Genomic DNA, 43,822 nt, shown 5'->3' on the forward strand with positions numbered 1-43,822 from the left:
GCTGTCAGGATCATCTGTAATGCACGTCCACGTCCTACCAATTGCGTCAATCGTTGTGTGCCGCCATAACCTGGAAGAAGACCTAAAGAAACTTCTGGAAGACCCAATTTTGCGTTTGCTGAAGCAAAGCGCATATGACAGGCAAGCGCTAATTCTAAACCACCGCCTAGCGCAAATCCATTTATTGCGGCGATGACAGGTTTCGGTGATTGTTCGATCAATTCCGTAAAAATATAATGCCCCTTTTGTGATAGAAGTTTCGCTTCGGCCTCACTTAAATCTATAAATTCTTTAATATCAGCTCCTGCTACAAATGCTTTTTCACCTGCGCCTGTAATAATAATTCCTTTGACATCATGATCCTTCTTTGCTTCGACAAGCGTTGCTTCTAGCTCTCTCAATGTTTGTTGGTTCAAAGCATTCAACGCTGATGCTCTGTTGATTGTAATATAAGCAATATGCTTATCCACTTGATATAAGAGATGTTGATATTCCATAATTTCTAAAAATTTAAATGAAGTGATACACCATAGGTATCACGGGATACATTTGGATAATTTAAATACGTTAATCTTCTTTTATATTCAACTCGAAAAATTTTAAAAATATTGTCAATGCCTACTATTCCTTCCATGTAAGGTTGATTGCCCATAACCCGCGTTTTAACAAGACCATCGTCATCACGGTCAAACTGAATCTGATTTTCATTAAATTCCGGATTATTTCGATCACTGATTTGTCCATAGTAAAACTTGAAACCTGTTACTTCGCGCCACTTTAAACGTTGCAATAAAGGTATCCTGTTGAATATGTAGCCATCCCAATGGTGATAATAAGCAAGCTTTACAAAACGATCTGCAACAAATTCCATATTTGATATCAAATCAAATTTTGCAAAGGACCCGATTTATCCGTTTGAATATCTGGCATCTCTAATAGTGGATAATAGACCGTGCCCCATATCTTACCAGCACTAAATTCGATATCAGCTGTTCCTGCAGGAGACATAAATATCTTTTTAAAGATCTTAAACCTCAAAGCATCATAACGTTGATTTGCATTCCAGAAACCATCTAGTCCTTTGTTATATTGCAAAGTCAGAATCGGAAATTTATTCCTGATCTGCGTTCGCTCTAAATTTCTATAATAAAACTGTTCTCCAGGTGCCCAACGTAACTTGATCTGTATATCATTTGTGTTGATCGCTGCAATCGTATCTGGCGAAGCGTTTCCTGTCACAAAAGACAAGGTCCCAGCGGCCTGTCTTTCATGTCTTGTCAACATGGTACTCACACTAAAATGATTTCCAAATTCAATTAAATGCTCAAGACGGTAGATATCATTCCATAACCATTTAGTTGGTTTATTCTTTCGAAAGGACTGAAAAAAACCATCGCCTTTCAGATAACTTAAACCTCGACCAGGTTCCATAACATCATGTTGAATCGTTGCCGATAGATAATGGGCAGGAAACTGTACGATAGATTTTCCATTTAAAGACTGCGCTACATTGAGGTAATATTTAAATTCCTGATCTCGTGTACCATAGGCAACATAACCCTCAAAAAAGAATTTATTCGAAAGCAATTCCGTTGTTCTACCCCCTAATCGAATTCTACTTCCTTCTATTTCATTAAAACTGTAGGTATATTCTAAAGGACCAAACTCAAATTTTCCAACATTATAATAACTTCTTACTAAAAAATATCCAATTGAGATTAATCGATTAATCGATTTCATTTCTGAAAGAGAATCAATATTGACGTAAGTCTTAGCTTCAGTTTCTGTAAGCGGCACTACTCTCACCCGATCCCATTGTACAGAATCTTTTTGTTCCAGATAGCGCTTCTCAATCGGAATGCCTTTAAATAGCTCATCATTTATCGCTTCATCTTTATATTTTGAGAAATAAGTCTCCTTTTTCCCGTACAGGGCATTCCCCTTATCTGTACCGAATAAGATCTGTAGGTTAGCGCGTTTTGGCAACATTTGTCCTGCAGGATGCTTTTCAAACTCAAGACCTATATTAATTCCATTGACCCAATTAATATTGGCCTCTTCACCAAGTTCCATTTCTGCGTAATAAACGGCATAACGGTCATCATCGGAGACCCATATTGATCCCTTAAACAACACGTCCATCTTTGATTTTGCTTCAAAATGTAATTCGATATAGCGTACACCATCTTTAACTAACGTATCCCTAATTGTATACTTATAATAAGAAGGAGCATTACCGGCTATCGGACTTAAAAAGGCTTTACTTATCAGCTGGATATTATTCTCGTAGAGATCAATATTTCGAAATTGATCTTGAAAATAACTTTGGATATTGGCATTATTGATATAACGCTTGTTTAATTCTGTAACCTTATGTCCAGTAATAATTTTTTTCTTCCGCGAAGGTTTAAATGTAGAATAGACTTCCGAGACACTTTCTTCTAAGAAAAAAGGTAAAATAGAACTACCAGGTATACTAACTGTATCTTTATTTTCAAACAAAAATCTTAATTTACCTGGCAATCTTCCTGGCTTTACTTTAAAATCTACCGTACCAAATTGTGATTTTTCATATTCCTCATATTGAATATGATTTAATCTAGAGATATGATTTTCATCCTTATGAGAAATGACATTTTCAATTAGTGCTAAGGCAGGATCTTTATACTTACGACCTTTGGCATTGACAACCACCTCTCCAATTTTATTGTCTTTGCCAAAGTAATACATTTAATACCGAATCTTGAACCGCATTAAGATCAATTAATTTAATCTCATAACCGACCGCCCGAAAGGCAATCTGGTCATATTCATTCCGGAGGACAATATTGAAATTACCAAGTGTATCTGCCGAAGTGCCTCCACTATGACCACTCCAGGAGATACTAGCTAAAGGAATTCCTTTTCCAGTTTTACCGTCAATGACACGACCTTTAACATTTCGCTGTGCAAATCCTAGGCTTGTTAAAATACCCAGCACAACAGCAATAATAAAAAGTCTTTTTATTGTAGTTATAATCGGTATTAAAAACTTCATGAATATCAGCAATTACTTATTCCTACTGACAATATACAATTTGTCTTTAAATTATAAGGCATGAAATCAAAATAAAAAATGCATAGCTTTTACAAACTATGCATTAAGTATATTAATTAACCTCCCTTTAAATTAACTCTATAAAGCAATTCGGATAGACTCCGATTAAAATCGTTAAAAAAGTAGTCACAATAAATAGAATAATGTAATTGGAATTTATTGGAATACTTTTTCCCTCTGCAGTCCTGAAATACATCGATACAACCACTTTTAAATAATAATACACCGCGATAGCTGCATTTAAAACCGCAATGAGCAAAAGCAAAATATGGTACTGTGCCATTACTGAACTGAACATCATAAACTTACCAATAAAACCTGCTGTTAACGGAATACCCGCTAAAGACAGCATGGCAATAGTGAGGATTGCTGCTAAATAAGGATTCTTTTTCGCCAATCCATTGAATGATTCGAAATGATCAGACCCAACAGCCCGTTTTACTAAAATCAAAGCCGCAAAGGCAGTAACAGTAGCTAAAGAATAAGAAGCTCCATAAACAAAAATTGAATTCGCAGAGCTAGCTCCAATACCAATCACAGCAAAAAGCATATAACCTGCATGTGAAATACTTGAGTAAGCTAACATCCTCTTAAATGAGGATTGCATTAAAGCTGAAAGATTACCAATAAATAATGTAAGCACGACAATTCCTAAAAATATAGGTGTCCAAAAATCTTGCAGTGGCAAAAGCGAAAAGGTAAATAATCTTAATAGGCCCGCGAAGGATGCTACTTTAACCACTGTGCTCATAAAGCTCGTAATTAAGATCGGTGCCCCATCATATACGTCTGCCGTCCAGAAATGAAAGGGAGCGGCACCAACTTAAAAGTCAGACCAATGATCATCAACAACACTCCTCCGTAAAATAAAGGTGATATCGCACCTGGATGCATCGTTACATAGTCTCTAATCATCATCAGATCAAAAGATCCGGATGCGCCATACAAGAGGGTTATTCCAAATAGTAAAAACCCCGTAGAGAAAGCCCCCATGATAAAATATTTGATCGCGGCTTCATTGGAAGCTGGATCTTTCTTACGTATTCCGACCAAGATGTAAAGCGCAACAGACATGATCTCTATTCCTAGAAATAATAAGGCTAAATTGTGATAACTACTAACAAGAACAGCCCCAAGTAATGAGAACAACAATAAAGTATAATATTCAGCCACATGATCGCTTGAAGACGTAAAATATCCTTTAGAAAGTATGAAAATCAATATTGTCACGAAAGTACATAATATTGAAAAAGCAATAGCATAGTGATCAAATAAGATCATCCCATTGTATAATGGAGACGCATTTATTTTCCAATCTTTAATTAATAGTCCACTAACAACAAGCAAGCCCACTAAACCTACTGGTAATAATGATTTATTTGCTTTAAATAATCCTAAGTAAAGTACCAATAATGCTAATATTGATAATGTAATAATCGCCCCCATAATCGAATCTATTATTCGTAAAGTTTAAGTCTAAAATTATCTCCCCAGGAACGTAGCCAAAACGGATACAGACGCTGAAGAAATATGCAATAAGCTGTTTGGAAAAATTCCTAAATAAATAATCACTGCTGAAATGATAATCAAAGTATACAATTCGACACCCGAAATATCAACAAAATACGCTGTTCGTTCGGAGGTCGTGCCAAGCATTGTTCTTTGATACAAACGAAGCATGTAAACAGCACCAAGAATAAGTGTTAAGCCACCAAAAACAGCGAACCAAACGCCATATTCATAAATCCCTTTCAAAAGCAAAAACTCTCCAATAAAACCATTTGTCAGTGGTAAACCAATCGCGCCCATGATAATAATTAAAAATACGATCGCTAAGCGAGGCGCTTTCTTGGCTATGCCGCCTAAGTCTCGCAAATCTCTTGATCCGGTACGATCCTGAATAATATCAAGCACAAAAAATAATCCGACGACAGAAACTCCGTGGTTGATCATTTGGATCATGGCACCACTCATTCCGGTCACATTCCAAGTAAATACCCCAGCACTAATTAATCCAACGTGAGCAATAGAAGAATAAGCAATAAGTCGTTTCGAATCTTGCTGTTGTATCGCAATAATAGATGCGTACACAACTGCAAAAACACATAAAATCATTGCCAGCTGACCGTAAATAGCAACCGCTTCAGGTACAACAGGTAAAAGCCAGCGCATCAGACCATAAATACCCATTTTTAACATAATTCCGGCTAAGAGCATCGTTCCCGCCGCAGGAGCATGAGTATAAGTTCCCGGCTGCCATGTATGGAAAGGAAAAATTGGAATTTATTGCAAAAGCAATAAAGAAAGCCCAAAATATCCACCGTTGTGTAGATGCATCTAAATCTAAGGAAACAAATGAATGCCATTCAAAGTCATTGGTCGCGACTTGCTGATGTAGATATAAAATTGCTACAAGCATCAATAAACTGCCAAAGAATGTATAGATAAAAAATTTCAAATTGACCCGGATACGGTCCCCGTCTCCCCAAAGAGCACAAATAAAATAGATCGGAATCAAGGCAACCTCCCAGCCCACATAAAATGTGAAAGCATCCATAGCTGAAAAAACCAACATCAAACCACTTTGCATGAAAAACATTAAAGCATAGAAATTGCCTTTAAAGACTTTCTTAAAAGTGGTCAGAACAATGAGTGGGACTAAAAAATTAGTCAGTGCTAACAAAGGCAAGCTAATACCATCAACCCCAATATGGAAGTTAACACCAAAAGCAGTTATCCAAGGATAAGACTGTTCATAATTAAAGTCGCCTTCAGGATTGAATTGACAGATAAAAGGAATAGTCAGACCCAGCGTAATCAAAGACAATACCAGTGCCCCTCTTTTCGCTAATGTATGTTCACATACAAAGGACAAAAAAATAGCACCGATAATAGGAGTTAGAATAAGTAAAAATAGGTTATCCATTGATGATCAAATAGCTATTACAATGTTAAAAACTCAATAAACCGTATAAAAAGATGGCTATCGCTCCAACGACCATCAGTAAAAGATAGAAACCCACATTTCCACTTTGTAAAAGGCGAACTCCTTTTCCAGTCATAAAGGACGATTTACCAATTCCATTGACTAAACCGTCTATCCCTAAGCTATCAACTATTCTTGCTAGAAATACGGAAAGCCAATTAATCGGTTTTATAATTAATAATTCATAAATCTCATCCACATAAAACTTATGGTAAGAAAGTTTTGCAAGGCCTGTTCTGCTCACCTGATCATGCTCAGGAACCGATCCTTGTTTCACATATTTGTTATAGGCAACAAATGCCATAACCAAAACTCCTACTACAGAAACTCCCATTAACATATATTCAGTACTGTGGGTTATTGTATGCATGTGTTGCAAACTTGCTCCATCAGCAAATACAGGAGACAAAAATGTTGCGAGCCAAGCCTGACCTCCCAATGCCTCAGGAAGATTAAGCGTACCACCAAAGATAGACAGCACAGCCAACACGATTAATGGTAAAGTCATGGATTTAGGCGATTCATGAAGATGATGTTTCTGCTCCTCCGTACCCCTAAAAGAACCAAAGAAAGTTAAATAAATCAACCTAAACATGTAGAAAGAAGTCATCAATGCTCCAATAAACCCCAATACCCAATAAACTGGATTAGCAGCAAAAGCATGTGCTAAAATCTCATCTTTAGAGAAAAAACCAGCAAATGGAGGTATACCTGAAATGGCAATGGTACCGATCAGCATGGTCATATACGTGATGGGTAAAGCCTTTTTAAGACCGCCCATTTTTCGCATGTCTTGCTCATCACTCATACCATGTATCACAGAACCTGCACCCAAGAAGAGTAAAGCCTTAAAAAAGGCATGTGTTAAAACATGAAAGAAAGCACCTGTAAATGCACCAACTCCTAATCCCAAGAACATATAACCCAATTGTGAAACTGTAGAATAGGCTAACACCTTTTTAATATCGTTCTGTGTCAGCGCAGTTGCTGCAGCAAATAGAGCGGTACAAACGCCGATTATCGCAATGATCTGAAGCGTTAAAGGAGATAATACAAATAAGATATTTGAACGGGCAATCATGTAAATCCCTGCGGTGACCATCGTTGCTGCGTGTATTAAAGCAGAAACGGGAGTTGGACCAGCCATCGCATCGGGCAACCAGGTAAATAAAGGAATCTGAGCCGATTTACCGGTTGCTGCTACAAAGAGTAATAGCGTAATCGTTAAGATCGTCACATCTCCTATTGGGAAACTTTTGCTGACTCAAACACGGTGGAAAATTCCAAGGATCCAAAATTATTTAAGATAAAAAAGATCGCAATTAGGAAGCCTAAATCTCCGATACGATTCATCACAAATGCTTTCTTAGCCGCGGCACCATAATCACTGTTTTTATACCAAAACCCGATCAGTAAATAAGAACAAAGTCCAACACCTTCCCAACCAATAAACATGACCAAATAATTGGATCCCATGACTAAGATCAACATGAAAAAGATAAAGAGATTTAAATAAGCAAAATACTTTGCAAATCCTCCATCATGTTGCATATAACTTATCGAATAGATATGTATCAAAAAGCCAATTCCTGTTACTACTAATAACATAATCGCACTTAGAGGATCCACTAAAAAGGAAAGTGAGACTTCCAAATTCCCGATTTTAATCCAATCAAAAATATGTTGGCTAATCTTACCTGTTTCACCAAGTGCACGCGCCTCATAAATTGATACAAAAAGAGTACAGCTCAATAAAAACGAAATAAATACGGTACCACTACCGATAAATCCAACTAAACTTTTTGAAAGCACCTGTCGTCCTATTCCATTGATGACAAAACCAATCAACGGCAATAAAGGAATTAACCAAATTAAATCACGCATAGCTAATATCTTTCTTTTTTTAATGCTTTAAATTACCAACGAAGTTTATGTAGTGATTCAATGTCTATCGACTTCGTATTTCGATACACCATAATAATAATAGCTAGACCCACCGCGACTTCGGCTGCTGCCAGAGCCATAATAAAAAATACAAAAACCTGTCCCGAAGCATCATCATGATGAACAGAGAATGCCGCTAATAAGAGATTTACTGCATTTAACATCAATTCAATTGACATCATCATAATGATAACATTACGACGTATCAATACTCCGATCACGCCAATGGCGAAAATCAATCCACAAAAAATCAGATAATGATTTATAGGAACACCTTGTAATTGTTGAACTGCTGTTTCCATTATATTTTTTTGGTTCTTTTTTCCCCAATAATACTGCTCCAATAATAGCCGTTAACAAAAGAATTGAAGACAATTCAAACGGGAGCAAAAACTCTTTAAATAATACTTTTCCCAAATTTTTCACTAGCCCAATATCAGGATCTTTAGCGACCAATGGATTGGAGATGTCAAAAACTCGTAATGCACCAAAAGAACAACAACAAGACAACAACCTGCAATAACACCCATCATTTTTACAAGATTTGATTTCATGGGTTCCGTATCTTTATTCAGATTCAGTAACATCAACACAAATAGAAAAAGAACCATAATAGCCCCCATATAGACGATAAAATTAACCGCAGCAAGGAATTGTGCATTAAGTAAAATATAATGAATGGTAAACGTGAAAAACGTAATCACAAGATATAAAACACTATGCACAGGATTTTTCGTGAAGATGGTCATCAGCGCGAAAAAAATCGATAAGAAAGCAACTAAATAAAAAACAGTCATAGGTTTGTGGTTAACTATTCAATTTTGTAATATCAAATTTTGGCTCTACCAATTTATCCTTACCATAAATAAAATCTTTACGAAGATAATCGGCAGTAACATGTGGACCATCCAAATAAATGGCTTCTTTAGGGCACGCCTCTTCACATAGACCACAAAAAATACAGCGCAACATATTAATTTCATACACGGCGGCATATTTTTCTTCACGATACAAATCCTTTTCTTCGTTAGTTCTCTCGGCAGCAGTCATAGTAATGGCCTCCGCAGGACAAGATAGGGCACATAAACCACATGCTGTACATCTTTCACGTCCCTCTTCATCTCGCTTTAAAGAATGTTGTCCTCGAAAGTTCTTAGAATAAGGACGCTGTTCCTCTGGATATTTAACAGTTGGTATTTTCTTAAAAAAATGCTTTAGAGTAATGGACAAACCTTTTATAATAGCTGGAAAATAGATCCGCTCCATAAAATTCATTGGTTGTTGCGCCAAAACTTTTTTTCTATTACTTAATGGTTGCATAACGGTTCCTTTCTATGAAAAATATGTATCCTTAATCAATGTAATTATTCCCGTCAACACAATATTTGCAATTGCTAAAGGAATCAGCATTTTCCATCCTAAATTCATCAGTTGATCGTATCGGAATCTTGGCAAAGTCCAACGCACCCACATAAAGAAGAAGATAAATGCAAATATTTTGACGAAAAATGCGAGAACGCCTATAATCGTTATCCAATTTTCAGACAGTCCTAAGTCGTGCATGAAAGGGAAGTTATATCCTCCGAAATATAATGAGGCCATCAACGCTGAAGACACAAACATATTGATATATTCTGAAAACATGTACAGCCCCAATTTCATGGAAGAATACTCAGTATGATAACCTCCGACCAATTCGGTCTCACATTCTGGTAAATCAAAAGGAACACGGTTACACTCAGCAAAAGCACAAACCATAAAAATGATAAATCCTAAAGGCTGCGCCCAAATGTTCCAATTCAAAAAACCTGATTGTTGGGCTACGATATCTCTTAAAGATAGCGATTGCGTCACCATCAAAAGTGCTATAATCGAAAGCCCCATTGCAATCTCATAACTGATACTTTGTGAAGCTGCTCTAACAGCTCCCATAAGCGAAAACTTATTATTGGAAGCCCAGCCACCTAACATAATACCATACACGCCAAGTGCAATAACGCCGAACATATAAAGAATGCCCACATTCACATCAGCAACCTGTAGTGAGATAACGCGATCACCGATCGTTAACGATTGCCCCCAAGGTATCACCGCAGAACTAATGCAGGCAGTAATAATAGCGATTGTGGGTCCAAGAATAAACAAGGCTTTGTGTGCTCCAGCGGGAATTATTTCCTCTTTAAAGAAAAACTTACCACCATCACATAAAGGTTGTAATAAACCAAATATTCCCGCTCGATCCGGACCATAACGATCCTGCATAAAGCCGGCGATCTTACGTTCTGCCAATGTTGAGTACATCGCAATCACAAGCGTGATCACAAAAACCAAAGTAACAAGGACGAATTTTTCTATGACAAATGACAACTCCATATTATTTCAATTTTTCTGTTCTGGCCAACTGTTCTAAATTTTGTTCCTGCAGTACAGGATCTATTTTGATAACAGCTGGTGGATTAAAGCGTGTATAATGATTAGATGCAATCACAGACTGGTCACTAATTGGGGTCGGTTCCTCTAACTTCCAGTCGATGGTTTCTTTTTTATCATACCGACAGGTATTACAAATAAATTCTTCTACCTCTCCAAACTCATCTTTGCGTGCAGTGACACGTATCACGTCAGGTCCTTTGTACCATAAAGTCACCTTGCCCGAACACGTTGGGCAATCGCGATGAGCATCTACCGGTTTTGTAAACCAAACCCTATTTTTAAAGCGGAATGTTTTATCTGTTAAAGCCCCCACAGGACAAACGTCAATTACATTTCCTGAAAAATCATTCTCTACAACATTTTGAATATAAGTTGAGATTTCGGAATGATCTCCGCGACCAATGATACCGTGCACGCGTCTATCAGTAATCTGATCTGCAACAAACACACATCGATAGCACAAAATGCATCGATTCATATGTAGTTGAATTTTATCTCCTATATCAATACGTTCAAATGTTCTTCGATCAAACTCATATCGCGTCTGCGCAGAGCCGTGCTCAAAACCTAAATCTTGCAATTTACATTCGCCAGCCTGATCACAAACAGGACAATCTAGAGGATGATTAATCAGCAACATCTCCACAATCGCTTTTCTTGCTTCCACAACATCTGGAGAAGTGATGTTCTCTACTTCCATTCCATCCATCACAGTCGTACGGCAGGAGGCGACCAACTTAGGCATGGGACGTGGATCTTTTTCAGATCCTTTCGAAACTTTAACTAAGCAGGTACGGCATTTACCACCTGTACCTTCCAACTTAGAATAATAGCACATAGCTGGAGGAACGATATCGCCACCAATTTCACGTGCTGCATTCAAAATTGTTGTTCCTGGCGCTACTTCTACAGGAATACCATCTATAATAACTTTCAATTTTACCTCTTCTGCCATCTTCGTATCGCGTTTATCACAATCTAATTAAGAAACAATCGGTACTAAAGGATCTGCATAATGCGCCAATCCAAAATTACGAGTCAATGCATCCTCTGGATGATTGATATGCCATTCAAACTCATCTCTAAAATGTCGTATGGCCGCAGCCACTGGCCATGCCGCAGCATCACCTAACGGACAGATCGTATTTCCTTCAATACGTCTCTGTATATCCCAAAGCAATTCAATATCAGATAAATTGCCATGTCCCATCTCGATCTTGTGCAACACTTTCTCCATCCATCCTGTTCCCTCTCTACAAGGAGAGCACTGTCCACAACTCTCGTGATGATAAAAACGACTAAAATTCCACGTATTGCGCACAATACACTGATCCTCATCGAAAGCAATAAAACCGCCTGATCCCATGGAACTTCCTGTTTGGAAACCTCCATCAGCCAATGATTCATAAGTCATTAAGCGGTTATTGCCATTTGCTGTTTTTAAAATTAAATTCGTTGGTAAAATAGGAACCGATGAACCGCCGGGGACTACCGCCTTTAACCTTTTCCCATTTGCGATGCCACCACAATACTCATCTGAATAAATAAATTCTTCTACAGATAAGCCTAAATCAATCTCATATACACCTGGCTTTAATAGATTTCCACTGGCCGATATTAATTTTGTTCCTGTACTCCGCTCTATACCGATCTTCGCATATTCTTCTCCACCATCATTAATAATCGGAACAGTAGCGGCAATCGATTCAACATTATTGACTACTGTAGGACAGCCGTATAATCCTGCTATAGCGGGAAAAGGGGGCTTTATTCTCGGATTTCCTCTTTTACCTTCCAAAGACTCTAATAAGGCAGTCTCTTCACCACAGATATAAGCTCCAGCTCCCGGCTGTACATAAATCTCTAAATCATAACCTGACCCCAAAATATTCTTACCCAAAAAACCTGCAGCTTTCGCCTGCTCAATAGCACGTTCAAGAATACGGATCTGAGGCATCATTTCACCTCGAACATAGATATAAGAAGTCTTAGCTCCTAAAGCATAGCTAGAGACGATCATTCCCTCCAACAAAGCGTGAGGAATATGTGTCATCAAATAACGATCCTTGAAAGTACCTGGTTCAGATTCATCTCCATTACACACTAAATAACGAGGAACACCCTCCGGTTTTGCTAAGAAACTCCACTTCATCCCAGTAGGAAAACCAGCTCCTCCTCTTCCACGAAGACCTGATTTCTTAACTTCTTCAACAACATCATCAGGGGACATCGTTTTAAGTGCTTTTTCAACCGCACGATATCCGCCATGTTGACGATAAACATCAAAAGTTTGAATCCCTGGAACATCAATATGTGTTAACAAAAGTTTACGCGCCATATTACTTAGTTTTTGAGCTTAAATCATCTATTAATTGATCAACACGATCTTCGGTTAAGTTCTCGTAGAAAGTGTATTCAGGTCCGATCTGTAAGACAGGCCCATAGCCACAGGCTGCTAAACACTCGACTCCTCTCCATGAAAACAATCCATCGGCCGTCACTTCTCCTTCTTTAACACCCAATTTATGTTCAAGATGGCTCATAATACGTTCCGCTCCGACCAGGCAACAGGGACCAGTTCTGCATATTTCCAAAACATATTTCCCCTGTGGTTGCAATAGATACATCGTATAAAAAGAAGCAACTTCATAAACTTCGATAGGCTCTATACTTAAATAATAAGCGACATTATCCATAGCATCAGGACTTAACCACCCAAACTCCGCTTGTACTAAATGCAGTATAGGAAGCAATGCCGATTTTTGTCTCCCTTCCGGAAAACGTCCCACTACTTCAGCAAATTGATTTAGCAATGTTGAAGAAAATTCAACATATTCATTATTTTTTATACTAAGCATCTAATTCTCCTGCAATAACGTTAAGACTACTCATATTAAGAATCGCATCCGAAAGCAACATTCCTGCACTCATCGGAGCAAACATTTGGTAATTGACAAAGGAAGGCCTTCTGAAATGTAAACGATAAGGGGTACGTCCGCCATCGTGCACCAGGTAAAATCCTAATTCTCCATTGGCACCTTCGACAGCATGGTAAACTTCAGCCTTAGGGGTATCGACTTCTCCCATCACAATTTTAAAATGATAGATTAATGCTTCCATATTGGTGTACACCTGTTCTTTTGGAGGTAAATAAAACTCCGGTACATCAGCATGAAAAACTCCCTTAGGTTCTTTCTCTATTTTAGCTAAAGCCTGTTCAATAATGCGTAAAGATTGCCACATTTCTTCATTACGCACCATATAGCGATCATAAACATCTCCTTTTGTACCTACAGGGATATCAAAATCGAATTCATCATAGGAACAATAGGGGTTTTGAACACGAATATCATAATCCACACCTGTAGCACGTAAAATAGGGCCAGACCAGCTATAATCTAAAGCTTCTTCCGGCGTAACGGCCGCAATTCCAGATGTTCGCTCTATAAAAATTCGGTTTCGGTCAAATAGCTCCATAAATTCTGTCAGAACCGGAGGAAATCTTTTTAAAAACTCTTCAATCTTTGCAAATGCAATGGCATTGAAGTCTCTTTCAAAACCACCGATACGACCAATGTTAGTCGTTAAACGGGCTCCACATATTTCTTCAAAAATTTCATATATAAACTCCCGCTCCTGCATAACATACAAAAAGCCTGAAAATGCCCCGGTATCAACACCGAGAATACCGTTACAGATAATATGGTCAGCAATACGAGCCAATTCCATTACGATAACTCGCATATACTGGACACGCTTTGGAATTTCTATTTTTAATAATTTCTCAACGGTCATATGCCAGCCCATATTATTAATGGGGGCAGAACAATAATTCAATCTATCGGTGAGCGGGGTAATCTGATAAAATGGTCGATGTTCAGCAATTTTTTCAAACGCCCGATGGATATAACCGATTGTTGAAACACCGCTAACAATACGTTCACCATCAATTTGGACTACGTTTTGAAATACACCATGAGTCGCAGGATGTGTAGGACCAATATTTAAGGTTATCAACTCATCCTGGGGATCATTATCATCGTAAACAGGTTTATTTGGGGATATCTTGGTAATATAATCGTTCATAACTGGTTTCCTTTCTAACGTTAGCGTCCAAAATAGAGATCTTTCTTGTCTACACGGTTGGGGTCTTCTAAAGGGTATTCCTTCCGCATAGGATAAACCTCCATCTCATCTACATTTAATATCCTCCTTAAATCTGGATGTCCTAAAAACTGTATACCATAAAAATCATACGTTTCTCGCTCCATCCAATTTGCACCTTTCCAAATGGTAGTAGCCGTAGGAATTTCCGGATTTTTTCCGTCTATCGCCACTTTAATCCGAATCCGAATATTATGCACGAGGCTATTCAGATGATACACCACTTCAAATGACTGTTTCTGCTGCGGATAATGAACAGCCGTAATATCTGTCAAGTGAATAAACTGCAATTCCGCATCATGTTTCAAAAAAGTCAACACAGCATGAATAGCATCAATATGTACATTCACTGTTAATAGATCATAGTCATCAGCCAATTGTGACACATCAGCACCGAATTTAGACCCTAACTTCTCCCACAAATAGGTATTATCTAGCTTATTCATAAGTTTCAATTCCGTATTTTTCTAATAAAGCGCGGTATTCAGGTGTATTTCTCCTATTCAATGATTCATTTTTAACAATATCCTGCAAGCGTAAAACGCCGTCTAATATTGCTTCTGGCCTCGGCGGACATCCAGGCACATATACATCAACAGGAATAATTTCATCGATTCCCTGTAAGACAGAATACGTATCAAAAATCCCTCCGCTTGAGGCGCATGCACCAACCGCAATCACCCAACGAGGTTCAGCCATTTGCATATATACCTGTTTCAAAACAGGAGCCATCTTTTAGCAATGGTTCCCATCACCAATAACATATCAGCTTGGCGAGGAGAAAAACTTGGTCTTTCTGCGCCAAAACGAGCAAGATCATATGTTGAACCCATTGTAGCCATAAATTCGATCCCACAACAAGAAGTAGCAAAAGGCAAAGGCCATAAAGAATTTGAACGCGCCAAACCAATCGCTTTATCTAAACTCGTGGCAAAAAAACCAGCGCCCTCAACTCCCGGAGGTGCTTTGGCCAACTTAATATCGCTCATGGAAATATAATTTAAAGTGGTTTACAGTTGTGTGCTATCGCACATATCAAAACTAACATTTTCTAGATAAAAATCAAGCTGTTAGCGCAATTTAGAACTATTCTAATCCCAGCTCAAAGCTTTCTTTTTAATGACATAAATGAAGCCTAAAAGCAACATGGCCATAAAAATAAACATCTGGATCAAACCTTCAAATCCAAATTCTCGAAAATTAACTGCCCACGGATACATAAAGATAACTTCGACATCAAAAATGACAAACAGAATAGCAACAAGAAAATACTTAATCGAGAAGGGTTGTCTTGCATTTCCAACAACTTCAATACCCGACTCAAATGAACTAAGCTTATTTGCAGTTCTTACTTTTGGGCCAATGAGATGTGTGATGATGATCGTTCCAATACCAAATCCAGCAGCAACAATAAGCTGAAATAAAATTGGCAGATAGTCAATAGGTGCATTCGCACTAACTTGCTCCATATCAAAAATGTTTATATTGGTAAAACCTAAATTTAAGAAAAAATAGCCTAAAATCAAAAAAGGGGAGAACAAATGTTCTCCCCTTTTTATTTTAAAATACTAAGTCTATTTAATACCTTCTAAATAAGATTTAGCATTCTCATTTTCAGGATCTAATTTCAATACTTCTTGGAAATTAGCTTTTGCTTTAGCCATTTCATTTTTACTGTATTGGAAGAAACCAATATAAGTGTAAGCATCGATTAAATATGCTTTATTTTTCTCTTGTGTGCCTCTTTCGTTGATAACTTTAATTAATTTTTCGAAAGGAGCCACAAAATCACCTTTTGGAGTTTCCAAATTATCCGTACCTAAAGCAGAGAAAGCTTTGTAGTATAGCGCTGGAATCAAGTATTTTTCTAATACCTCAGGTTTATTCGCATTTTCGATAACGGTTAACTGTGCTTGCGATTTTACAAAAGCGGCAACAGCTTGATCTTTTAAAGCTTGATCGGTTACATTACCTTCCTCATCCTTACTTCCTGATCTTTTTTAAAGCCAATTTGGTAATTACCTTCTCCAGCATAATAATTAGAATCGAAGTAATAATCAGTATCAGGATATTTAGCAATAATCTCAAATAATGCTACTGCAGTTGCAGTCTCTTGATCCTGATATTTTGCAAATGCTGTTTCAGCAACTTCTGCTAACAATTCTTTATCTTGATCAATTGCTTTTTGAATAAATACAATACCCGATTCAACTTTATTATTAGCGACATCAGATAAACCTGCATACATATTATCCAAAGGAATTACACGTAGAGGATCCATTTTTGCAAACATCTTTTGTATATTCTCAGATGCTTTAGCGTAGTCTTTATTTCTAAATGCATTGTATGCTAAATAACGATAAATCTTAGGATCTACATCTGGATTTTTCGCTAATTCTTCAGAAACTGCTCCTAACTCATCGTATTGTCTAGCATAAACCAAGAAATCGGCATAACGGATCTTTGCTTCCAAAGAGTTATCACCATTAACTTCTAAATACTTTTTATATTGCTCAACACCTTTTTTATTTAATTCCACATACTTCTCGTCAGATGTACCAGGTGCTTTTGACCACATATTGTAAGTCTCCGCTAATTCACGGTAAGTCGGAGCATAAGTAGGTGACGCTGTAGTAATCTCTGTCAATTGAGCAACTGCCTCATCAAAAGCTTGTGCACCACGAACAATTACTGCAAGTCCAATTTTAGCACGAGTTGAATTCGGATCCAAATCAGTTGCTTCACTATAACTTGAGTAAGCGCTACTTGCTTCCTTCAATCCTCTATAAGCATCTCCTAATGCCAACGGAATAGCGGCATCTTTAGCATTCTTTGCCTTAGCTTGTGTTAAATAATCCAAAGCTTTTGCATAGTCTGGCTCTGGCGCCTTAATATAAGCACGACCAATTTCCAACAATTCTTCGTAATCTTTTTTCTTTAAGTTTGCACTAGCTGCAGAAAATTTAGCTTCAGCCGAAGCCTTATCTTTTTTCAACAAATCAATGTAGCCTAAACCAACGTTATTAATCTGTGATTTTGGATCAGCAGTCAAACCTTGATTGAAGAAAATTGCCGCAGAATCAGGCTTATCATTGACTAAATAAATCTGACCTAAATAGAAGTAATTATCACCAACCTTAGCTTGTTTACTTACTAATTGTTGCAAAATTGTTTTTGCTTTACCGTAGTTTTCTGTTTCAATAGCCGCTCTAGCATCCTTTAAACTTTGTGCACTTGCTGTGCCAACAGAACCTGCTAATAACAGACTAAATAATAATTTACTGTTTGTCATAATCTATTGTTGTACTATTTTATACTCTAATTTAAACTGTTTTCTTCTCTAATAATAATATCACGTCCTGGCATTGTTGCAGGTAAAAGTCCAGCTTTTAAAAAAATACGCTGACCTCTATCTCCTGTCAAAAAGGCACTAAAGCCCAGGCCTAAGCCCATGTTCGGCTGATAATTCAATACATATATAGGTCTTGTAAAAGGATATACACCTAAAGATATATTGGATTGCGAAGGTTTGTAGAACAAACCGTCTTTCTTAGCTCCTAAAGCATTTTCTACGCTCAATGTACGAATTTTATTCAATAATTCAGATTTTTTTGAGTCATATCCAATATCCAGTTGAAACCTACAATTCCGATACTTCCTTTATTCTCACTCACATATTTGATGACATCAGTATTATTCTCTAAGGCAGAAATCGCTGTTGGATCAATTTTATCGATAGATAGATATTCCTTTAAAAATCGTAAAGTACTTGAGTTTGCATTATCAAAAACTACTTTGTACTTACCTTTAAGTGTGCCGTTTAACAATGATTTAACGTCAGAAAGTGTGATGATAGTATCTGCATCACCAACATTATTTATCAAAGCGATTGCATCACTCCCAATTTGATATTCCTTTGGAACAATTTTTCGGTCCTTAAAGTTTTTCCCCTCAGCTGCTGTCAACTTACGTGTTAAAATAATCACATTTGAAGTATCCGCCAACAAAGCATTTATGGCTTTAATTTCAGGTTTGGCCAACAATTGAATAGTAGCATCTGAGTATGAACTTTGAAATACATCAACCTGTTCTTTAATGATTGGATACAAGGTCTCATCAACAAGCACATTTACCTTACCACGCAAGATATCCTCGCTGGGAGCTGTTGGAGCTTGCTTCCCATTACGATTACAACTCACTAACATTAAAACTCCAAAAATTGAAAATAAAATTATTTTTAAGCTGTTTTTCATAGGGCAATCATTTAATAAATAGGTTGCAAAAATTAAGGCAATTCTAATTTCGTAATGAGACTAGTTAAAATTACTTTGCCACAATCTGACGAAACGAAGGAAAGAATAAACAATCAGAACAACTCCAAACAATGTTCTATATGTTGGATTGATGTCCAAGGGTAAATCTTTCCAAAAAATAACCAGTAAGCCCAGCCCAAAATATAGGCCAAACATAAATAGTCCTAAAATAGACAGAAATCGCTTTATAGGCGATTTCTGTCTGTAATTTGTATTATTCGAATTAAAGTTCGCCACTAATTACTGATTTTGTGTGTTTAAGCGAATAGGTAATGTATAAGCTACACGAACAGGACGACCATTTTGAATACCTGGTTTCCATTTCTTAGCTTTTTTCAACATTCTAACTGCAGCATCACCAGTTCCGTATTTAAGATCGCGTTTTACAGAAATATCTGTTAAACTACCATCTTTTTCAACAACGAAAGATACTTCAACTACACCCATGATACCATTTTCTAAAGCTCCAGAAGGATATTCATAAGTTTCTCCTACCCACTTCATAAAAGCAGCCATACCTCCAGGAGGCAATGGTTGAACCTCTACTGCATTGAAGGAAATTAATCCATCTGGATCACCATTTGGATCACCTTTCTTAACACCTGTAATAGCACCATCCTGTTTTTTAGTACCGAACTCACCACGAGCTACTGAAGAACCTGTTGCGCTACCTTTTAAAGTTAAACGAGCAGGAGTTTTTTTATCATCCTTAAACTCTTCTTGAGCAGCAACTTCTTCTTTCACTTGTGCAGCAGGAGCTACTTTTGGTTCTGGAAAACGTACCAAATCTTCTTTTGGTATGTCCATAGCCACTTGCTGAGGCTTCTCCTCCTCAATCGGAAGTGGTTCTTCTTCTTCTGGTTCAGGTGGTTTAATTTCCTCCAAATCCTCTAAAGTCACTTCAGTAACAACTGGAGGGGCTTCAACAGGTTTATCAGGAAATAAGCTACCTCCAAATAATCTAAGAAGACTCAATAGTACCACAGCAACAACTACAGCCAACAAACCTACGTTTGTAGCTTTAGGAGCAAGCTTACGAAGTTCGTAAGCACCATACTCCTTGTTTCTGCCTTGAAATACTACATCAAGCCATTCCTTTTTAAAAATATCTAATTTTGACCCAATCATATTTCTATAGTTTTCGTGATTTCTATAATAACTAACTTAGTCATTATAAATATTATCACGTTTTAAAACATCTATTTCTTCAGGACTAATCTTCGCAATCATATAACGCTTAATATCTACAATCTTCATCTCATCAAGAATATCAACAAGATCTTTTTGTGTAGACATATCACTAGGTCTGATAATCACGATTACATCTTTTCCGCCAGAAACACGAGGAACGTAAGCTTTTTTCTCAATTAAAACCTTGCGTATTCCATCTGCTCCGAAACCTGTAACCGTTGGACCTTCAATAGGTGCTTTTACCTGTCCATAATACCAAGAAACTTTGTTGTCAGATCCTAATAAAATCGTTACGGAACGGTTATCTGCTGTTAGTACTTCAGATTGTTCATCCTTAATTTTATTTTTATCAGGCATCGCAACGTCCATTGCTTGTGGTTTATTTAAAGACGTAGTTAACATGAAGAAGGTAATTAATAAGAATGCTAAATCTACCATGGCTGTCAAATCGACTTTACCACCGTTTTTCTTAGATCTTACTTTTCCGCCTTTGCCACCCTTACCACTGTCTTGATTTAATTCTGCCATTTATGTCTTTTTATTAAATCAACATTATTTATCTTCAGCACGTAAACCAGTAATGAAACTGAATTTATTTTGCTTTTGATTACGTAATGTTTCGATTACCGCATTAATTGAAGGATACTTTTCCGTTGCGTCAGCTCTGATAGCAATTTTCAATGGTCCTGGATAAACAAAATCCTTTTCCCCTTCTTTTGCCTTATTTACCTCTTCTGCAGCTAAACGTGCTGTTTGTATCCATTGGTATAATTCATTAGATAATGTTTCTGTACTATCGACAGGAATACCATTCTGAACACCAGGCTCAAGACGTTTGCTTGGCTCCATTGCCAACACTTGCTTGATCGCTTTCATAGGAGTACCGACATTTTCCATCAACGCAAACTGGTCGTAATCTTGTTGAGAAAAGTTAACGCCATATCTTGATGACATTTTCTCTAAAGTTTTAACCCTAACATCGCGGTCTGTCGCACCAAAAAATATTTTACCTTTATCTCCAACCGTAATAATACCTACGTTTGAATCTGGTAATTTATCTTTCGTGGTAGACGCCGGCGTATCAACCTCGAATGCTTCCGGTTGTTTCGCTGTAGATGTCATTACGAAGAATGAAAGAAGCAAGAATGATACGTCACACATCGCGGTCATATCAATGGATGTACTGGCTCTTTTTATTTTTGCTTTACCCATTTTAAACTTCTTTATAAATTAATTATTCAATCTCTTTCTATATGATGCTAATGAAACAATTATTCCATAAAATAATTTTCAAAAACATCATATAATTACTATTTGTGGTTCGCAGCGTATGTTTGTACGATTGAGAATCCAGCTTCGTCGATTGAATAAGTTAATTTATCAATTTTAGCTGTTAAGATATTGTACATTACAATCGCAATTGTAGAAGTACCGATACCTGTCGCTGTATTGATTAGGGCCTCAGAAATACCATTTGCTAATTTAGCTGAATCAGGAGTACCACCTGTTGCTAACGCACTGAAGGCCTTGATCATACCTGTTACTGTACCTAATAAACCTGTTAATGTACCGATAGAACTAATGTAGCGATTACGTTTAAGTTTTTCTCTAACATCGGCATTTCTAATGCTGTTGTTTCTTCGATCTCTTTTTGAATTGCAATTGTTGCTTTCTCAGTATCTACAGCAGTATCAGCAGAAACTGATTTGTATTTTACTAAACCAGCTTTGATTACGTTTGCAACAGAACCTTTTTGTTTGTCACACTCAGCAATAGCTGAATCTAAATTACCGCCATTAATTAATACTTGTACTTTTCTTACGAAATTACCAACATTTCCTGTTCCAGAAGCTTTTCCAATTACAATGAAACGCTCAATAGAGAATACCCATACCATGAAGAATAAACCTAATAAAACCGGTACTACAGCACCTGCGTGATAAACCATTCCTAAATAGTTACCTGGTAAAGGTTGGTTCTCTGGATTATTATCAAGAAAGTTTGAAGGACTACCCATCACAAATTTCCATAAAAGGTAACCGAGAATGAAACAAATGATAATTGCAGCTTGTGCAAAGAAAGAACCTGAATTATTGCTCTCTTGTTTTGCAGCAGGACTTGTTTTAGGTGCGTTTGCCATTTTTCTAATTTTTTAGTTTTTTACTGTTGTTAAATATAATATGTTTTTTTAATTATATGCTTGTTGTATGTATTCGTTTTAAAATTTGTCAAGCAAATATAGTCTTTTATGCCATATTTAAAATCTTAAAGCGAAATATATTAGAAATATAAAAGAGACTTTAAATTCCCTTTACAATTCCTTAATATTAAGTTATCACCTCAGCGGTTCCGACTTTCAATCTAATGCTACTAATCCCTTTTATCAGGAGAAAGCAATAAATTTTTTACAATGAAAACCATTTTTTTTTGATATGCAAGAAAACAAACGATTTAATTGCAAATTCAAGTAACCGCTCACTCACCTATCTACATCTATCAAAAAACTTTCAATCTATGTTTAAACGGATATTACTTATTAATTTTCAACCATTTACAACGCGCACCCCTGTTCAATATGACCTGTTTGGGGCTAAAATAATGGAATACTAACCTCCCACCAATTTTACTTTGTATCCTTCAGAAAGTAACAGATCAGCAACTTTCTGTTTAAAGTCTCCTTGTACAACTATTTCAGCATCCTTAGCACTTCCTCCAACACCGCATTTCTGTTTTAAAAATTTACATAACGCTTCCAGGTCTTCTTGTTTACCTTTAAATCCGGTAACTAGTGTGACAACTTTCCCTTTTCGCATCTTACGATCCAATTGAACTTTGAGCTGTTGCTGTTGATTAGGAAGTGTTTCTAGGTCCTCTAATAATTCTGAAAATTGATATTCAAAACTGTTATCTGTTGAATATACAACGCCTTCATACTGCTGTTTCTTATTTTTACTCATAACTTTTTTTAACAAATAACTTTCAATGCCTTAGGAATAATGCCAATATCAAGACTTGAACCCAAGTCAACTGGCTCACCATCAATGTGAACTACCGATTTTACAATCGCTTCAATCTTAATATTTCTTCCCGGAATTATTTCGACGTAGTCGGACTGATCCGCAGACTTATTAAACAAATGAAACAACATTTTTGGTAAAATATACATTGGAAATTGATGAACAATACACACATCTAATATCCCGTCATTAACAGATGCCTGTGGTGCGATGTAAGCGTTATTACCATATTGTGGTGAATTGGCGACAGAAATCATAAACGCTTTACGCTCGTATTCTTTACCATCAATCCATAGTTTATAGTCGCACGGTTTATATTTACTCAGTACGTTTATTGCCGATTTCAAATATCCCAAAGGCCCACGAATATTCTCATTAGCGAAATTCTCGCTAACGGATGCATCAAAACCTAATCCAGCAATATTAAAAAATTTTCGATTATTTATCGTGCCACAATCAACCTCTACAAATTCAAATCGATTTATGCGACGAATTGCAGCAGTCTCATTTAAGGGAATACCAAGATATAAGGCAAGCCCATTCCCTGAACCTTCAGGAACAATACCTAAGGGTATACCGCTCTCTGCTAATGCAGATCCTAACTCATTTATTGTTCCATCGCCACCTACTGCTATCACTGCATCGTACTTTTCTTCAACAGCTCGCAAACCAATTTCGTACGCATGATTGGCATAGGATGTCTCCTGAAAAGTAGGATCAAACTTTGTAAATCAAGCACATCCAACACCTGCTTCTTAAAAGATGTTTTGCGCTTCCCTCCCGAAATCGGATTGATAACAAACAGTATTTGTTTACGTTTTCCCATAAATCAAATATACGCTTATTCACTAATTTCTTGAAACAATGTCAAAATTCTTAAATACCATTAAGATTGATCCAGCTATTTTAAACTATTCTACAAGAAATCTTTAAACTTAACAGAAAGTATTGTAGTTTTGTGTCGACAATAAAAAATGTGGACTGATTTGCGTAGTATATTCTTAATGAGAATATAACAGGAGATTGCAACCACAGTAAAAAAGTGCTAAAACCATCATATAGCAAGGCTATTTAGTACTTTTCTATTGAAACAACCTCTCCTCGCAAATCCTTATAATATAATATTAAAAAAGGTAATATGGCTTACTTATTTACGTCCGAATCTGTTTCAGAAGGACATCCAGACAAAATTGCTGATCAAATCTCAGATGCACTGATTGACAATTTTTTAGCTTGGGACGAAGATGCACGCGTTGCAATCGAAACTTTGGTAACAACGGGACAGGTTGTACTTGCAGGTGAAGTGAAATCAAAAATATATTTAGATGTTCAAAAAATAACACGTGCAGTAATAGAGCGCATTGGTTATACCAAGTCTGAATATATGTTTGAAGCAAATTCATGTGGTGTATTATCGGCTATCCATGAACAATCGGCAGATATTAATCAGGGTGTAGACCGTAAGGCAAAGCAAGATCAAGGTGCCGGCGATCAAGGAATCATGTTTGGATATGCAAGCAATGAAACGGATAACTATATGCCCCTGGCCTTAGATTTATCGCATCGCTTACTTTATGAATTAGCGGCATTACGTCGTGAAAATAAGGAAATTACTTATTTACGCCCTGATGCTAAATCACAAGTAACGTTAGAATATACGGAAGATCATAAACCAGCACGTATCGACACCATCGTGATCTCTACACAACACGATGATTTTTCATCAGAAGAAGAGATGCGTGAAAAAATTACAGCTGATATTAAAAATATCTTAATCCCAAGGGTTAAAGCACAATTAAAACCAGAACTGCAAGAATTATTTAATGGTGATATCAAGTTTCATATTAACCCAACAGGAAAATTTGTTATTGGTGGACCACATGGTGACACCGGTTTGACAGGTCGCAAAATTATTGTTGATACCTACGGTGGTAAAGGTGCACATGGAGGTGGAGCTTTTTCAGGAAAAGATCCGTCAAAAGTAGACCGTTCTGCTGCCTATGCAACACGTCACATTGCTAAAAACTTAGTTGCCGCAGGTATTGCAGATGAAATTTTAGTTCAGATTTCTTATGCAATTGGTGTAAAAGATCCAATGGGAATTTATGTCAATACTTATGGAACAAGCAAAGTGGAATTAAACGACAGTCAAATTGCCGATAAAATCACTGAAATTTTTGACATGACTCCTTACGGTATTGAAACCAGATTAGGCCTAAGAAACCCAATCTATTCGGAAACTGCAGCATATGGACATATGGGTAGAACCCCAAAAACTGTAACGAAAGAATTTGAAAATTCTAACGGTGATAAAAAAACAGTTGAAGTTGAGTTATTTACTTGGGAAAAACTGGACTTTATTGATAAAGTAAAGACAGCTTTTGGTTTATAGTCATTTAAATTTGGCTACACTCATAAAAAGACAACAGGCCCATCTTTGATGGGCCTGTTGTCTTTTTATGATACGTTAGTTTAATATCTCAACACACAGATTAGATAAGACCTCGTGCTTTAATCTCTAAGTATTTGTTAATGGAATTAATGGTCAGATTTTCTGGTGCTGTATAAATTGTTTGAATTCCGTTTCTATGCAATTCTTGAATAATGAGATTTTTCTCATAAATGAATTTCTCCGCAATAATTTGGTTATATATTTCAATCGTCCTGTGAGGCGAACTTTTCGCGAGTTCATCCAATTCTGTATTTTGAAATACGATAACCACTAAGATATGGGAACGATTGAGCATTCTTAAATAAGCTAACTGCCTATTAAGAGCGTCCAAAGTCTCGAAATTTGTGTAAATAAAGATAAGAGAACGTTTATTAATATGCTTATTCGCGTAAGTATATAAATTGCCAAATTCAGACTCCTGAAATTCGGTTTGAATATGATAGAGTGCCTCTGAAATCCGCATCATTTGATTATTACGTTTCTCTGCAACAACCTGATTACCGATCTCTTTTGAAAAAGTAAGCATCCCTGCACGATCATGTTTCAGAATAGCCGCATTTGATAAAACTAAAGTAGCATTAATGGAATAATCCAATAATGTCATCTCTTCAAACGGCATACGCATCGCTCGTCCAGTGTCAATGAAACTATAAATGGGTTGTGATTTTTCTTCTTCAAATTGATTTATCATCAATTTCTTAACTTTGGCTGAAGCCTTCCAATTCATCCTTCTGTAATCATCTCCTTGCACATAATCACGCACATGATCAAATTCCATAGCTGCACCAATCTTCGAATACGCTTAACACCCATTTCATTTAATCTGTTGGTCGTGGCTAAAAGCTGATATTTACGTAATTGAATAAAAGAAGGATAACATGGAATGCTTAAGGTATCATTTGTTGCAAACCCTCTTTCAAAAAAACCCAAAAAACGAGCCATAGCACAACATTTTCCAAAAGAATAAATACCCCGACGTGTCAATTTCAGACTATAATGAATTTCCTTTTCTAAGAAAGGGAGTAATATAATTTCAAAGTCTTTATCTCGAACTTGTAATTCCACTGGAAATTCTTCTAATATGCGAACGAATACCCGACGGGGATACCAACTTCGGCTCTGATAACAAGTGGGTTTTCGTCACCATTAGAAAATTTCTGGATAATTCCGTATCACAGAAACATTCCCTTTACCAGAAAATAAGAATATCAAATCCCAGATCATCACGGCAGTTAAGATCCAAAAAAGAATAGCTACAGGAATAAACAACACTTTCACAAAAAATGAAATAACAAAAAATGTTGCAATGGTCAGCAGACCATAAAAAAATCGATTTGTGAAATACAGTTGTTTGAGCTTCTTCATTATCTCGGAATTTCTATACTAGCAATGATTTGATCAATAATGTAATCTGTTGTGAAACCTTCCATTTCTTTCTCAGGAGTCAGCATAACACGGTGTCCTAAAACCGCAAAAGCAACTTTTTTAATATCTTCAGGTGTGACAAAATCACGACCATTTAGTGCTGCTGAAGCTTTAGCAGATTCCAAAATAGCAATTGAAGCTCGAGGTGATGCACCTAATGTCAAATTAGGATTGTTTCTGGTCTTAGAAATTAAATGAGCGATATAAACCAAAATTTCATCATGTACATATATGGATTTGATCAAACGCTGAAAATCAGCAATTTCTTGCGAAGACACAACCTGTTGAACCAACGCTTCTTTATCTTGCGCCTTTTGTAAGTGATGCTCCTTTAAAATCAACAACTCCTGTTCTTGATCAGGGTAATGAACATCTATTTTAAAAAGAAAACGATCTAATTGTGCCTCTGGAAGTCGATAAGTTCCTTCGTGCTCAATTGGATTTTGTGTTGCAAATACAATAAACGGGGTCGGTAAAAAATAAGTTTCCCCATCAACTGTCACCTGGCGTTCGGCCATAGATTCAAATAAAGATGCCTGAGTTTTGGCAGGAGCACGATTTATTTCATCAATTAAGATGATATTCGCAAAAATAGGTCCTCTCTTAAAAATAAATTCATTCGTCTTTAAATCCAAAATAGAAGAACCTGTGACATCTGAAGGCATTAAATCCGGTGTAAACTGAATTCGTTTGAAATCACTAGCAATTGTTTTCGAAACCAATTTCGCAGATAATGTCTTCGCCACTCCAGGCAAACCTTCAATCAAAGAGTGACCTGATGCTAGGATCGAAATCAATAACATATCCAAGAGTTGATCCTGACCGACAATCACCTTCTTTACTTCAGCTTTTACAGCTGCCATTTTATCATACAGAACCGTCAAATCTAAACGATTCTCAAAGGGCATATATTTTTCAAATTCACTCATTACATTTCTGCTTTAACTTTAAATTCTTCTATTTTAGTATTGACATTTCTTAAATCTTGCTCTGTAAAATGACTTCCTTTTTGGCATTCTGTTATCAATTGAATCATTTCTGCTGTTATTTCTTTTGAGACACCAGAGCGTTGAGACAAGTTCTCTAAAAATTCTTCTTCATGAATAAGTAATGTATCAACATGAAATTTTTTACGAATATCATGTAAAAAATAATCAACTTTTTTGTGCACCATATTTCCTGGAGAACCATTTTCATAGTATAATGTTGCAATGGTTTCACAGAACTGTTTAGACAAATTAGGTTCTGGAAGAACTGTTTTAACAGCGCGCTGCTCTCTTCTACTCTTAAAAATTAAAAACAAGAGTAAACTGACTAGCAGTAAATACCAAGCTTGTCTCAATCCTATATGATTTAACAGAACACGAAGTGGTGTTTTCGATTCATTATATTTACTCTTAAAATCATACCACCCAATAGTCTGTCCATCCAAATAGCTAAAAGCTCTGGCGACATATTGATATTGCTTTTGATTGTTCAACAAATAATAATTACCAAATAACTCGGGTGTGATATGTAGCATAATGCTCCCTTTACCTATTTTCAAAGAAATAAAGTTCGGCAACAAATGTTCCTTATAGCGCAAACCACCTAAAATCGTTGCAGACTTTGGTAGTTTAGTGAACGAATAATCCAAAGTACTCTTATTAAAAGAAATAGGTATCCCATCTTGGGTAAGCTCTACTTTTATTTCTTCCTCAATATCATCTTGATTATCATAGAAGTATTCATAATCAACTTGTAACGTATCTAACAATTTTTGATTGATCTGCTCGGCAGCAATAAAAACTTTGCCGCCATTTGCCGCGAATTTTAATATGCGATTATTAACAGCATCACCAAGGTCAAACGCTTCTGAAATAAATAGCAATTGTTCTTTTGGAGCATTAAGTCTATTGTCCGATTCAAAGTATGTAAAAAGATCTTCTTTAATATTAGTGACCTTAACTTTTTTGCCAAGTATATGTGGAAGCTCTTCATGGGTCACATAAAGTCCGAAGGGATTTTTATCTTTTTGATCAAATGTTCTATCCCAAATAATAGGTTTCTTACTCGTTAGATCAATGATACCGATTGCAACGAATACTATTATAAAAATAAATATGCTAAATTTTAACGAGCCTTTCATGAGATTTTAGATTGAAAATTTTTAAAATCTTGTTGATAACGCTCAAAATCGGTAGCAGTTAAATTAAAATCACCAAACCAAACATATTCAAACACCCGAGTGCATTTAATAAACTCATTTTTTAAAACTGAATCTGAAATTTCATTTGCAAAATCATTATTTGTTTTACTATACTTCCACTTGATCACATGAGCATGTGCTAGTTTTTGAATATTTAACAATTGCATATAACGAATAGCGAGAGTATAATTTCTGTCCTTAATCGCATCAACGAGATAGGGCTTTAAATCGGTATTCATCAAATTCTTTTCTACATACCCCAAATTTTGAACACCTTCTGTTTCAGGCTCTTTATTGTCTTTTCTAAAGAAACTGTTGCCTGAATAAATTAATTTATAAAAGATATAAATCAATACCACTAAACCTAATATTCCTAAGAAATAGAAAAACTCTTCATTATAATTAAAAGAAGAATTTGGCATCAAACTGCTTAACCAACGATTGAAACGGGTCATTAAACGATCAAAAAAACCAATTTTATCTTTAATATTCTCAGAATAGATAAACTCTTCGGATTGATAGCGATCCAAGACACTTTTATAATCTGTAATCGTTACTGTAGCAGCACGATTATCTTTCGGAATTTCCTGAAACAAATTCTTGTTCCAGATATCGACGCGTGTTTGTTTTATTGTATCTATACTCGGCATAGCCATACGCGTAGAGTCTTTATTTGCATAGCTAGCTGTCGTGAAAAATAAAAGAATAACAAAAAAATATCTATTCATCATTTTTCCTTCCCAAATTTGCAATCATCGCATAGATACGATCGCCATATTTAAAATCTTTCGCCGTTTCGTAAATAATCCCATTTGCCAGAACACCTCCCATATATAAAAAAATTGTCAGAAGAGTTACAAGGAGCGCTCCTATGGTCATTAACATTTTCCCAAAAGATCCATCGAAAAAAGAGCTATCAAATTCTAAGAAATTATAGGAAATTAGTCCGATGATTAAACCTGGAATGAAAGTTAACATCATCATTACTACTTGAAAAATGAAACTAACAATATAAGTGGCATTACCATATTGAACAATATTCTTTCGAATGACATTAAATGTCTCTAAAAAAGTCGTCGTCAAAGAAAAATATCCTTCCCGATAAAACAAGAACGAGCAGAAAAACCACAATCCAATTATTGAAAATAAGATTCCAATAGCAAAGCTGCCAAACAAAGGAATAAACATCAGAATAATCATGCTATCCTGCGGGAATGCCAATTATTACGACGACCAACAAAGAAGCGAAGAAAAATTTCACGTACATACCGATGTGGTTTCGAAATGCGTTCAATAAATCTCTACCTGTAAAGTCCGTATTTTTTTGATTCTTCAATAAAATAAAATATTCGATGCAGATACCGTAAATGTATAATCCTAATAATAAGATAGTAACACACAGAAGACTTACCCATAAATACACGTTAAGATCTTCAAACGAATCACTTTCGGATGAAAACGTAATCTTTGTAGACAGGAAATAATAGAGGATTGTCGTGATACTCAAGGGTATAATAGAAACACTAAAAACTGTTCCGACAAAATGACCCAAAACAATTTTTAACAAATCGATAAAACTCTGTAAAAAATCGCCAATTTTACGTTCCTTCTGAAATTCGAAATTTATTTCCATTGATTGATTTTAGCTAATTGAAAAGGACGAAGAATATAATAATATAAAATCATCACCAATGTAATTATTATGATCAGCAAGCACATGGTCATAGAAATATGATAGTAACGGGTAACAAACCCCTCCAATGTACCAGCAAGTATAAAAAATGGAATTGTACTCGCTAAAACCTTCATTGATAATTTTGCCGCTCGAATAAAGGCTTCCATTCTACTATAGGATTTTGGAAACAAGAAACTATTACCTAACATCAAACCACAACCTCCTGCTATGATAATAACAGAAATTTCTATAGTTCCGTGTATCCATATGGCAGACATCGCCTTTTGTAAAACCCCGTATTCATAAAACATATAATGAAATGCACCTAACATGATACCGTTAGAGAAAAGAATATAACCCGTTCCCACACTAAAAAAAACACCAAACGTAAAAGCTAAAAAAGCTACCCGTACATTATTAATGGTGATCGCTAGCGCAGATCCAAAATTATTCCCTGATGCATAAATGGCAGCAGGATCCCCTTTTCGGATATTATCAATGGACTGATCGACATAGGCATCTCCTAAAATTAACCTCACAAAATTTTCATCATAGTGAGCAGACAAAAAACCAATAATGCTCGCCAAAAGAAAAATCAAAAAAGAAAACAACAACGGCCGCCGCATTTGCCAAACAGCATAAGGTATTTCATATGAAAAAAATGCTTAAGTTTATTTTCAGAAGCTTTCTGATCTTTATATATTTTTTGATGTGCTAAAATGGCCAACTCATTTAAATAATCTTTTGTCCTACTTTCTGGATAGAAAGTTTGTGCATAGGCTAGGTCATTGGTGAGTTCAATATAATTTGACGCCAGTTCATCGGGATTAACATCAACATGAATGGATAAATTATTTTCAATTGACAACCATTTTTCCTTATTTCGCTCGATGAATGATGCTTCTCTCATGAATATAAATTTTAAACCGGCTATTTCAAATATATGAATAAACTATTAATAAATACTCCACAGAACGTAAAAATAGAATACAATTTAGCTTCATTAGGTTCTAGAATTATTGCTTTTGCTATTGATTACTTTATTATTCTTGTTTATTATATCTTAATAATTGTCATTCTTGACTCTTTCCATATTAATATGGGAGATTCCTGGTTATTCTTTGGTATTCTATCATTATTGACACTTCCCGCCCTCTTCTATCCTCTTGTTATGGAAACCGCAATGTCAGGACAAAGCATAGGAAAGAAAATCATGAAAATTAAAGTGGTTAAGATCGACGGAACCCGCGCCAACTTTTATCAATATTTTGCCCGTTGGACATTTTCTCTGGTTGATATCTGGATGTGTATGGGCGGGATTGCAATTACTTCAATTGCCCTATCCAAATATGGACAACGTATTGGCGATTTATCCGGTGAGACATCTGTCATTAGTTTAAAAGCAAAATTAAACCTACAACAGACCATCTTTGAGGATGTCCCATCAGAAAAAGACATCATCTTTCCGCAAGTAATTAAATTGAGCGATCAAGATGCAAATAAGGTAAAGGAGATTTACGATGGCGCTGTCAGAAGGAAAGACTACAATATTCTTTTAGCCCTTACTCAGAAACTAGAAAACATTATGGATGTTAAATCAACGATGCATCCTAATGATTTTGTCAATCAAGTCATGAAAGATCATTATATCTTATTCCGTAATAAATAGAAAAAGCCGCCTATGGGCGACTTTTTCTATTTATTCTTAAAGTAATTACTCCGCAATACTTGCTGCAGAAGTCTGTACCTGACGGTTCACCTTTTTCACCAAACCTTGTAACACATTGCCCGGGCCTACTTCGACAAAAGCTTCTGCTCCGTCTGCTAACATATTTTGAACTGTTTGAGTCCAACGTACTGCACCAGTTAACTGTGCGATCAAATTCTCTTTTATCGTTGCTGCATCTGTATATGGCTTTGCATCCACATTTTGATAAACAGGACAAATCGGCGTGTTAATTTCAACCGCTTCGATTGCTGCCTGTAGCTCAACTTTAGCCGGCTCCATCAATGGAGAGTGAAAAGCACCGCCAACATTTAATTTCAAAGCACGTTTAGCGCCAGCCTCGGTCAAAAGCGCACAAGCTTTATCTACTCCGGCGATAGAGCCAGAAATTACCAATTGACCTGGACAATTATAATTTGCCGCAACCACCACATCATCCACTTTTGCACAAATATCCTCCACAACAGCATCTTCAAGACCTAAAATCGCAGCCATAGTGGAAGGCTCCAATTCACAAGCTTTTTGCATCGCGTTAGCACGTTGTGACACTAATTTCAATCCATCCTCAAAAGACAAAGCTCCCGCTGATACTAAAGCAGAAAACTCACCTAAAGAATGACCTGCAACCATATCAGGTTGAAATTGATCTCCCAAGGCTTTCGCTAAAATCACTGAATGTAAAAAATCGCTGGTTGAGTAACGTTGGTCTGTTTCAGCTGCTCATCAGTTCCTGCAAACATAATATCGGTAATACGAAACCCTAATATATCGTTTGCTTTTTCAAATAAAGCTTTTGTTTCTTCATTCAGATTATACAGGTCCTGCCCCATTCCTACGAATTGAGCGCCTTGACCAGGAAATACATATGCTGTTTTCATATTTAAAATTATCTGTTCTAATGCACAAACTTAGATAAATTGTCTTTTATATACAATATCATAAAGTCGAATATCAGAAGCTGTACGCGTTACCTATACTTTAATATTTTAATTCATGAAATCGTATACAGTCAATCCGTTTATGCATCTCTTAAATTCCTTTAAGGAATAAAAAATTAAACACTAAGATTCAGGAACAAAACTCAGTGATGTCATGCGAGCGGGATCTAAAATCTCCCGTGATGTTTCCAATAATTCTGTCGTTGAAATCGCTTTTATTTTATCAATAATAACATCTAGTTCAATAATCTGGTTGTAGTCCATCACATTCTTTGCCGCAGCAATGATCATGCTCATCCTGTTTTCCTCTGAAAGTGCGATCTGACCGATAAATTTGCGTTTTGCTTTCTGAAGCTGTACAGCACTCATCTCCTTTTCACAAAATTTATTAAGCTCCCTAAAAACAAGTTTTTTTGCTTTCTCTATCTTTTCTTCATCTGTTCCCAAATAAATACTAAATAAGCCCGAATCTGAAAACATGGTATAATTAGATTCGATTGTATAAGCTATTCCATATTTTTCACGAATGGAAAGATTCAATATCGAACTCATCCCCATTCCTCCCAGCATATTATTTAATAACAATAAACCTGTTTTTCGGTCGTCTCTAAAACTATATGCATGTGCACCGACCATATAATGGACCTGATTAATTGGTTTAGGAATCTCGACATGCGATACAGGCACCGCAACAACATCATTCCTCTCCCGCTGAATTTTATTTTCAGCAACGGATGCAAAAATTTTATTGGCAAGCCTTTCGACCTGTTTAACCGTATAATTTCCTGTAATCGAAATCACGATTTCATTTGTATCGTAATTTGACTGAATAAAATCATGAATATCGCTTTTTGTAAGTGCCAACAATTGATCCTCAAGACCGAGTATATTATGCCCCAAACCAGCTCCTTTGAATAATAGATCTTCAAAATCATCTACAATAGATTCTTCAGGACTGTCCAGATAAGAAGCCATTTCATCGACAATAACCGATTTCTCTTTATCTAATTCCTCCTCAGGAAAAGTCGAATGAAAAAGATATCCTCAAATAGATCTAAAGCTTTATCCAAATACGGGGTCAAAAATGATGCATGTACACATGTATATTCTTTTGTCGTATAGGCATTAAGATCTCCACCAACAGCTTCCAAATGGTTTAAAATCTGATTCGTACTTCTACGTTCAGTTCTTTTAAAAAGTAGGTGCTCAATAAAATGTGCAACGCCAAATTTACCTTCTTTTTCATCTCTTGACCCTGCATTGATTAACATACAAGCATGTGTAATCGGTAGGTTTTGCGGTTGAAAAACCACACGGATACCATTGGATAAGCGTATTATTTCGTATTCCATATATTAATTTGGAGATTCTATTTAATTATTTTTAATGCCATATCGCATTATATTTCTAGGATGAAAACCAAAACCTTGACTTTCATATAATTTTTGTGCCGGTAAGTTATGCGGTTCAACCTCTAGCAGAACCAATTTACAGCCCTTGTCCTGAACATATTCTTTGACAAACTCAACAGCCTTTTTACCTAAACCTTTGCCTCTTGCATCAGCATTTAAATATAATTCGTCCAGCAAAGCTACCGTTCCCTTAAATTCAAAGCTAAAGAAATAAACAACAATAATATACCCCAGGACTAAATCATTTTCTTTAATTAGCCAAGACTGCCCCAGCTTTTCATCGTCAAGAAAAATTCTAAAATTTTCTCGGCTTACAATAGGATCGATATCATATCCATCAATTGCATAAAAATCTTGCATCATAGCAACAATGATATCAATATTTTCAGACGTTAATTTTTCAAATGTGATCATAATGCATTCGTTTAGTGGCAAAAATAACTAAATAAAAACAGTCGAATTCTATAACAGTCGAAAAATGACGTGGATGGGATATAGCACCAAACAAAAATGGTTCTGATCTTACGATCAGAACCATTTTATCCACTTGTTTTTCGATAGGTAGGTGGTAAGCTTACATGCGTGGCGGGCGCATGCTCCATGACCGCCACCATCTCCTGTCGGAGAGCCTAATGCAAATTTTTGAAATTTATATGTGAATAATAGCATAAAGTAACGTCCCAATCTATTAGTACGACTATCGACAACCATAGATTCACTAACTGTTCTGGAAACATTTGTTTGCTCATTTAAGAGGTCAAATGCCTGTAAGCGCACTGTTCCACGCTGACCTTTTAAAAACTTTTGTTCCACATAAGTATTGATGATAAATGGATTAGCATTTATACCATCCCCATAACCCTGATTGAATTGTTTTGACAAATCTGCCCCGAAAATTGTGGTAGGGGTAATATTTACAGAACCAATTAAGGTTGGTGTCCAAGATGAAATATTAGTGGTTCTATTTGTTAATGAATTTTCAGTATGATTATATTGATACCTAACTCCAGGATTAATCTCCAGATTCTCTGAAGGATTATATCGCAACATTAATCCTTGATTGAATACAATATTTCTAGACACATTTTTCAAACCAATATTATCAAGACTATCTGTTGATGAATAGCCTATTCTTTTGTTATAAGAAACACCTCCCATCAACATGATGTTATACGTCTTTTCTTTCAAAGATTTACCATAATGATAGAAGGAACTAATTCCAAATGGATGATCATTTGATTCATTGAGATAGCGCGTCTCAGAAATTAAAGTAGTATCGACTCCTCCTGTATTACTATTCTTTAAACGGCCCAAATATGATTTATTTAAACTTACAATTTTATTTTCTGCTAAATTTGCATTTACAAAAGCAAAGAAATTATTTCCCTTCTGAAAATCATTTTTACGAAATCTAATATTCATTTGATGATTAAACTCGGGATTTAGATTCGCATTACCCATAACAATACTGGTACGGTTGGTACTCATATCAAACGGAAGAATCTGTGTTACTGATGGCTCAGTTGTTGATCCACTATAATTTAGGGAAATATTAGATTGGCGCGAAAATTTGTATTCAAACCGTGCAATTGGCATCCAGTTCAAGTTATTACGATGATAGGTACAGATAAATCTGAACTCAAGGCACTACCTCTTAATTGAGACGGTTGCGCGGCCGCACCAATGGAATAAGTTACTTTTTCTCCACTATACAAATAATTAGCTCCAACTCTATGCGTTGTGAACGAGTAGTCATAATTATAATCAAAGTTCAATTTAGGATCGTTAAGAATCTCATTTTCATCTTTATCATAACCCTGTTGTTGGTTTGAATTATCATATTTATTCTTATTGAAGTCATATGTAAATTCTAATTTACCGTTCTTTGACAAAGGTTCTGTGTAGTTCAATGAACCTCCCGCATTCCAACTCTTATTTTTTGCTTCTTGGATAGTTTTCTCGTAGATTGAATTTAAAGAGGCATCAGCATTATTAGGATCTTCCAATAATCGTTGTAATATTGCATTTTGATCCTTATCTGTTTTGGCGTTATTATAATTCATATTCATGAAAATATTACGGCCATTTTCATTCAACTTACGATTATATAAACCACTTATACCATAACGCGGGGCCGTTGAATTTGAAAAAATACTTTGATCTTGCGAATTATTAAATTCCTCATTTCTAAAAGTAATCGAATTTGTTACTGTATTCGCATCACCATCATCAAATCCAAACTGAGGTGTTATTTTAATATAATCCTTTGTCGATGGTTTCCATTCCAGATTGGCCTCGAAACGATGACTGGCACCAATATTATTTGAGTTTGACTTTATACTATCATTTTGCGTGATACCTCTCAAGGTAATCTCTTGAAATTGCTCGGACAAAGTAGTATTATCACTATGACTGTAGCTATAGCTTCCATAAACAGTCAGCTTATCCGAAAAATCTTTCCTTGCATTCAAACCAATTGAGCCCAATTTTGTCAAACCATCTGATCCACCAAACATACCGCCACCTCGACGACCTCCACCACCTTGTTGACGGCGAGCTCCCCCACCGGTAGTATTAAAATCAAATAATGGTGCATTTGTATTATTAAGATTTCCTAAAATAGAAATCTGCTCTCCTTCTCTCATACCCATCCACATACCGGTAGCTTGATAACGGTCTTCTGTACCGTAACCAGCACGTAAAGTTGCCATTTGCCCTTTATTATATTTGGGATCAATCTGGATATTCAAAACTTTCTCCGAATCACCATTTTTGTTGCCTGTTATATTGGCCATATCTCCATAGTCATCAACAATCTGCATCTTCTCAATGATATTGGCAGGAAGATTCTGTGTTGCAGTTTTGACATCCCCACCAAAGAAATCTTTACCGTTAATGCGTACACGTTTCACGGATTCACCTTGAGCAGTTACATTACCGTCTTTATCCACCTCAACTCCCTGTAATTTCTTCAACGCATCTTCGGCCACAGATCCATCTCGTAATTTTAGATCCTTCATGGTATATTCCAATGTATCACCTTTAACAACAATAGTCGGCACACCATCAATAACCACTTCTTCCAATAATTCTGAGGCCGGCTTTAATGTAAAGCTTGGAATAATGTATTTACTTTCTCCTTCCGGATAGGTAAACTCTTGCTCAAATCTTTCAAAACCTAAGTTTGAAACAGAAATTTTAAACTTACTCGCCTTTACATTATTAAAAATAAATATACCGGCAATCGAAGAACTGGTTACTAGGGAATCTTGATCTGAAATCAATTTTACTGAAGCTCCAGCGACAACACGAATCTTGTCATCTTTCAACATCCCTTGAACGGATTTCGTCTGTCCTTGAGCAACCCAGCTCAATAACATACTGCAAAATAAAAGGAAAGTAATCCTCATCATATACATCTTTTTGTAATTATCGGTTCTTATTCTGTGTGGTAATCCCACCAGGCTCAAATAAATCAACCCAATCTTCCCATTCATCTCATGATACGCTGTACTGAATCTTTCTAACATAAAGAATAAAGCCAACAGGTAAACAACGATCGTATACAGCACAGGGTTATATTCATTTGATACTTATACAAAAGAAGAAAATAGTAGTGTTAATAAACGTAAAACCTAAATTTTAACATAATAGTTACAATAAAACCTAATTTCACGACAGTTGGCGGGCTAATAAAAACTTTTTAAAGATGAATCGAAGTATAAAAAATCGTTCGCATTTTGTTCAAAAAATCAAATACCACAATTCATATATAAAGCTACTATAAACACATCCTTTTGCTATTAATAATATATTGTATTTTTGCTACTCAAAAATAAATAAAATGCTATTATCATATTTTCAAGATGAGTTTATAGAGGCGGGTTGTGATGAGGCTGGGAGAGGTTGTTTGGCGGGGCCAGTTTTTGCTGCTGCAGTGATTTTCCCAAAAGACTACCATCATGAAGTATTAAATGACTCCAAGCAGCTTAGTGCAAAAAAAGAATGCAATTGCGCAGTATTATAGAGCAGGAGGCTTTAGCATATGCAGTAGCTAGCGTTTCCGCAGAAGAGATTGATCGGATAAATATTCATAATGCCTCTTATGTCGCCATGCATCGAGCTCTGGATCAATTAAAATTAAAAGCCGAGTACATTTTAGTCGATGGTAATAAATTTATTCCCTATCAGGAAATCCCCCATAATTGTATTGTTAAAGGTGACGGAAAATATTTATCTATTGCGGCAGCATCCATCTTAGCTAAAACGTACCGTGATGATTATATGGACAATATTGCAAAAGATTATCCTGAGTATGATTGGCTAAACAATAAGGGCTACCCTACAGTCAAGCACAGAAGTGCAGTACTTGCCAGAGGAATAACACCACATCATAGAAAAACCTTTAGAATAACTGATCCACAGCTCAAGTTATTCTAAAGGTTTTTAAAAAATTATTTTTAGCAACAATCTTTCTAGATTGTTGCTTTTTTATTCTTTTTGATTGAGAAGTAAATTGCAACAGCAATCCCTAATCCTAAAATTATGGACGCAATTAATGTCAATATATTACCGAGCTTATGAGATGCCGGATCGAAAATAAACTCGACCTTATGATTCCCACCTGGTAATTGTAATGCTCTCAGAATATAGTCAGCACGTATAATTGGCACCTCTTTACCGTCAACAAAAGCCTTCCAGCCTTTTTCATAATATACCTCAGAGAATACAGCAAATGCATCTGTAGGAGTAGAATATTCATAAACCATTTTATCAGGATGGTAAGAAGTCAGCTTTATCGATGCATTAACGGGCAAACCTAAACGTTTACCGTCAAATTTATCTTTAAATTCTTCACTAACAAAAGCCTCTTTTGAAGGAGTGAAACTACCAATCGCCTGCATCTCCTGCGCATTGTCTTTAACAAATGTTACTTGATCAACAAACCAGGCATTTCCAGCAGCAGAACTTCTACGTTGTATCCGTTGCCCCTTTTGTTCATCTCCTGTAATGACATAACGGACATTAAACATATCCAACACGTCTTCGTTTATAGCTCCATTAAATTGGTTCTCCAAAATCTCCTGAAACCGCATCAATTTCGCAGCATGGTAACCACCTAAAGATTTATGATAATATGACGCACGGGCATCTGAAAATGGATTTGTGGTTAAATCAATGACACGGTAACTCAAATCCTTGTCCATACGAATCAATTGATCGACCTCCCGCTCTTGAAAAGCCTGACCTGTTACCATGCGTTTCTCTACAAATGATTTGTCATTTAAAAAGCGCTTATCGACACTCCAGAGATCAAACAGAAAAACAACCGCCAATCCAATAATCAAAACATTTGCAGAAAGCTTCTTCTTAATAAAAAACCATACTGCTAAAAAGGTAATCAAAACGATGGCAAAAGAACGATACGCATCTGCACTCGCCACTGCCGAACGATCTTTTATTAAATTGTTTAACCACTGATTTGCAACTGCCTGATCACCGACCTGGCTTGTCAGTTGCTCCAGCAATTGCACATCCTCTTTCTTTTTAAAACTTAAAAATAGATCTGGTACAAAAGCAACAAGTAAACAAATAGCACCTAATCCGATAAAAGTATACAGTACTTTCTTATCTAATTTCTCAATTTTATCTGCCTTTGTGATCAACTCATTCAACGTTAACACCGCCATCAATGGAATCAAAATTGCCGCGATCACCAATATCGACTCGACCGCTCTGAACTTATTGTACATCGGGAAGTAGTCAAAGAATATGTCTGAAACCAATGTAAAATTCTTTCCGAACGACAGCAATAAAATTAGGACAGTTGTTGTAAGAATCCACCATTTTAGTCTATTGTTGACAATAAATAGACCTAAAATGAAAAGAAACAATACACCAGCTCCAAAATACCATGGACCAGAAGTAAATGGTTTGTCTCCCCAATAAACCGGCATTCTACTTGCGAATTCACCTGCCTGAACAGTGCTCATTCCCTGTGCTCCAAAAGTAGACTGCAAAAACTTTGCGACATTAGACTTTTCATCCAAAATACCACTATTTCCTCCTCCATACGCATTCGGAATCAAAAATGTCAATGTTTCTCCTACACCTTGGCTCCATTCGTAAGCATATTGTTTATCTAATCCCTTTTCTTTCGAGGCATCCACTTTAGTAATATTGGCGTGACCGCGTGTACTTAATTTACTGTACTCATAAGTGGGAATTAAAATCGAAGCATTCACTAAAATAGCGACAATTACTGCAGCCAACTGTAAACCCGAAGCAATAAAAAACTCCTTGATCTTTTTATCACGAATGGCGTATACCAAGGCAAAGATTACATAAACCATCAATGCGATAAGCATATAATAAGTCATTTGTAAATGGTTGACACGGATCTCAAGAGCCATAAATAAGGCCAACAGAACAGGGCCCCAAACTCTGCTCCCTCTAAAGCACATGATCACCGCTCCTATGACAGCAGGAATAAAAGCAATAGCATACGCTTTTGTGACGTGTCCAGCTTCGATATAAATAAAATTATAAGATGTAAACGCAATAGCAACGGCGCCTAATGCGGCTAGCCATGGTCGAACACGTAATACACTCAATAAGAAATACCCTCCCAATAAATAAAATAAAACGATATCAATGGGTTGTGGAAAAACGGTTTTGACCGCCGCTAAGATATAGGTTCCAATATTATTTTCACTTGCAGACCAGATTTGATAAGTGGGCATGCCACCAAACATTGAATTTGTCCACAACGGAGCTTTTCCATCTTGAGCTTTATAATCGAACATTTCCTTCTGTGCAGCTTGAGCCTGCACAACATCACTTTGTGCCAAAGTCTGCCCTTGCCACACTGGAGTAAAATAAAAGAATACAAGCGCTACAAAAATCGCTATCACGATAAGATGTGCTGAATTTTCCTTAAACCAATTTTTCATTTATATTATTAGGTTATTAAAACTTACGAAAACCAAAAATATACATTTGATTTTACAATTTATATTATTTTCCAAACCCAAGACTTATTTCTCCTATTCCCCTTTTTGGATAAGCTTATTAATATTCGACAATTCACCAAAAAGAACCAATATATTCCCTTCTTCCAATAATGTTTCCGAAGTCGCTATACCCGAAGCCTCCTTAATTTCTTTCTTTTTGATGCTATCTTTTACCTCGGTTATCTTGAGTGTTGTCATGACGATCACTTTAAAAAGATTAGTTAGGTTAGCTTCACGAAGGGTCATTCCAACATATTTTGATGGAACTTTTGTCTCAATAATACTGTATTTTTCAGATACTTTGAATGAATCTACAATATCAATATTGTCCAAACGCATCGCTAGCCTTTCTGCAGCCTCTTCCTCTGGCATAATGTATTCGGCGATTTCCATTGCTTCAAGCACTGTTTTCTGAAGGTCCGAAACAATTCTTCCTATGATTCGCTTTACTTTTAATTGTTTCATTAAAGCTACTGTTAGCAATGAAGCTCCTTCATCCTCTCCAATAGCAATAATAACGGCATGGCAGTCCTTAAGCGGTAAAGATGATACTGCCTCCCGGTCTGTTGTATCCAGACAGACCGTATGTGTTACTTTATCTTTTAATTGCTCAACAATAATCAGACTTTTATCCGCCCCGATCACCTCATGCCCCAATTCTGTCAAATGAACTGCAAGTGATCGTCCAAAATGCCCTAGTCCTAAAACGATATATTTCATATAAATTCGATTAATAGAGTATCTTTTCCTCTGGAAAGTGTAATTTCTTCGTGTTATATTTTTAATAAAAGCCACCAATAATGTCAATGTACCGACACGACCGACAAACATCGTCATCATTACAATAAATTTACCTGCAACACTCAAAGATGGTGTAATTCCCAAGCTCAGCCCACAGGTCGTATAGGCAGATACTGCCTCAAATAACAATGCTTTAAAACTCTTATCAGGATCTGAAAAAACCAGCAGCATAAAACTCACACCGATCGTAAATAGCGACAATAGAATAATGGCAAATGCTTTATGTACAGATTCGCCTGCGATCCGTCTTTTAAAAAGTTCAATATGCTCTTTTCCTCTTGCCAAAGCAATGATATTCATTATAGACACCGCAATGGTCGTAACTTTAACACCACCACCAGTGGAACCAGGAGATGCTCCTACCCACATGAGTAGGATAATTAACAAGACTGTGGGCATGGATACAAATGAGAGATCAACACTATTAAATCCAGCCGAACGCGAAGCATTGGCCATAAAAAATGAGGTTATCCACTCGCCCATCTGCCCCTGTTCCAAAGAAAGAGTCTTGTTCCGCTCTAACAGAAAAAAGAATATTGTTGCCAACACAACGACAACCGCATTACACGCCAGCACTAATTTTGAATTAAAACTGAAGTTCCAAGCTTTATGCTTATAATTCTTCTTCGTCACCAACCGATGATACCAGTAAATACAAGAATCTTTTACATAGGAATAAATATTCAATACGATCCCAAAACCCAATCCACCTAGTATAAATAATACAGACAAAGCCAATTGGAAGTTGTAATTAAATTTATAGCCATCATTGGTGATTCCATCCGTTAGGATCGAAAAACCAGCATTACAAAAAGAAGATACAGAATGAAAAATAGCGAAAAACACCTGATTTCCCAGAGAAGGAAAAAGAGTTGCATCTAGCGTGCTAAAGATTAATAAAGCACCGAGAAGTTCAAATAATAATGTAATAAAAATTATCGTGAGAAGTGTTTTAACCACCGATCCCACTTTATTTTCACCAAGAATTTCGCCAAACATCAATTGATTCTTGAACGAAAAACCACCTGAAAAGAAGTATCCGAAAAA

General features: G+C 36.3%; 42 protein-coding genes and 8 pseudogenes. 3 read left to right on the forward strand and 47 right to left on the reverse strand.

Features of this window, described 5'->3' with window-relative positions:
• From L950_RS08625 to L950_RS32520, 29 genes and pseudogenes are all read right to left on the reverse strand, one after another.
• Positions 1-497, reverse strand: a 497-nt coding sequence (locus L950_RS08625; protein WP_021190692.1) for an enoyl-CoA hydratase-related protein, incomplete at its 3' end; no start/stop codon positions are given.
• Between the two features lie 5 nt (positions 498-502).
• A complete protein-coding gene (locus L950_RS26210) occupies positions 503-871 on the reverse strand; it encodes a hypothetical protein (RefSeq protein ID WP_021190693.1) in 369 nt (122 codons plus the stop codon).
• 8 nt (positions 872-879) lie between these two features.
• Positions 880-2,730 (reverse strand): DUF5686 family protein, encoded by a 1,851-nt coding sequence (locus tag L950_RS08630; RefSeq protein WP_021190694.1) that lies wholly within the window; start codon positions 2,728-2,730, stop codon positions 880-882.
• Positions 2,705-3,037, reverse strand: a complete 333-nt coding sequence (locus tag L950_RS26215) for a carboxypeptidase-like regulatory domain-containing protein (protein ID WP_021190695.1) — start codon at positions 3,035-3,037, stop codon at positions 2,705-2,707. The genes L950_RS08630 and L950_RS26215 overlap by 26 nt, the downstream gene beginning before the upstream one ends.
• 127 nt (positions 3,038-3,164) lie before the next feature.
• Positions 3,165-4,543, reverse strand: a pseudogene (locus L950_RS37200) (NADH-quinone oxidoreductase subunit N).
• Positions 4,544-4,579: 36 nt separating this feature from the next.
• A pseudogene (locus L950_RS08640) lies at positions 4,580-6,023 on the reverse strand (complex I subunit 4 family protein).
• A gap of 25 nt (positions 6,024-6,048) precedes the next feature.
• Positions 6,049-7,967, reverse strand: a pseudogene (gene nuoL, locus L950_RS08645) (NADH-quinone oxidoreductase subunit L).
• A 32-nt stretch (positions 7,968-7,999) separates the two neighbouring features.
• Positions 8,000-8,329 (reverse strand): NADH-quinone oxidoreductase subunit NuoK, encoded by a 330-nt coding sequence (gene nuoK, locus L950_RS08650; RefSeq protein ID WP_031288694.1) that lies wholly within the window; start codon positions 8,327-8,329, stop codon positions 8,000-8,002.
• A 7-nt stretch (positions 8,330-8,336) separates the two neighbouring features.
• Positions 8,337-8,824, reverse strand: a pseudogene (locus L950_RS08655) (NADH-quinone oxidoreductase subunit J); the annotation flags it as partial.
• 10 nt (positions 8,825-8,834) lie between these two features.
• Positions 8,835-9,347, reverse strand: coding sequence for a NuoI/complex I 23 kDa subunit family protein (locus L950_RS08660; protein ID WP_021190697.1), 513 nt, complete (start codon positions 9,345-9,347; stop codon positions 8,835-8,837).
• A gap of 12 nt (positions 9,348-9,359) precedes the next feature.
• The gene (gene nuoH / locus L950_RS08665) at positions 9,360-10,400 is read right to left on the reverse strand and encodes an NADH-quinone oxidoreductase subunit NuoH (RefSeq protein WP_021190698.1); all 1,041 of its coding nucleotides are present in this window, start codon (positions 10,398-10,400) and stop codon (positions 9,360-9,362) included.
• 1 nt (position 10,401) lies between these two features.
• On the reverse strand, positions 10,402-11,415 hold the full coding sequence (locus L950_RS08670; protein ID WP_021190699.1) for a 2Fe-2S iron-sulfur cluster-binding protein: 1,014 nt from the start codon (positions 11,413-11,415) through the stop codon (positions 10,402-10,404).
• 27 nt (positions 11,416-11,442) lie between these two features.
• Positions 11,443-12,798 carry an NADH-quinone oxidoreductase subunit NuoF gene (nuoF, locus tag L950_RS08675; protein ID WP_021190700.1) on the reverse strand — a complete coding sequence of 452 codons (1,356 nt, stop codon included), beginning with the start codon at positions 12,796-12,798 and terminating at the stop codon, positions 11,443-11,445.
• A gap of 1 nt (position 12,799) precedes the next feature.
• The gene (gene nuoE, locus L950_RS08680) at positions 12,800-13,318 is read right to left on the reverse strand and encodes a complex I 24 kDa subunit family protein (protein ID WP_021190701.1); all 519 of its coding nucleotides are present in this window, start codon (positions 13,316-13,318) and stop codon (positions 12,800-12,802) included.
• Positions 13,311-14,546, reverse strand: coding sequence for an NADH-quinone oxidoreductase subunit D (locus tag L950_RS08685; protein WP_021190702.1), 1,236 nt, complete (start codon positions 14,544-14,546; stop codon positions 13,311-13,313). Before L950_RS08685 ends, nuoE begins: the two co-directional genes overlap by 8 nt.
• Positions 14,547-14,566: 20 nt before the next feature.
• The gene (locus L950_RS08690) at positions 14,567-15,070 is read right to left on the reverse strand and encodes an NADH-quinone oxidoreductase subunit C (RefSeq protein ID WP_021190703.1); all 504 of its coding nucleotides are present in this window, start codon (positions 15,068-15,070) and stop codon (positions 14,567-14,569) included.
• Positions 15,063-15,613: pseudogene (locus L950_RS08695) on the reverse strand (NADH-quinone oxidoreductase subunit B). Before L950_RS08695 ends, L950_RS08690 begins: the two are co-directional and overlap by 8 nt.
• A gap of 102 nt (positions 15,614-15,715) precedes the next feature.
• The gene (locus tag L950_RS08700) at positions 15,716-16,093 is read right to left on the reverse strand and encodes an NADH-quinone oxidoreductase subunit A (protein WP_031288696.1); all 378 of its coding nucleotides are present in this window, start codon (positions 16,091-16,093) and stop codon (positions 15,716-15,718) included.
• Between the two features lie 105 nt (positions 16,094-16,198).
• Positions 16,199-16,483, reverse strand: coding sequence for a hypothetical protein (locus tag L950_RS32515; protein ID WP_021190705.1), 285 nt, complete (start codon positions 16,481-16,483; stop codon positions 16,199-16,201).
• 104 nt (positions 16,484-16,587) lie between these two features.
• Entirely contained in the window at positions 16,588-17,916 is a 1,329-nt protein-coding gene (locus tag L950_RS08705) for a tetratricopeptide repeat protein (protein ID WP_021190706.1), read from the reverse strand.
• Between the two features lie 26 nt (positions 17,917-17,942).
• Positions 17,943-18,221: a hypothetical protein gene (locus L950_RS28525; protein ID WP_031288698.1), complete on the reverse strand. Its 279-nt coding sequence runs from the start codon at positions 18,219-18,221 to the stop codon at positions 17,943-17,945.
• Positions 18,218-18,877, reverse strand: coding sequence for a PstS family phosphate ABC transporter substrate-binding protein (locus L950_RS08710; protein WP_031288700.1), 660 nt, complete (start codon positions 18,875-18,877; stop codon positions 18,218-18,220). Before L950_RS08710 ends, L950_RS28525 begins: the two co-directional genes overlap by 4 nt.
• Positions 18,878-19,177: 300 nt before the next feature.
• On the reverse strand, positions 19,178-20,065 hold the full coding sequence (locus L950_RS08715) for an energy transducer TonB (RefSeq protein ID WP_021190707.1): 888 nt from the start codon (positions 20,063-20,065) through the stop codon (positions 19,178-19,180).
• Positions 20,066-20,101: 36 nt separating this feature from the next.
• Positions 20,102-20,656 carry an ExbD/TolR family protein gene (locus L950_RS08720; protein WP_021190708.1) on the reverse strand — a complete coding sequence of 185 codons (555 nt, stop codon included), beginning with the start codon at positions 20,654-20,656 and terminating at the stop codon, positions 20,102-20,104.
• A gap of 24 nt (positions 20,657-20,680) precedes the next feature.
• Positions 20,681-21,340 carry an ExbD/TolR family protein gene (locus tag L950_RS08725; RefSeq protein WP_021190709.1) on the reverse strand — a complete coding sequence of 220 codons (660 nt, stop codon included), beginning with the start codon at positions 21,338-21,340 and terminating at the stop codon, positions 20,681-20,683.
• Positions 21,341-21,438: 98 nt separating this feature from the next.
• Positions 21,439-22,268, reverse strand: a pseudogene (locus L950_RS08730) (MotA/TolQ/ExbB proton channel family protein).
• A gap of 466 nt (positions 22,269-22,734) precedes the next feature.
• On the reverse strand, positions 22,735-23,085 hold the full coding sequence (locus tag L950_RS08735; protein ID WP_031288702.1) for a translation initiation factor: 351 nt from the start codon (positions 23,083-23,085) through the stop codon (positions 22,735-22,737).
• Between the two features lie 8 nt (positions 23,086-23,093).
• Positions 23,094-23,813: a diacylglycerol/lipid kinase family protein gene (locus tag L950_RS08740; protein ID WP_231577003.1), complete on the reverse strand. Its 720-nt coding sequence runs from the start codon at positions 23,811-23,813 to the stop codon at positions 23,094-23,096.
• Positions 23,780-23,971, reverse strand: coding sequence for a hypothetical protein (locus tag L950_RS32520; protein WP_021190712.1), 192 nt, complete (start codon positions 23,969-23,971; stop codon positions 23,780-23,782). The genes L950_RS08740 and L950_RS32520 overlap by 34 nt, the downstream gene beginning before the upstream one ends.
• Positions 23,972-24,283: 312 nt before the next feature.
• Here L950_RS32520 and metK point away from each other — a divergent pair, with 312 nt between their 5' ends.
• Positions 24,284-25,537 carry a methionine adenosyltransferase gene (gene metK, locus L950_RS08745; RefSeq protein ID WP_021190713.1) on the forward strand — a complete coding sequence of 418 codons (1,254 nt, stop codon included), beginning with the start codon at positions 24,284-24,286 and terminating at the stop codon, positions 25,535-25,537.
• A gap of 100 nt (positions 25,538-25,637) precedes the next feature.
• Here the strand turns inward: metK and L950_RS08750 are convergent, their stop codons facing one another.
• The 10 genes from L950_RS08750 to L950_RS32530 all read right to left on the reverse strand — a co-directional run bounded on the left by L950_RS08750 (position 25,638) and on the right by L950_RS32530 (position 31,795).
• Complete coding sequence (locus tag L950_RS08750; RefSeq protein WP_231577004.1) at positions 25,638-26,375, reverse strand: DUF58 domain-containing protein; 738 nt, start codon at positions 26,373-26,375, stop codon at positions 25,638-25,640.
• Positions 26,321-26,662 (reverse strand): hypothetical protein, encoded by a 342-nt coding sequence (locus tag L950_RS32525; RefSeq protein WP_231577005.1) that lies wholly within the window; start codon positions 26,660-26,662, stop codon positions 26,321-26,323. Before L950_RS32525 ends, L950_RS08750 begins: the two co-directional genes overlap by 55 nt.
• A gap of 81 nt (positions 26,663-26,743) precedes the next feature.
• Positions 26,744-26,962, reverse strand: coding sequence for a hypothetical protein (locus L950_RS26225; RefSeq protein ID WP_021190715.1), 219 nt, complete (start codon positions 26,960-26,962; stop codon positions 26,744-26,746).
• The gene (locus tag L950_RS08755; RefSeq protein WP_021190716.1) at positions 26,962-27,951 is read right to left on the reverse strand and encodes an AAA family ATPase; all 990 of its coding nucleotides are present in this window, start codon (positions 27,949-27,951) and stop codon (positions 26,962-26,964) included. Before L950_RS08755 ends, L950_RS26225 begins: the two co-directional genes overlap by 1 nt.
• Positions 27,951-29,150: a DUF4350 domain-containing protein gene (locus L950_RS08760; protein WP_021190717.1), complete on the reverse strand. Its 1,200-nt coding sequence runs from the start codon at positions 29,148-29,150 to the stop codon at positions 27,951-27,953. The genes L950_RS08755 and L950_RS08760 overlap by 1 nt, the downstream gene beginning before the upstream one ends.
• Positions 29,147-29,941, reverse strand: a complete 795-nt coding sequence (locus tag L950_RS08765) for a DUF4129 domain-containing protein (RefSeq protein WP_156169609.1) — start codon at positions 29,939-29,941, stop codon at positions 29,147-29,149. The genes L950_RS08760 and L950_RS08765 overlap by 4 nt, the downstream gene beginning before the upstream one ends.
• Complete coding sequence (locus L950_RS26230; RefSeq protein ID WP_197086321.1) at positions 29,931-30,431, reverse strand: hypothetical protein; 501 nt, start codon at positions 30,429-30,431, stop codon at positions 29,931-29,933. The genes L950_RS08765 and L950_RS26230 overlap by 11 nt, the downstream gene beginning before the upstream one ends.
• Positions 30,412-30,843, reverse strand: coding sequence for a hypothetical protein (locus L950_RS26235; RefSeq protein ID WP_021190720.1), 432 nt, complete (start codon positions 30,841-30,843; stop codon positions 30,412-30,414). The genes L950_RS26230 and L950_RS26235 overlap by 20 nt, the downstream gene beginning before the upstream one ends.
• On the reverse strand, positions 30,834-31,511 hold the full coding sequence (locus L950_RS08775; protein ID WP_231577006.1) for a stage II sporulation protein M: 678 nt from the start codon (positions 31,509-31,511) through the stop codon (positions 30,834-30,836). Before L950_RS08775 ends, L950_RS26235 begins: the two co-directional genes overlap by 10 nt.
• A complete protein-coding gene (locus tag L950_RS32530) occupies positions 31,481-31,795 on the reverse strand; it encodes a hypothetical protein (RefSeq protein WP_231577007.1) in 315 nt (104 codons plus the stop codon). The genes L950_RS08775 and L950_RS32530 overlap by 31 nt, the downstream gene beginning before the upstream one ends.
• A gap of 33 nt (positions 31,796-31,828) precedes the next feature.
• On the opposite strand from L950_RS32530, the gene L950_RS08780 reads away from it, so the two are divergent.
• A complete protein-coding gene (locus tag L950_RS08780) occupies positions 31,829-32,554 on the forward strand; it encodes an RDD family protein (RefSeq protein ID WP_021190721.1) in 726 nt (241 codons plus the stop codon).
• A gap of 45 nt (positions 32,555-32,599) precedes the next feature.
• Here L950_RS08780 and fabD read toward each other — a convergent pair.
• The 6 genes and pseudogenes from fabD to L950_RS35180 all read right to left on the reverse strand — a co-directional run bounded on the left by fabD (position 32,600) and on the right by L950_RS35180 (position 38,374).
• A pseudogene (gene fabD, locus L950_RS08785) lies at positions 32,600-33,489 on the reverse strand (ACP S-malonyltransferase).
• A 183-nt stretch (positions 33,490-33,672) separates the two neighbouring features.
• The gene (locus tag L950_RS08790; RefSeq protein ID WP_316930584.1) at positions 33,673-34,524 is read right to left on the reverse strand and encodes a M16 family metallopeptidase; all 852 of its coding nucleotides are present in this window, start codon (positions 34,522-34,524) and stop codon (positions 33,673-33,675) included.
• A 29-nt stretch (positions 34,525-34,553) separates the two neighbouring features.
• Positions 34,554-34,901 carry a M16 family metallopeptidase gene (locus L950_RS36400; RefSeq protein ID WP_316930585.1) on the reverse strand — a complete coding sequence of 116 codons (348 nt, stop codon included), beginning with the start codon at positions 34,899-34,901 and terminating at the stop codon, positions 34,554-34,556.
• A gap of 21 nt (positions 34,902-34,922) precedes the next feature.
• Positions 34,923-35,375, reverse strand: a complete 453-nt coding sequence (locus tag L950_RS08795; protein ID WP_021190724.1) for a GNAT family N-acetyltransferase — start codon at positions 35,373-35,375, stop codon at positions 34,923-34,925.
• Between the two features lie 114 nt (positions 35,376-35,489).
• A complete protein-coding gene (locus L950_RS28530; protein WP_156169611.1) occupies positions 35,490-36,557 on the reverse strand; it encodes an outer membrane beta-barrel protein in 1,068 nt (355 codons plus the stop codon).
• A gap of 5 nt (positions 36,558-36,562) precedes the next feature.
• Complete coding sequence (locus L950_RS35180) at positions 36,563-38,374, reverse strand: outer membrane beta-barrel protein (RefSeq protein ID WP_197086322.1); 1,812 nt, start codon at positions 38,372-38,374, stop codon at positions 36,563-36,565.
• Between the two features lie 431 nt (positions 38,375-38,805).
• On the opposite strand from L950_RS35180, the pseudogene L950_RS08805 reads away from it, so the two are divergent.
• Positions 38,806-39,401 (forward strand): annotated as a pseudogene (locus L950_RS08805) (ribonuclease HII).
• Between the two features lie 35 nt (positions 39,402-39,436).
• On the opposite strand, the gene L950_RS08810 reads toward L950_RS08805, so the two are convergent.
• Together L950_RS08810 and L950_RS32535 are read right to left on the reverse strand one after the other, a co-directional pair.
• Positions 39,437-41,914: a YfhO family protein gene (locus L950_RS08810; RefSeq protein WP_021190725.1), complete on the reverse strand. Its 2,478-nt coding sequence runs from the start codon at positions 41,912-41,914 to the stop codon at positions 39,437-39,439.
• A gap of 93 nt (positions 41,915-42,007) precedes the next feature.
• Positions 42,008-43,822, reverse strand: a 1,815-nt coding sequence (locus tag L950_RS32535) for a potassium transporter TrkG (RefSeq protein WP_231577008.1), incomplete at its 5' end; no start/stop codon positions are given.

This window comes from Sphingobacterium sp. IITKGP-BTPF85 (genome assembly GCF_001006065.1).
Taxonomy (GTDB): Bacteria; Bacteroidota; Bacteroidia; order Sphingobacteriales; family Sphingobacteriaceae; genus Sphingobacterium; species Sphingobacterium anhuiense.

Bases quoted from the DNA above. Each gene is read 5' to 3' on its own strand.
- L950_RS26210 (WP_021190693.1), bottom strand. From the start codon at position 871: ATGGAATTTGTTGCAGATCGTTTTGTAAAGCTTGCTTATTATCACCAT.
- L950_RS08630 (WP_021190694.1), bottom strand. From the start codon at position 2,730: ATGTATTACTTTGGCAAAGACAATAAAATTGGAGAGGTGGTTGTCAAT.
- L950_RS26215 (WP_021190695.1), bottom strand. From the start codon at position 3,037: ATGAAGTTTTTAATACCGATTATAACTACAATAAAAAGACTTTTTATT.
- nuoK (WP_031288694.1), bottom strand. From the start codon at position 8,329: ATGGAAACAGCAGTTCAACAATTACAAGGTGTTCCTATAAATCATTAT.
- L950_RS08660 (WP_021190697.1), bottom strand. From the start codon at position 9,347: ATGCAACCATTAAGTAATAGAAAAAAAGTTTTGGCGCAACAACCAATG.
- nuoH (WP_021190698.1), bottom strand. From the start codon at position 10,400: ATGGAGTTGTCATTTGTCATAGAAAAATTCGTCCTTGTTACTTTGGTT.
- L950_RS08670 (WP_021190699.1), bottom strand. From the start codon at position 11,415: ATGGCAGAAGAGGTAAAATTGAAAGTTATTATAGATGGTATTCCTGTA.
- nuoF (WP_021190700.1), bottom strand. From the start codon at position 12,798: ATGGCGCGTAAACTTTTGTTAACACATATTGATGTTCCAGGGATTCAA.
- nuoE (WP_021190701.1), bottom strand. From the start codon at position 13,318: ATGCTTAGTATAAAAAATAATGAATATGTTGAATTTTCTTCAACATTG.
- L950_RS08685 (WP_021190702.1), bottom strand. From the start codon at position 14,546: ATGAACGATTATATTACCAAGATATCCCCAAATAAACCTGTTTACGAT.
- L950_RS08690 (WP_021190703.1), bottom strand. From the start codon at position 15,070: ATGAATAAGCTAGATAATACCTATTTGTGGGAGAAGTTAGGGTCTAAA.
- L950_RS08700 (WP_031288696.1), bottom strand. From the start codon at position 16,093: ATGGAGCAAGTTAGTGCGAATGCACCTATTGACTATCTGCCAATTTTA.
- L950_RS08705 (WP_021190706.1), bottom strand. From the start codon at position 17,916: ATGACAAACAGTAAATTATTATTTAGTCTGTTATTAGCAGGTTCTGTT.
- L950_RS08710 (WP_031288700.1), bottom strand. From the start codon at position 18,877: ATGAAAAACAGCTTAAAAATAATTTTATTTTCAATTTTTGGAGTTTTA.
- L950_RS08715 (WP_021190707.1), bottom strand. From the start codon at position 20,065: ATGATTGGGTCAAAATTAGATATTTTTAAAAAGGAATGGCTTGATGTA.
- L950_RS08720 (WP_021190708.1), bottom strand. From the start codon at position 20,656: ATGGCAGAATTAAATCAAGACAGTGGTAAGGGTGGCAAAGGCGGAAAA.
- L950_RS08725 (WP_021190709.1), bottom strand. From the start codon at position 21,340: ATGGGTAAAGCAAAAATAAAAAGAGCCAGTACATCCATTGATATGACC.
- L950_RS08735 (WP_031288702.1), bottom strand. From the start codon at position 23,085: ATGAGTAAAAATAAGAAACAGCAGTATGAAGGCGTTGTATATTCAACA.
- L950_RS32520 (WP_021190712.1), bottom strand. From the start codon at position 23,971: ATGGGAAAACGTAAACAAATACTGTTTGTTATCAATCCGATTTCGGGA.
- metK (WP_021190713.1), top strand. From the start codon at position 24,284: ATGGCTTACTTATTTACGTCCGAATCTGTTTCAGAAGGACATCCAGAC.
- L950_RS08750 (WP_231577004.1), bottom strand. From the start codon at position 26,375: ATGGAATTTGATCATGTGCGTGATTATGTGCAAGGAGATGATTACAGA.
- L950_RS26225 (WP_021190715.1), bottom strand. From the start codon at position 26,962: ATGAAGAAGCTCAAACAACTGTATTTCACAAATCGATTTTTTTATGGT.
- L950_RS08755 (WP_021190716.1), bottom strand. From the start codon at position 27,951: ATGAGTGAATTTGAAAAATATATGCCCTTTGAGAATCGTTTAGATTTG.
- L950_RS08760 (WP_021190717.1), bottom strand. From the start codon at position 29,150: ATGAAAGGCTCGTTAAAATTTAGCATATTTATTTTTATAATAGTATTC.
- L950_RS08765 (WP_156169609.1), bottom strand. From the start codon at position 29,941: ATGATGAATAGATATTTTTTTGTTATTCTTTTATTTTTCACGACAGCT.
- L950_RS26235 (WP_021190720.1), bottom strand. From the start codon at position 30,843: ATGGAAATAAATTTCGAATTTCAGAAGGAACGTAAAATTGGCGATTTT.
- L950_RS08775 (WP_231577006.1), bottom strand. From the start codon at position 31,511: ATGCGGCGGCCGTTGTTGTTTTCTTTTTTGATTTTTCTTTTGGCGAGC.
- L950_RS32530 (WP_231577007.1), bottom strand. From the start codon at position 31,795: ATGAGAGAAGCATCATTCATCGAGCGAAATAAGGAAAAATGGTTGTCA.
- L950_RS08780 (WP_021190721.1), top strand. From the start codon at position 31,829: ATGAATAAACTATTAATAAATACTCCACAGAACGTAAAAATAGAATAC.
- L950_RS08790 (WP_316930584.1), bottom strand. From the start codon at position 34,524: ATGGCTTCTTATCTGGACAGTCCTGAAGAATCTATTGTAGATGATTTT.
- L950_RS36400 (WP_316930585.1), bottom strand. From the start codon at position 34,901: ATGGAATACGAAATAATACGCTTATCCAATGGTATCCGTGTGGTTTTT.
- L950_RS08795 (WP_021190724.1), bottom strand. From the start codon at position 35,375: ATGATCACATTTGAAAAATTAACGTCTGAAAATATTGATATCATTGTT.
- L950_RS28530 (WP_156169611.1), bottom strand. From the start codon at position 36,557: ATGCCAATTGCACGGTTTGAATACAAATTTTCGCGCCAATCTAATATT.
- L950_RS35180 (WP_197086322.1), bottom strand. From the start codon at position 38,374: ATGATGAGGATTACTTTCCTTTTATTTTGCAGTATGTTATTGAGCTGG.
- L950_RS08810 (WP_021190725.1), bottom strand. From the start codon at position 41,914: ATGAAAAATTGGTTTAAGGAAAATTCAGCACATCTTATCGTGATAGCG.